We start from the raw sequence: 57,671 nt of genomic DNA on the forward strand, positions 1-57,671 counted from the left end.
CGCGCGACTTCGATCGCCTTTGCCGAGGCTTCGACGCGCCAGCGCTGGGCGACCACGTCGGGACGGTGGCCGACCAGTTCAGCAGGCAAGGTGGCGGGCAAGGCGATGGGTACGTCGGGACGAAGGTTGGGACGCGCCAGGTGCTCGCCAGCGCCCGGCCCTTGACCGGTCAGGATAGCTAACTGACTGCGCGCCAGCGCGATCTGCTGGTCATGCTGGTCGATTCGCGCGCGGGTGGCCGCGATGGGCGTGTGCGCCTCGCTGATTTCAAGGCGGCTCGCAAGACCGGCCTTGCCGCGCCGCTCCAGGATATCGACAATGTGCTGCTCCTGCTGAAGCGTCTGGACTTCGATGTCGCGCAGGTCGTATTGCAGCGCGAGCGTTACATACGCGCGCACCACCGATTCCTCAAGCAGGAGTTGTGCTTCGCGGGCGTCGGCGGCAGCGGCCTGAACGGTGTCGAGCGCGCCTTCGAGCGTCGCGCGATTTTTGCCCCAGAGGTCGAGTTCGTAGAGCAGGCTGAGGTCAGCGGCGTTGTTCCAGACAGTAGCGCCGCCAGGCGGGTTGGGGTTGGCATAGGCGGAGAAACGCCGGCGCGCGAACGCGGTGTCGGCGGAGATGACCGGCGCGCGCGCGGCGCCGGCAATGCGCGCAGCCGCCCAGGCCCGGTCGATCCGCGCCTGGGCGAGACCCATTTGCGGATTTCCCGCCACGGCAAGCGTGACCAGCTCGTCGAGCTGTTGATCGGACCAGTGGCTCCACCAGCGGTCCTGCGGCCAGTTCGCATCGGTCAGCGCTGTCTGTATTGCGTCGCCGGGGGCAACCGACTTCGGGTCCAGCATGGTTGAACGCGCAACGATTCCATTGTGGTTCGCGCATCCCGACAGCAGGAGCGAGCAGACGAGCGTTATCAACAGGCTGGGACGCTTCGCCATTGGAACGTTGCGTGCAATGGCGGGAAACCGGCGTACACGATCGGGCGAAATCACCGGATGTTCCCGTCCATGGCGCCCAGCGGGACCAGATTGTCCTGGAGCGATAGCCGGATGTCGTTCAGCGTCGAGCGCAGCTTGACGAGGGCGATGTCGGCAACCGATGCCACGGGCGCAGGCAACGCTGCCAGCGCGGCTTCGACGGATTTCGAGGCGGCCAGGAAGCTGTCACGGGAAGGCGACGTGAACGCGTGCGCGACGGTCTTGCGAATGTCGGTTTCGAAGGTGCGCCAGGACGGGGGGAGCGAAGCGTGAGGGAGTAGTTCGCGCAGGGCGATGACGCCTCGGCCGATTTCGATGGATGCAAACGACCACGCGTGCAGGACGGCCTCGCTGTAACGCCCTGTGCCGCTGCGCATGCCGATCTGCTGGACGCAGTCGCGAACGCCGCTGTCGAATCGCAATCGTATGCCGGCGAGCGGGCCGTCGCAGGCCACGTGGGCGACCAGCCTGCGCAACTGGTTCAGATAGAGGCCGGTCACCCACTCTCCGGCATAAGGTGCGACGAAGGAGTAGGCGAGCGACGCCGCAACGATGCCGATAATGGTCGAGAAACCCGCGTCCAGCGTGCTGGCGGGGGAGTAGACGCTCGGGTTGGTCAGATTGCTCAGGAAGCAGAAATAGATATTGAATCCGAGGCCGATGGTGGCGGTCCGCGGCCATGTGGTCAGGTAGCTGCCTGCCAGAATAGAGGGCGTAATAGCGGCCGCGAGCAGCAGAAAGCCGTCGAGGCGCGGCAGCACGAAGAAGTTGAAGAACAGGCTCGCCAGCCACGCTGCCGTGCAGCCTGCCACCATCTGCCGCGTGACGGCGGCCGGGGCGGGGACGGTGGAGAAGAGTGCGCTGGCGATGGCGGCCGAAATGACCGCGCCCGAGGCGCTCGTCCAGCCAGTGGCAATCCAGAGCAGCGACACCGCACCGATCGTACAGGTCGCGCGCAATCCCGCAGCCATCGACACCATCCGGTTGGCCGTGGTCACGATCCGCACTGGACGTCGTACGTAGGCCGAATCACGCGAAAAGTCTGGCGAGCGCAGCGCAATGAAATCGCGCAGATAGGCGCGCAGGGCCGCTGCTGCGTTCTCCAGATGGGGCGTTGCGCTTTGCGCAAGCTGCTGTGTCGCAAGCGCTTCGTGCACGAGCGCGGCGTGTTGATTCGTCTGCAGGGCCGGCAGTTGTGCTATGAGGGTGGTCAGCGCATGGTCGAATTGATGAAGGCGCTCCAGATCCGGACGCGCGGGATCGATACGATCCGGCAAAATCGCGGCGAGATGGGCGAAGAGGGTATCCACGGTGTTCGCCACATCGCTGCCCGTATTGGTGCGCAGCCGTTGGCGGAACTGATAAAGCAGATGGAACTGGGTGTTGGCGTCGAGAAATTCACTCGCCAGACGGGTCATTAGGCCGTCGCGGCGGCGCAGATCCGGGTCTTCGAACACGGCTGCGCTGCGCAGGTTTTCCAGTTGTGCGCGCTGCCCGATGAGCGCCAACTGGATCCGTCCGGATTCTAGTGGTTCGAGACGGTCGGTCAGCGCGCGCCGCACGAATCCAAGGAAGTCAGAAAAGTGACCGGCACCGGCACGAAGCAGTACGTCGCGCACATGCAGCGGAAAAATCATGGCGCTGACGACGCTCGCACAGAGAATGCCGACCGAGACTTCGCTCAGCCCCGTCACGACGTTGTCCAGGATGCCATACGGATGGTCAATGGCGGGCAGCGCCGCGATGCAGGTGGCGTAACCCGCGAGTACGAAGCCATACGACTGGTAGTTTCGGTAATAGGCCGCACCCCACACGCAGAGTCCGATCCAGACGGCGAGCGCGCCCAGGAACAACACGCGCTCCTGGGGAAATAGCGCAAACAGCATTAGCGCCGCAAGATTGCCCACCACCATGCCCAGACCGCGGTAAAAGCCGCGTGCCATGACCATGCCCGAGTGCTGATGCATCATCAGGATCACCACGCTCACCATGGCCGTGCGCGGTGCCGCGAGGTCCAGCCCCATGGAAAGGCCCGTGGCGAGAAGTACCGCCAATGCAGTCTTCAGGGCGTGGATCAGCCTTATTCCGTCTTCCTGAACATATTGTCGAGCCGCCACACGAAGGGCGGCGTGCCAGGGCAGGCTGATGGCTGAAGATGTGCTCATGGCTCTCTCTCCCGGCTTGCACGACGAACCTGCCGCCGCTCAACCCGTAACGGTCACGGGTGGCGGATTTCCCGAGGCGGCCCGCTCGGTCCGATGCCGTTGCGGGATGCGCAGGCAGTGCGTCGCTGGTGCGCGGCAAATGCGTCGCTGGTCGGCGGGCGTCCTGAGCAGAGCACTGTACGGAAACCCTACCGAAACCGGTAGCGTCGGAATGGGAAACGCTTCGTTCGCACTCGTCGAACGCAATGGCACGTCTGAATGAATCGTCTTCGGTTATCCGTATTTTCCCTGGAAGTCACGAGCCGATGATAACGCTACCATCCGGCCATCAGATTAGTGCCTGCCGTATCGCAGCGTTGTTTCGTACGCTGAAATGGTAGCGTTATCATGGAGATTACCTTGTCCTCTATCCGCAAAAAGCCTGAAGAGTTGCGCAGCCACCGCTGGTACGGCGTCAACGACCTCCGTTCGTTCGGCCATCGCTCGCGCACGGCCCAAATGGGTTATCACCCGTCCGATTACATGGGCAAGCCGGTGATCGCCGTCGTCAACACCTGGAGCGAGATCAATTCGTGCCACACGCACTTCAAGCAGCGCGTGGAAGAGGTCAAGCGAGGCATCTGGCAGGCGGGCGGCTTCCCGGTCGAAATGCCGGTCATGACCCTGGCCGAGCCGTTTCAGAAGCCGACCACGATGCTCTACCGCAACTTCCTCGCCATGGAAACGGAAGAGCTGCTGAAGTCGTATCCGTTCGACGGCTGCGTGCTGATGGGTGGCTGCGACAAGACCACGCCGGGTCTGCTGATGGGCGCGATCAGCATGAACCTGCCGGCCATCTATCTGCCGGCCGGTCCGATGCTGCGCGGCAACTGGAACGGCCGCACGCTCGGCAGCGGTTCCGACACCTGGAAGTATTGGGCTGAACTGCGCGCGGGCAAGATCACCGAAGAGGAATGGAAGGGCATCGAAAGCGGCATTGCCCGCTCGCCCGGCCACTGCATGACGATGGGCACGGCTTCCACGATGACGAGCGCCACGGAGGCGCTCGGTCTCACGCTGCCGGGCTTTTCGTCGATTCCGGCAGTGGATTCGCGCCATGCGCAATATGCCTCGCTCACGGGCCAGCGTATCGTCGAGATGGTCTGGACCGACCAGAAACTATCGGACATTCTGACGGCAAAGGCGTTCGACAATGCCGTCACCACCGTGCTGGCCATGTCCGGCTCGACCAATGCGATCGTGCATCTGGTCGCGGTCGCGCGGCGCGCGGGTATCGAGCTGACCACGGCGCGCTTTGACGAACTCGCGCGCATCACGCCGGTGCTCGGCAATATCCGGCCGGCCGGGCAATACCTCATGGAGGACTTCTATTACGCGGGCGGTCTGCGCGCGTTGCTGGCGGAACTGGGCGAGCTGATCGACGGCTCGCAGATGACCGTCAACGGCAAGACGCTCGGCGAAAATATCGCGGGCGCGCAAATCCACGATGCGGACGTGATTCGCCCGCGCAGCAACCCGCTGGTCGAGCGGGACGGCCTGGCGGTGCTCAGCGGCAATCTCGCGCCGGACGGCGCCGTGATCAAGCCCGCCGCCATGGAGTCGCATCTGCTCAAGCATCGCGGGCCCGCGGTGGTGTTCAAGGACTACGGCGACATGGCGGCGCGCATCGATAACGAAGATCTCGATGTGACGGCCGACTCGGTCATCGTGCTTCAGCACGCGGGTCCCGTGGGCGCGCCCGGCATGCCCGAGTGGGGCCAACTGCCGATTCCGCAGAAGCTGCTGCGGCAAGGCGTGCGCGACATGCTGCGCATTTCGGACGCGCGCATGAGCGGCACGAGCTACGGTGCGTGCGTGCTGCACGTCGCGCCGGAGTCGTTCGTCGGCGGCCCGCTCGCGCTCGTCAAGGACGGCGACATCATCGAGCTTGACGTCGAGGCCCGCCGCCTGCACCTCCACGTAAGCGACGCGGAACTCGCGGCGCGCAAGGACGCGTGGACGCCGCCGAAGCGCCCGTTCGAACGCGGTTTCGGCGTCATGCATCAACTGCATGTGACGCAGGCGAACAAGGGCTGCGATTTCGACTTCCTTGAGACGCCGCGCGCCGGGCAGCACGAGACGCCCGGTGTCGAGCCCGACATTCACTGATCGATTCAAACCGATTCAAACCGTTACCGGATTCATCATGACCGCATCGAACCAGCCAGTCAGCGACGCCGCCCTCGAACAGCTCCGTCACGTGAGCACCGCGACGCTCACCACCCAGCTTTTCAAGCGCGGACTGCGCAATGTATTTCTGCAAGGCGTGGCGCCGCTCGTGCCGCCCGCGCCGGGCACGCCCAATCTCGTCGGCCCGGCGTTCACGCTGCGCAATATTCCCGCTCGCGAGGATCTCGACCACGTGGGCGTGTTCCAGGACCCGGATCACCCGCAGCGCAAGGCCGTGGAAACCGCGCCCGCGGGCAGCGTGCTCGTGCAGGATTGCCGTGGCGACCGCACCGTTGCGTCGGTCGGCTCGATTCTCGCGCTGCGCCTGGCGAAGCGTGGCGTCGCGGGCATGGTGTCCGACGGCCCGGTGCGCGACAGCGCGACGATCGCCGCATTCGGCCTGCCGATCTGGTGCACGGGCGCGAGCGCGCCGCTCAATCTGGCGAAGCATCACGCCGTCGACCTGAACGTGCCGATCGCGTGCGGCGGCGTGCCGGTTTATCCCGGTGACATCGTCGTGGCCGATGCGGACGGCGTGGTGATCGTGCCGCGCGAGATGGCCGTGCAGGTTGCGCAGGATGCCGCCGAGCAGGAGTTGCTCGAAGCGTTCATCACGGAGCGTATCGAAGCCGGCAGTGCGCTGCGCGGCACTTACCCGCCGGACGAAGCGACGCTCGCGGCGTACCGCGCGTGGCGCGAGCAGCGCGCGGGCTGACGGCGCGCCGCGCGTCACGGCCTCGCGCCGATTCCAGAAACATGGCCCGCGCATGGCGGGCTCAGGAGACTTTGTGAACGACGTCACTGCAGAGATCGACGAGCCGCGTCTGATCAACCGCATGGGATGGCGGCTGATGCCGCTGCTCGGCGTGCTTTATCTGGTCGCGTACATCGACCGCTCCAACATCAGCTTCGCAAAGCTCCAGATGCTCGGAACGCTCGGGCTTTCCGAGGTGGCGTACGGGCTTGGCGCGTCGCTGTTCTTCATCGGCTACCTGCTGTTCGAAGTGCCGAGCAACATTCTGCTTCACAAGTACGGCGCGCCGCGCTGGATGGCGCGCATCATGTTTACATGGGGCGTCGTGACGATCCTGCTCGCGTTCACGCGAAACGCCACGATGTTCTACATCCTGCGCTTTCTGCTGGGAGCCTCCGAAGCGGGTCTTTATCCGGGCGTGATCTATTACCTGACGCTGTGGTTTCCGCAGCGCCATCGCGTGCGTATGCTCGGCTATTTCACGGTGGGGAGCAGCCTCGGCAACATGATCGGCGCGCCCATCTGCGGCTGGCTGCTCGACAAGGGCGGGCTGTTCGGCCTGCACGGCTGGCAGCTCGTGTTCGTTGTGACGGGAATTCCCTCAGTCATCCTGACTATCGTTGTGCTGCTCTGCCTGCCGGGCGCGCCGGCAAGCGCTAAATTCCTCTCCGACGGCGAAAAGCGCTGGCTCGCTCGCACGCTCGCGGCCGAAAGCTCGACGGCGCGCACGCAGGCGGCGCACGGCTTGGTCCTCGACGTGCTCAAGGACCCGCGCGTGCTTGGGATGGCTTTTTATTACATGATGCTGTCGATTTCGGTCTACGGCGTGAGCTACTGGCTGCCGACGCTCGTGAGGGCTTTCGGTGTCAGCAACACCACGAACGGGCTGCTCAATATCATTCCGTGGCTGATGGCGACGCTCGTGCTCGCCACGCTGCCTTCACGGCTGCGCGCGAGCAATCACGCGACCGTCGCGATGCTCATGGCGGCGCTGCTCGGCGTGGCGAGCTTCGTCGGCTCCGTGTTCCTGCCGGGGCCCGTCCTGCGCTTCGCGGCATTGTGTGTCGGTGCGCCGTGCATGTATCTGCTGATTCCGTGCTTCTGGACGCTGCCTTCGAAATTCCTCCATGGCGCACGCGCTGCGGCCGGCATAGCCGTGATCAACTCGCTCGGCAACATCGGCGGCTTTATCGCGCAGAACCTCGTGCCGTTCGTCAAGCAGGCCACCGGTAGCAACCACGCTCCCATGCTCGTGCCCGCCGCGTGCATGGTCATCTTCGCAATCACGACCGCGCTGATCCTGCGCCGCGCCAGCCATCTGCCCCAGTCGGCCGCCACGGCGGCTGTCACGAACGACGCACACTGATCGTCGAGCCTGACCGCTGACGTTCCGTCCGACGGCGCACCTGTGCGCCGTTCCTTTAGATAGAAATGACAACGCTACCATCGCGCGTATCGCGCGAGGAGCCGTCCTACCCGCGCGGCGTGGAGACCGCCGCATCCTCACAAACTGGAGAACAAGCAATGAAATATATCCGCATGATTCCCGTCGGTCTGCTCGGCATTGCCGCTGGCGCGGCGCAGGCGCAAAGCTCGGTCACGCTGTACGGCGTGATCGATCAGGGTCTGAGCTATACGAGCAATTCGGGCGGCGGCAACCAGTGGAGCATGGCGGGCGGCGTGTTGCAGTCCAGCCGTTGGGGCGTGCGCGGCAGCGAGGATCTGGGCGGCGGGCTGAAAACGATCTTCCTGCTCGAAAGCGGCTTCGACGGCAGCACCGGCAAGTTCACGCAAGGCGGCCTGCTGTTTGGGCGGCGTGCCTTCGTGGGACTCTCCGACGCGCGCCTGGGCACGCTCACGCTGGGCCGCCAGTACGACGAGGTCGTGGACTATCCCGGCATGTTCTCGGACCGGGCGTTTGGCGGCGGCTATCTCGCCGCGCATCCCGGCGATATCGATAACTTCAACAACGCCTACCGCACGAACAACTCGATCAAGTATCAGAGCGCAAACTACTCGGGGCTGCGCTTCGGCGGTATGTACAGCCTCGGCGGCGTGGCCGGCGAGCTCACGCGCAACCAGTCATGGTCGATCGGCGCGGGCTACGACCATGGCCCGCTCTCGGTGGCCGCCGCCTACATGAACGTTCGCAATCCCAATGTGAGCTTCTTCGGCAACAGCACGACGGGCACGCCGAGCGCCAACGCGGCCAACGTATCGTCTCCCGTCTATAGCGGATTCGCTTCGGCGCGGACCTATCAGGTGATCGCAGCGGGCGGCACGTACCGGCTCGGCGCGGCCACCGTCGGCGCGACTTATTCGAACATTCAGTTCTCGCATCTTGGCGACACGGCCGAATCGGGTGTGAATCCGTCTGGCTACACGGGGTCGGCACATTTCAACAACGCGGAAATCAACCTGCAATACCAGTTCACGCCGGCGTTCTCCGTGACCGCAGCCTACGACTACATGAAGGGCAGCAGCGTGGCGTCGGCAACGGGCGTCAATGGCGGCGCGACCTATCACCAGGGCGCGCTGAGCGCCGATTACGCGTTTTCGAAGAACACGGATGTCTACATCATCGGCGTGTATCAGCACGCGTCGGGAACCGATTCGAGCAACCATCCGGCGGTTGCCGCGATCAACGGTCTGACCGCCTCGACGACCGATGCGCAGAGCACCGTCCACGTTGGCATCCGCCATCGCTTTTAACCGGGTGCGGGGCGCGCTTCTCGTGCCCCTCGCGCCCCGTACCTGATCCCTTTGAAGGAGTCTTCCCATGCAGATTACCGGCGACCTGCTGATTGGCCAATCCACCGTGCGCGGCACGGGACGCGTGTTGTACGCGATCGATCCGGCGACGGGCGACGCCATCGCGGAACCGGGTTTCGCGAGTGGCGACGCCGCTTCGGTCGAGCGTGCGTGCCTGCTCGCCAGCGCCGCGTTCGACCCGTTCCGTCAGGCGCCGCTTGAGACCCGCGCGGCCTTTATCGAGTCGATCGCCGATGGCATCGGCGCGCTGGGCAGCGTGCTGATCGAGCGCGCGCATGCCGAAACCGGCCTGCCGAAGGCGCGTCTCGAAGGCGAGCGCGCGCGCACGATGGGCCAGCTCAGGCTCTTTGCGGCGCTCGTGCGCGAGGGCCGCTGGCTTGCTGCGACCCTCGACGCGGCGCTGCCCGATCGTCAGCCGCTGCCGCGTTCCGACCTGCGCATGCGCAAGATTCCGCTGGGTCCGGTCGCGGTGTTCGGCGCGAGCAACTTTCCGCTCGCGTTTTCTGTCGCGGGCGGCGACACGGCGTCGGCGTTCGCGGCCGGTTGCCCTGTTGTCGTGAAAGCGCATGGCGCGCATCTGGGCACCTCCGAACTTGTCGGGCGCGTCGTGCAGGCTGCCGTCGCGCAACACGGCCTGCCGGATGGCACGTTCTCGCTGATTTTCGGCGAGGGCAACGCAGTGGGCGAGGCGCTGGTCGCGCATCCGGCCATCAAGGCCGTGGGCTTCACCGGCTCGCGCCATGGGGGCCTCGCCTTGATGCGGGTGGCCGCCGCGCGTCCCGAGCCGATTCCGGTCCATGCCGAAATGAGCAGCATCAATCCGGTCTTTTTGCTGCCGGGGGCGCTCGCGCAGCGTGCCGACAGCATCGCGCGCGGTTTCGTCGATTCGCTCGCGCTGGGCGCGGGGCAGTTCTGCACCAATCCCGGCGTGGTGATCGCGCTCGACGGCGCCGAACTCGATGGATTCATGGAGCGCGCGGGCGAGGCGTTGAGCGCCAGGGCGGCGCAGACGATGCTCACGCCCGCCATCCAGTCCGCGTGCGCTGCGGGCATTGCGCGGCTGACGGAGCAGAACGCGGTGAGCGTCGCGGCGCGCGGCCTGGAGGAAGGCGGCCCGACGCAGGCTCGCGCGATGCTATTCGCGACCGATGCCGGGACGTTCCTCGACAACGCGGTATTGAGCGACGAAATTTTCGGTCCGGTCTCGATCGTGGTCCGCTGCAAGGACGCCGCCGAGATGCTGCAAATCGCCACGAAGCTGGAAGGGCAGTTGACCGCCACGTTGCACCTGGACGCCGGCGCCGACCTCGATCTGGCGCGCGAGCTGTTGCCGATCCTCGAACGCAAGGCGGGCCGGGTGCTCGCGAACGGCTTCCCCACGGGCGTGGAAGTTTCGCATGCCATGGTGCATGGCGGTCCGTTCCCCGCCACCAGCGACAGCCGCACGACGTCGGTGGGCACAAGCGCGATCGAGCGTTTTCTGCGGCCGGTGTGCTATCAGGACCTGCCTGCCGAACTGCTGCCCGAGGCGCTGCGGGACGGCAATCCGCTCGGCCTGTGGCGCCTTGAGGACGGCGAACTCAGGAAGACCCGCTAGGCGGGCGGGAGGAGCGGGCGGATTCGTTACAATAGCTTTTTTGCACGCTCCTTTTTCTGAACGCTCATGCCGGCAACAAAATCCGCTGCAGCAGCCGTCGAACACACGGACGCGTCCGTGCGCCCGAGGCGCACACGCGGCGGGCCCAAGGGCCTGCGCATCACCGATGTCGCCGCGCAGGCCGGTGTTTCGCCGATCACCGTCTCGCGGGTGTTCAACAACCCGGAGTCGGTGGCTCCGCAGACCCTTGAGCGGGTGCGCGAGGTCGTGCAAAAGCTCGGCTACGTGCCGAACCGGCTGGCGGGTGGTTTATCGTCCGCGCACTCGCGCCTGATTGCCGCCATCGTGCCGACCATTGCGCACTCGCTCTTTTCCGAAACCATCCAGGTTTTCAGCGAAACCATGTCGCGCGCGGGCTACGAGGTGCTGCTCGCATTGAGCGGATACAGCGCATCGAACGAGGAGACCCTGCTCGACGCGGTGCTGAGCCGCCGGCCTGAGGGCGTGCTGCTCACGGGCGTCGCCCACACCGACTGGCTGCGCGAGCGGCTGAGGAATGTCGGCATTCCCGTGGTCGAAACCTGGGAGACGACCGAGACGCCGATCGACATGCTGGTCGGCTTTTCTCACTACGAAATCGGCGCGGCCGTCGCCGGGCACTTTCTCCAGCGCGGCGCCCGCCATCCCGCGCTCATCTCGGCCAACGACGAGCGTGCGCTTGCGCGGCGCGCCGGGTTTCGCGAGCGGCTCGCGCGGGCCGGCATCCACAATGTCGCCGAAAAGATCGTCGCGCCGCCCAGTTCGGTCGAGGTGGGCAAAGGCGCACTGCCGGATCTGCTGTCCCGGGCGCCGGATATCGACGCGGTCTTCTGCGGTTCCGATCTGCTCGCGATCGGCGCGTTGGGGGCGGCGCGCCGAATGGGGCTGGCGGTGCCGTCACGACTGGCGATCTGCGGCTTCGGGGACCTGGAATTCTCCGCCGAAACCATCCCGCAGTTGACCACGGTGCGAGTGGACGGCACGCGCATTGGACTGAACGCCGCCCGCTTTTTGCTTGACCGCCTGAATGGCGGGAGAAGCCCGGACGAGCGGCGCGTTCTCGATGTGGGTTTCACGATCGTCGCGCGCGAATCGGCCTGATTGGCCAGATCGGCCAGAATGCCCGGGGCGGATCATGCCGTTCGACGCGCGGCGTTCGTGCCGGTTCAGACAGGTTGCCTGCTCAACTGCTCGGCGAACCAGTCGCACACGAAGGCGGTTCGCTCGGCTGAATGGTTGTAGATCGTGTGCTCGCCATCGGGCCAGATTTTGAGCGTCGCGTTTTCGGCCTGCGCTGCGTCCAGAAACGGTTGCTGATCTTCCAGCCGGATAAGCGGATCGTCGCCGCCGTGCAGCACGAGCAGCGGACAGCCGATGGATTCGCGCCGCGGCTCGAAACGCAGGCGTGCGAAGTTTGCCGTGATCGCATCGGGGTCGTCGTTGCCCAGCATGGCGGCGGCCTGTTCGACGAAGGTGCGGAACGGCAGTAGCGTGGGACTGGCGAGGGCGCCGTTCACGCAGCACGCGGCGATGCGCGGGTCCGCCGCCGCCGTGGACGCCGCCCACAATCCGCCGATGCTGTTGCCCCAGATGCCGGCGCGCCCGAGCGTCGCGTCGGCGGTGACGTGATCGACAAAGCGCCGGTAGGCGGCCGTAACGTCAACGTCGAGGAAGATGCCCTGTTCGAGGCGCGTTTCGCCTTGACCCGGGCCTTCGGCCAGCAGCGTTGCGAGGCCGCGCGCGGCGAGCGCGCGCGCGACGGGCCAGTAGGCGAGGCCCCATCCGCTTTGCCCGCCGAACACGATGACCGTGCCGCGCACCGGCTTCGCGCAAGGCCGGACGAGCCAGCCAATCAACTGCGCGCCGGCGAAGGGCAGTTCCACGCGCTCGATCGCTTTGTCCGACCAGTCCGCGAGACGCCGCGTCGCGCCGCTCAACTGCGCGTAGAGCGAGCGCTTGCGCGGTACGTCGTCGTTGAACGCCATCTGCGCGAATAACAGGGCGGCGATTCCGTTCGCCTGTGCGTCCGCTGCGGTGACCAGATGCCCGCCATCGGCGGCCAGCGCCGCACGCGCGAATTGTGCGGCGGCAAGCGCTTCGGCTACCGCGTCCCATTGCTCGCCGTTCGACGTCCGGGCATGAAGGGCCGTCGCATCCGCGTAGTCCATGCCGCAGTCGAGGAGCCGGGTAAGGGACATCGCCCGCTGCAACGCGAGTGTCATGGGGGAAATTTCGGTTGTCATGCTGGATTTCCTGTTCACGAAACGCGCGCGCCCACCGTGGGATTCGTCACGGCACGCGCCGTGGAATCGGCGCACCAATGGAGCTGCGTGCGGAGATCGTCGACGAGTCCACCGAGTTCCCGCAGATCCGCAACCGACCCGAACACGACGAAATCCGGCCGGCTGAGGTACGCCGCCATGCAGTGCTCGTTCAGGAATGCGCGCTGATCGCCGTCGAGATCGACAATGGCATCCGGTGCGGCCGCATCGTCGGACAGGACTGCGAAGTGGCAACCCAATTGCTTCAGGAACGCGAGCTGGCCGGCGTTGAGATAACGGGCCGGATGCTCGCGCGCGACGATCTGGAAGCCATAGCCCACCACGTCGTCGAGCCGTCCTTCCGCCGCTCCCTGGCGCACCCGCCCTTGCGGCGCCGGCGTGCCCGTGGCGGGCAGCAGCGAACCGCCGGCCTCGCGATGCACGATGCCTTGCTCGATCCTCGGGAACGGCGGCATCGGCGGCACCTTGCCCGCGCGGAACGCCTCGTCGCGTTCGGCGACCTTGTGCGGGTCGTCCTCATTGACGACCTTGCCGAGAAAGAGCGACATCTGCATGATCGCGGTGACGTGAGGCCGGCGTTCGATTTCATAGCTGTCCAGCAAGGACGGCGACGCGCGGCCGCTCAGCACGAGGTCGAGCTTCCAGGCGAGATTGATGCCGTCCCTCATGCCCGAGCAGGCGCCCTGGCCCATGTACGGCATCATGGTATGGGCGGCGTCGCCCGCGAGCAGCACGCGACCGTCGCGCCAGCGCTCGGCCATGCGCGTTTCGAAGGTATAGACGACGTGGCGCAGCATGCTCAGATCGTCCGGTCCGAGCCCGTAGCGCTCCTTCAGCCAGCGCCAGCCCGCGTTCTCCTGTTCCCAATCCGACGTCGCCTCGCCGGGGAGCACGCGCAGTTCGAAGCGCGTGCGTTTCGTGCCGATCGGCATGTGCATGTACGCGCGCTCGGGGTCGCAAAAAATCGTCGTTTTCGCGCAGGCCTCGCCCAGGTCGCGGCGGTTTTCCGAATCGAGGTTCAACCAGCGTTCGTTGTGCCCGAAGTCGGTGCGCTCGATGCCGAGCGTGCGGCGCACGAAGCTGTTGGCGCCGTCCGCGCCGATCGCGTAGCGGACCTGGAACGTGCGCGGCGCCTCGGTCCATTGCTCGTCCTGGGCGCCGCGCCACGGATGCGCGGACAGCACCACGGCGTCGCCGTCCTGCTTCAGCGTTTCGACCTCCCAGCCTCGCAGCACGGTCACGTTCCGGTAACCGCTCGCACGCGCGTCGATCGCGTCTTCGATATCGGGCTGGTAGATCGAGATGTGCGCGGGGTAGCCGCAGGCGCGTCCGCTCCAGTTCAGTTCGAGCAGCAGGTCGCCCGCGGCGTCGCGATAGTGGTACGTATCGACCGGCTTGGCGTTGCGCAATGCCTGCTCCACATCGCTGCTGGCCTGGACGATGCGCGCCGTTTCGCCGTCGATGTGCGTGAGGCGGGGGAGGCCGTAGGGCGTCGGCCAGCGTTCGATGACGACGACGCGGTAGCCGGCGCGGCCAAGCATGGATGCGGCGATGAGGCCGCTGGGGCCATAGCCGATGACCGCTACGTCGTAGTGCTCGCCACCGTGGTTCAAGCCTGGCTTCATTGAGTGTCTCCTTGATTGTGTCGATTATTCATGGCCTGCTTGTCGTGCAGGTTTGTCGTGTATCGTCGTGCGCGCGTGAGTCCCGGGTGAGTCCCGGGTGAGTCCCGGGTGAGTCCCGCGCGAGTCCCGCGTGAATCCCGCGTGAATCCTGGTTGGGCGCCACCGTTCAATGTGTGCGGGGCGGCACGCCTTCGAACGCATCCTGCAACAGCGCACGCAGGGCGTTGCGCTCGATGGCCCGCGGATTCCAGTACGGATTGGCCATGGCGATGTCGGCGGCGCGGTCGAGGTCGGCCAGCGTCATGCCGAGCGACTTGAGCGCGAGCGTGGCGCCGTTGTCGCGCGCGAGTTCGTAGAGCCCGCGCGCGGCGTCGTCGGCGCCCAGCGCGCGGGCGATCCGGCGCATGGCATCGGGGGCGGCCGCGGCGTTATACGCAAGCGCGTGCGGCAGCACGATGGTGTGCGTCTGCGCATGAGGCAGGTTGAAGCTGCCGCCTAGCGTGTGGCATAGCTTGTGATGCAGCGCCATGCCGACGTTGCCCAGAACCGTGCCGCATAGCCACGCGCCATAGAGCGCATCGCCGCGCGCGGCGAGGTCGGCCGGGTCGCGCCGGATGCCCGGCAAGCCTTGCGCGAGCGCGCGTATTCCTTCTTCCGCCATCAGGCTCATCACCGGGTTCGCGTCGCTCGCGTAGAGCCCCTCGGCCGCGTGCGCTATCGCATTGATGCCGCTCGTGACCGACAACTCGACGGGCAGCGTCACGGTCAATGCGGGGTCGTAGATCACCGTCTTCGGCAACACGCGTGGGTCGGTGCCGGTACGCTTTAGACCGTCTTCGGTCAGCCCGTAGATCGGCGTCATTTCGCTGCCCGCGTAGGTCGTGGGAATCGCGATGATCGGCATGCCGCTTTCCAGCGCGATCGCCTTGCCAAGCCCGATCGTGGAGCCGCCGCCTACCGCAATGGCGCAATCAGCGTCATGCGCCTTCGCGTAGTTGCGGGCATCGCGCGCCACCTCGACCGGAACATGCATGGTCGCCTGATCGTAGAGACCGGCCGCACGCGCCCCGAGTTGCCCGGCCACGCTTTGCGCGATCGAGCGCTGCTCGGGCGTGCAAAGAATGAGCGCACGCTTCGCCCCGAGCGCCAGCACTTCGCGCTCCAGATGGCGCAGGCTGCCCGCGCCGAAAATCACGCGTGCGGGACGCGCCTGATAAACAAACTCCATGTTGCCTCCGTCATTCGGCGAGGTAATCGACCTGGTGGCGCGCGATGCGCAGACCGGCCAGTTCTTCGCGTACCCGTGCATGTTCCGCGTGCGTCGCGTAGAGGCCGAGCGCCTCGCGCGACTCGAATTCCGCGATCAGTACGAGATCGCAGGCGTAGTCGGCCTGGCTGAAATCCGCGCCGACTTCAATGCGCGTCATGCCGGGTATGCGCCCGCGTAATCCTTCGAAAGCGGCCTTCACGCGCGCGCGTGCCTCGTTGTGCTCGTGTCCGGTCTCGCCTGCCACTTTCCACATTACGATGTGCCGGATCATGCGGCGCTTCCTTGAGGATTCAGCACGAAATCGTAGTCGAGCGTGTAGTACGGCACGTCGACGCGCGAGCCGTCCGGGGCCGTGCCCGGCCGATGCCGGACCCATTGCGCGACCAGCGTGGAGCGCACGCCGAACACCGCGTCGGAGTCGAGATAGCGGTCGCCGTCGCGGAACACGTGGGTGATGAGGGTTTCGTAGCCTCGCGCCTGAATCATGAAATGCAGGTGCGCGGGCCGCCACGGATGCCGGCCCAAGGCGCTCAGCAGCGCGCCCACGGGGCCGTCGTGCGGAATGGGATACGGTTCGGCGAGGATCGAGCGGAACGCGAAGCGGCCATCGGCGTCGGTGCGCAGCTTGCCGCGCGCCCGGTGCTCGACGGCTCCGTTGTCGCCCGGCGGCAGTTGCACGTCGTAGTGGCCATCCTCGTCGGCCTGCCAGACTTCGAGCAGGGCATTCGTAATGGCTTTCCCATCGAGTGCGCGCACCTGTCCGCGCACGAAGCAGGGTTCGCCGCGCGCGCCGTTCGAGATGTCGTCGAACGAACGGTATTCCGGGCTTCCCGTTACGTAGAACGGACCGAATACCGTGGCCTCGGTGCAGCCCGCCGGCTTCGCATGATTCTGCGCGGTCACGAGCGTGGAGAGTCCGAGCACATCCGAGAGCAGGATGAACTCCTGGCGTTTGTCGTCGGTGATATGGCCGGTCGCGGTCAGAAACGCGATCGCGGCCTGCCATTCGGCTTCGGTCAGCTTCGTTTCGCGGGCAAATGAATGCAGGTGTTGAACGAGGCTCGTGATTACCGTGTGCAGCCGTTCGTCGCGACAGCCATTCAGCGATGCGATCACCGCCTGGGTGATCGTGTCTTCGTTGAGGTTGCGCATGTCGGTTGTCTCCGGATGTTGTTTCATGATTTGTTCCGGTAAGATTAATTCCGTCCTGGTGCGGAAAAAAGACCAGTTTATGGAGTTTTGTTCTCCATCTGGCGGAGAAATCGAGTGTATGGATAAGCTGACACAAATTGAGTTCTTCATTCAGGTCGCCGAGCTGGGCAGCCTCTCGAAGGCGGCGGAGCAGCTCGGGATGTCGAGTGCGGCGGCAAGCCGGTGCCTGAACGCGCTGGAGGACCGCCTGTGCGCGCGGCTCGTCGAGCGAACGACGCGGCGTCTCTGGCTGACCGATGCGGGGCGCGAATATCACCGGCGCTGCGTCGCCGTCCTGGCCGAACTCTCCGAGGCCGACGCCGCGGTCAACGAAGCCTCCGTCAATCCGGGCGGCACGCTGCGCGTGACGGCATCGGTGTCTTTTGCGTCGATTTATATTGCTCCGGCGCTGCCCGAATTTCACCAGCGCTATCCGAACCTGAACGTACAGATCGTCGCGGCGAACCGCTATCCGGACTTCATCGAGGCCGGTATCGACGTTGCCATCCGCACCCGCGAGCACGAGGCGGATTCCAGCATCACGGTTCGCAAGCTCGCGCAGACGCGGCGGGTGCTGGCCGCATCGCCGGGCTACCTTGCCAGGCGCGGCGCGCCCGCGACGCCCGATGCGCTCGTCGAGCACGACCTGCTCGTCTATAACCTCGCCAACGACCCCTACGTGCTGCATTTCCGGCGCGGCGCGAAGCGCCAGTCGGTTGCCATCAAGAGCGTGCTCGATGCGAACGAAGGGCAGGTCATACGCGCGGCGGCGCTTGCCGGACTCGGCATCCTGATCCAGCCGCTTTACATCATTCATGGCGATATCGTCGGGGGCAAGCTCGTGCCGGTTCTGGCCGACTGGCGCTTGCCCGAGCTCACGGTCAACCTCGCGTATCAGAGCCGCCGTCATCAACCGGCCAAGATCCGCGTATTCACGGAGTTTCTGATCGAGCGCTTCGAGCGGCTAGGCTTCGCGCGCAAGTGGAACGACGTCGTGCAGTAGAGGGCAACGCTGGCCTCGCCATTTATCCAGCGTGGCCATGCATTAAATTCAGGCATACGAAATAAAAATTGCCGATAGAGACGCCGCGCCGAATCTCCGGCGTGCGCCGATTCGCCCGCTCATTCTCCTCCAGCTAGTGTCAAGCCGAATTTCTCCACCGAACGGAGAAGTGTTCTCCCCATGGGGACTTTTTCGCCGTTCGGGCTCGCTTTACAGTGCGTTTGCCCAGAACGCATGCCCAGGCGTCACGGCGAAATCAGCGGCGGCGGACTTTCAGGTGCGCCCCGTGACACGCAAAAAAACCAACGATTACAAGGTCTGGAGACACCATGACGTCCACCTTCACCCGCCTGTTCGGTGCGGGATTGATCGCGTCCGCGATCGCAGCTTCCGTCCATGCAACGGAGAGCGGACAAATCAGCTATCCGTTTGGCGTCAATACCGTGCTGAACGGTTTGCTGCCCCCGCCCGGCGCCACGCAGTATTTCAATTATTCGCTTTACTATTCGGCCAATAAATTCGCGGGCGCGAATGGCAATAACGCCGTGCCGGGTTTCCATCTGAGCGTCGTGGCGGAAACGCCGCGTGTCGTGCATACATGGGGCGCGACATTGGGACCGTTCACCGTTTCGAGCAGTGCCATCGTCCCAATCCTTGACCTGCATCTGTCGACGCCTGGCGGGACCGGCAACCGGGCCGCGCTTGGCGATGTGATTCTCGAACCCCTGATGCTGGGCTATACCAACTCGTCGAACACGCTGTTCGCGTTCTTTTCGCCTTCGTTCGCCGTGCCGAGCGGGGCGTATTCAGCCAACCGCATTGCCAACACCGGAACCAACACTTACGCCTTCTTGCCTTATCTCAGCGTGACCTGGTTTCCTCGTCCCGCCTGGGAGATTTCAACCACGACGCTGGTGGAAACGAACTCGCCGGACCATGCCACCCATTACCACTCGGGAGCGGTCGCGGTGCTCGATTACCTGGTCGGCTATTCGGTCAACCAGCGCCTGCAACTAGGCGTGCAGGGCACGTTTCTCAAGCAATTCACCGACGATACGCAGGACGGCGTCAAAGTCGGATCCGATGGCTTTCGCGGACAGGCGGTCGCGATCGGACCGCAATTGCGCTACATGTGGGGGCCGGCTTCGGGAATCGTCGTGAAGTATCAGCGTGAGTTCGCGGTGCGCAACCGGTCGCAAGGCAACAAGCTGTGGGTTCAGTTCAGCTTTCCGCTCTAGTTTTCGGGAGCCTGGCGGCTTGAGCTTCCTGGCGGCAGCGGGCGGTGCGCCTCGCGCGTCTTTGGCGGACGCCGCCCGTGCCCTCAAAAAATCGATCGTCCGGTTCGCGTGGTCAACCATTCCAGCGCCAGCGAACCCACCTGCGAATTGCCGTTCGCGTCGAGCCCCGGCGACCACACGCACACCGCGAACTCGCCTGGCAGCACCGCGACGATCCCGCCGCCCACGCCGCTCTTGGCCGGCAAGCCGACGCGATAAACGAAGTCGCCCGCCGCATCGTAAGTGCCGCACGTCAGCATGAGCGCCGAAAGCCGTTTGGCCGAACTGGCATCGAGCACCTGCTCGCCGCTCACGGGCGACACGCCGCCGTTCGCGAGGAACAGCGCCGCGCGCGCCAGCTCCACGCAGCTCATCGAGATCGCGCACTGGCGGCAATAAGCATCGATCACCGCATCGGCGGCCATCTCCAGGTTGCCGAAGCTCGCGATGAAATGCGCCATGGCGCGGTTGCGCTCGGCGTGCGCGAGTTCCGACTGCGCAACCTTGAGGTCGTAACCGATGCCGCCTTCGCCCGAGAGCCGCCGTACGAAATCCACCAGCGCCGTTTCCGCCTGCACGAAGCGGCGGCACAGCACATCGGTGACCACGAGCGCGCCCGCGTTGATGAACGGATTGCGCGGTTTGCCGCTTTCGAATTCGAGCTGCACGAGCGAATTGAATGCCGTGCCCGACGGCTCGCGGCCCACGCGTTCCCACAGGGCGTCGCCGAGCAGCTGGAATGCCAGCGTGCAGGCAAACAGCTTGGAGATGCTCTGGATCGAGAAGCGCACGTCGGCGTCGCCGGTCCGATGGACCTGGCCGTCGACGGTGACGATCGCCATGCCGAAATGATCGGCCCTCACGGTGGCGAGTTCGGGGATGTAGTCGGCGACACGGCCACGGCCGATGTGCGGTTGCAGGTCGCGGTGGATCGCGTCGAGGATGGGCGTGTAGTTCATGGACATCGCGAGATAGGGCGGCGCGGCCAGGCGCGTGCCGCAGTCCGGCGATTGTAGCGACTCGGGCGCGGTGGCGCGACTGCAACGATCGACGCTTGTGCAAGAATGTCGCCGCGCCCGATAAAATGCGTTGGCCGCGACGTCGTCGCAAATTGATGCGATATCAATGAAAACCGCTATGGACTCCAGAGGAATGGCATGAGCAAGGACGCGATCGTTCTCGGTGCGGGCATCGTCGGCGTGAGCGTCGCGCTGCATCTGCAGGCGCGCGGCGTGAACGTCACGCTGGTGGACCGGCGCGCGCCCGGCGAGGAAACCAGTTACGGCAACGCGGGGCTGATCGAGGCGTCGTCGGTGGTGCCGTATGGCTTTCCGCGCGACTGGCGCACGTTGCTGCGACTCGCGCGCAATGACTCGACGATGCTGCGCTACGACGCGCGTTCGCTGCCGGCCTACGCACGCTGGCTCGCCGCGTTCTGGCGCGAGTCGGCGCCGCAGCGGCTGGCGGGCGCGGCGCGCGATATGCTGCCGCTCATCTCGCGCTGCGTCGCCGAACACGAAGCGCTCATCGCGCGCACCGATCTGCGTGCGCTCGTGCGCCCGATCGGCTGGCTGCAAGCGTATCGCTCGCCGCAGGCGTTCGAGCGCGAGCGCGAAGCGGCGCAACGGCTGGCCGACGAACATCATCTCCGTACGGAAGTTTTCGACGCCGCGGGACTGCGCGCCGCCGAACCATCGCTAAACGAAGGCTACGCGGGCGCGATCCACTGGATCGACCCGGCGAGCGTGGCCGATCCCGGCGCGCTCGTGAAGGGCTATGCGCAGTTGTTCCTGCGCGAAGGCGGCCGTTTCGCAACGGGCGATGCGCGCACGTTACGCGCACAGGGCGGCGGCTGGCAGGTGCAGACCGACGATGGTCCGCTCGCCGCCGAACTGGCCGTCGTGGCCATGGGGCCGTGGTCGGATCAGGTGACGGCGCCGCTCGGCTACCGCGTGCCGCTCATGGCCAAGCGCGGCTATCACATGCACTACGCGAGCGCGGCGGGCGCGCCGCTGCTGCGTCCGGTCGTGGATATCGAGGGCGGTTACGTGGTCGCGCCGATGCGCCAGGGCCTGCGCCTGACGACCGGCGTGGAGCTGGCCACACGAAATCGGCCGCCCAACTACGCGCAGCTCGACGCCGCCGAGCGCGCCGCGCGGCCCGTGTTCGGACTCGGCGAGCGCATCGACGACATGCCGTGGATGGGCATGCGCCCCTGCACGCCGGATATGCGTCCGGTGCTCGGGCCGGCACCGCGTCACGCGGGGCTATGGTTCGCGTTCGGCCACAACCATCATGGCCTCACGCTCGGCCCGGTGTCGGGGCGCCTCGTCGCCGAGCAGATCATGGGCGAGAGGCCTTTTACCGATCCCGCACCGTACTCGCCCACGCGCTTCGCCTGAACGCGCGGGCCTGCAATATCGGCGCATCGACACATCGTCAATGCGCGCCGGCCGCGCCGCCACCGCCGCCGCGCGTCGATTTCGTGATCCAGATGAGCGGAATGATCGCGAGAAAAATGATCGCCGAGATATAGAAGATATCGTTCAGGCCCATCATGGCGGCCTGCGTCGTCAACTGGAAATCGAACAGCGCGCGCGCCGACGGCTCGCTCAGATGCAGCACCGTTTGCGTATTCTCGATCGACTGACGGAACACGGGATTGTCGATCGAGGCCTGTTCGGTGAGGCGTTCGTGATGGAGCACCGTGCGGTTGTTCCAGGCGTTCGTCGCGATCGAGGTGCCCACCGCGCCGCAGAACACGCGCACGAAGTTCGACAGGCCCGCCGCCGCCGGTATCCGCCCAGGCGGCTGCCCCGCGAGAATGATCGCGGTCAGCGGCACGAAGAACAGCGCCATCGGAATGCCTTGCAGCAGCGTGGGCAGCACGAGATGGAACGTGTCGATTTCGATCACGTATTTCGAGCGCATGAAGAACACGACGGCGAACAGCACGAACGCACAGGTCGCGATGACGCGCGCATCCGAGCGCGGCAGGATGCGGCCCACGACCGGCGCGAGAATCACGGCAAAGACGCCGAGTGGCGCGGTGACCAGCCCCGCGTCCACGGAGCGATAGTTCAGATACTCCTGCATCCACTGCGGCAATAACACGAGATTGCCGAAGAACACGCCATACGCCACCGAAATCGCAATCGTGCCGCCCAGGAAGTTGCGCTGACCGAATAGCCGCAGATCGACGATCGGATTCGGTTCGGTCAATTCCCAGACGAGGAAGAACGCGAAGCTGACCAGCGCCACGACGCCCAGCCCGACGATCACCGGCGAATTGAACCAGTCGAGGTCTTTGCCCTTGTCGAGCAGGATCTGCAGCGACGCGACCCACGCAATCAGCAGGCCCAGGCCGACGATGTCGATGGGCGGCTTGCGCGTCGGCGATTCGCGGTTGCGGTAGATGTTCCACGTCACGAAGCCCGCGAACAGCCCGACCGGGATATTGATGTAGAAGATCCACGACCAGTTGTAGCTGTCCGTGATCCAGCCGCCGAGCGCCGGGCCGGCGATCGGGCCGACGGTCGTCGTCATGGCCCAGAACGCGAGCGCGGTCGACGATTTGTCCTTGGGCCAGGAGCCGAGCAGGATGGCCTGCGAAAGCGGAATCAGCGGTCCGGCCACCGCGCCCTGCAAGACACGCGCGATCAGCAGGAAGGGCAGGCTCGGCGCGATGCCGCACAGCCACGAGGCGAGTACGAACGAGAGAATCGAGGCCACGAACAGGCGCACCTGGCCGAAGCGCTGGGTGAGCCAGCCCGTGAGCGGAATCGACACGGCGTTGGCTGCGGCGAACACGGTGATGACCCAGGTGCCTTCGTCCACCGACACGCCGAGGTCGCCCGAGATCGTCGGAATGGCGACGTTGGCGATCGACGTGTCCAGCACGTTCATGAAGGTCGCGAGCGCCACCGCGATGGTCGCGAGAATCAGTCGGCCGCCTTCGAGCGGCGGGGGCGGTGCGGGGGGCTTGGGCGGCGTGGCCGGGACGGCGGGCTGGTTCAAACGTCTTCTCCGCGTGTTTCGGTGCTGCAAAACAGGGAAGGCCCGCGCGCGGCGGGCCGGTTTTGCGGCAAGGATAACCGCAATCGCCCAAGCCCATGGACGGGCGTGCAAGCATCCCCACGCGGCGAAGGGGCTTGGTGGCGGCGTGGGCGCGTGCGGGCGTGGCGCTTACCGTTTCCTTTCGACTTGCGGTCGCGCCGACGCGCGCTGCAAGCCCGGCGTATCCTTGCGGCTGGCGCGGAAGATCGCAGGCGCGATGCCTGTGGCTCGGCCTCCGCGCGCTTTCCGCATGATTTGAAACACGCCCACAGGGGATCTCAAGAATGAGCTGGGAACAATTCGATGGTGGCTGGCGTCTGGCGCCGGCCGAAGGCGCCGCGCGTTCGCTGGTCGTGCTGCTGCACGGCGTGGGCAGCAACGCACGCGATCTGATGCCGCTCGCCGACGCATGGCGTGACGCGCTGCCCGGCGTCGCGTTCGCGTCGCTCGACGGCAGCGAGCCGTTCGACGGTGGCTTTGGCGGCCGTCAGTGGTTCAGCCTGCGCGACGTGAGCGAAGTGAATCGCGGCGCGCGCGTGGCCGCCGCCGCGCCGATCCTGCAAAAACGTCTCGCCGATGAACTCGCGCATTGGGGCCTGGGCTTCGACGCGCTCGCGCTGGTGGGTTTCTCGCAGGGCTCGATCATGTCGCTCTATCTGGTGGCGACGGAGCCTGTCGGCCTCGCGGGCGTGGTCGCTTACGCCGGACGCCTGTCGGCGCCGGTCGTCGCGCAAAACCGCACGCCGCTCACGCTCGTGCATGGCGAAGACGACACCGTGATTCCCGTGCAGGAACTCGAACGCGCCGCCAACGCGTTCAGCGACGCGGGCTATGCGGTGGCCGCCTACGTGCTGCCGGGCGTCGGTCACACGATCACGGCGCAGGGCGCGATGCTGGGCCGCGACGCGCTGGTGAGCGCGCTGGGTTAAATCGCGCCACAGTCACGCGTCGAGCGGCGTGCGCCGCGCGTTGTCAATCTGCTCAGGCCGCACGACGTGGCGGCCTGACGCATTTTTTCCACACTTCGCGTTTAAGCTGCCCGGTTATTTCTGTTGCGGTTAAAGTCTCGGCCGCTCCATGCCGTAAACAGAGCCAATGGGCCGTCGAGGCCCCATGCGCCCGGTACACGCCGCGTTAAACGTCAATGGTCAGCGGAATTGTCCCAGTGGGGACTGGATAGTTCAGCTGAAGGTTTCTTATCGTCCCTGTTTATTCAGACGATTGTTTTGACGACGTAGCGCCGGGTTCGAATTCCGGGAGCGTGCCGTCGGCACGCGCGCTCCTCATACACAACGACGACATGGCCCGAGCCACGCGGCAACCTTCGCTTCTGCACAAATTGTCCCGCCACACCGACCGCAACACGGTGGCGGTCGACCTCGGCACGGCCAATACGCTGATCTACACGGCGGACAAGGGCATCGTGCTCGACCAGCCTTCCGTCGTCTGTTTCGAACGCAATGGCTACAAGGGCAAGGGCGCTGAGGCGAGCGTCGCCGCCGTGGGTACCCAGGCCAAGGCGCTGGTCGGGCGCGCGCCGCAAAATCTGGAAACGGTGAAGCCGTTGTCGCATGGCGTGATCGCCGACTTTCTCGCGGCCGAGCACATGATGCGCCGCTTCGTCGCCATGGCGCGTCCGCGCCGCCTTCTGAGCCGTCGTTCGGCGTTCACGGTCTGCGTGCCGGGCAACGCCACGCGCGTGGAGCGCCGCGCGATCCGCGAGGCGGCTTTCGCCTCGGGCGCGGCCAGTGTGAACCTGATTGACGAATCGCTGGCGTCCGCGCTGGGCGCGGGCCTGCCGGTGGGCGCGGCGACTGGATCGATGGTTGTCGATATCGGCGGCGGCACCACCGAAGTGGGGGTGATCGCGCTGGGCAGCGTGGCGTGTGGCGGGTCGCTGCGCGTGGGCGGCGACCAGTTCGACCGCGCCATCATCGAGCACGTGCGCAACCTCTACGGCGTGATCCTCGGCGAGCAAACCGCCGAGCATCTGAAAATGACCATCGGCAGCGCGCTGCGCGGCGAGCCGATCGAGCACATGCGCGCGACGGGCCGCAGCCTCGACGACGGCCTGCCGCGCACCATCGAAGTCAGCAGCGAGGATATCGCCGACGCGCTGGCGTTCCCGCTGCGTCAGGTGATCGGCGTGGTGCGCCGGGTGTTCGAGAGCGCGCCGCCCGAACTCGTGACGGATATCGCCGATCGCGGCATCGTGCTGACCGGCGGCGGCGCGTTGCTGGGCCGCCTCGACCAGTGCTTCGCGGCCGAATTGGGCGTGCCCGTGCGCGTGGCCGACGCGCCGCTGACCTGCGCCGTGCGCGGCGCGGGCGCAGCCGCTGCGGGGGCCGTGGCGGCGGACCAGCCGGCCTTCAGCGCCTACGACTGATCGCTGCGCGGCTCGGGCTGCGAGAGCCGCCGAAAGTCGGGCAAGGCGGGGCGGGCGCGCTCGTGCGACAATACGCGTCTTTTGCTTTTCCATTACCCCGAATTACGTCGGACGCCGCAGCGTGGTTGCCGTGTTGTTTCGCTAGCGCCGTTCCTTCGTCAGCTTTCGTCAGTCATCATCCAGCCGTGAATCAAGCCGTATTTCCCGCTCCCGGGTCGTTCGTCGAACTGCCCGGCGGGCAGCCCATGCCCTATGTCGAATCCGGTAAGGGCGAATTGCTCCTTTTTATCCACGGGTCGCTTTGCGACTATCGCTACTGGCAGCCGCAGCTTGCGGGCCTGGGCGAGCACTACCGTTGCGTGTCCGTGAGCCTCACGCACTATTGGCCCGCGCCCGACAGCGCGCGCGGCGAGCCGTTTAGCTGGAGCCGCCACGCCGACGAGGTCGCGCAGTTCATCGATGCCCTCGGCGCGGGACCGGCGCATGTGATCGGCCATTCGCGCGGCGGCGCGGTCGCATATCAGTTCGCGCGCCGCTATCCGCAGCATCTGCAGTCGCTAACGCTCGCCGACCCCGGCGGCCCGGTGCAGCAGCCCGGCCAGAGCCTCGCGAAGCTGCCCGAGACGGTCAACGCGCTGCGTGCCCGCGCCGTGCAACTGATCGATTCGGGCGACGTGGACGGCGGCCTGGAACTGTTCGTCGATTCGGTGAGCCGCCCTGGTTTCTGGGCCAAAAGCACGCATTCGTTCCGCCGCATGGCGATCGACAACGCACACACGCTGGGGCCCCAGTTCCTCGACCCGCTCGCCGCTTACACGCGCGAGGAGGCCGCCGAGGTGACGTGCCCCGTGCTGCTGATCGACGGTGAGTTGAGTCCGGCGATGTTTCAGCGCGCCGCTGCGGCGCTGGAGGAATGGATGCCCGACGCGCGTCGCGCGACGGTGGAGGGCGCCTCGCACGGCATGAATCTCGCGCGGCCTGCCGCCTTCAACGATCTGATCGATCAGTTCGCGAGCGGTCACGGACGCTGATTTTCGTCGATGGACGTCGGTAGCACATGATGGCCGCGCAATGCGGCCATCTTCGCTCGCGCCTTGATGCATGGCACTGCGAACTAATTTTCGCCCTGAAAAACCCCGCGCAAATGGCGCGAAATTCATCATGAAGCATCGGTCACTGCAAACGGCCCGGGTGGCCTGAACGCCTCTGCAGCCACTGCGGCCGCGGCAATAGCGACGCGAGTGGCGGGGCAACCGGGCGAGCGTGGGGGGCTTAATCGCGGCCGTGCGCGTGCGCGTCGAGCTTGTTCTCGGCGGCTTCGCCAACGAGGCCCGCGTAGTACAGATGCACGCCGATGGCGAGCGAGTCGTTGCGGATTTCGTGGAAGGCCTTCCATGCCTTCACCGGATCCTTGAATACGAGGTAGTGCGCTTCCTGCGAGACGAGGCGTGCGACCTGGTGCAGGCCGTGGCCGTGCAGGGCCGCGACGAGTGCGTCGAGGCTCGCGTGCGTGCGCGCGTCGGTGCGCGGGTAGAGCATGTGGAGCACCGCTACGCGTTCCGAAGCGAGGGCCGCTGAAAGCGCGACGACGATGTCCTGGTGATTGAGAGCCGTAACGACGGCGCCCTCTGCAAGTTCGTCTTCAGCGAACAGGGTATCGATCGAGATGTTCATCTGTTCTTTCCTTACGTTTTGCGTACAGCGCGTGTGGCCTAAGTAAAAAAGGCCCGCCAAAAAGGAAGGCGGGCCGAAAGATGCATGCAAGACAGGGGAAGTCAATGCATGTCAACCAGTATCGCAGATACCGAGCGTTCATGTTGCGCTGCACCGGCAAAATATTGTTGCATAAATCGGGATTAAGCAAGCTGCAAGCATTCAATGTTGTTGATCTGAAGAGGCATTGTTGCTGGCCCCGCTATCAATCGCGGCTGCGACGCGGCGTAAAATGCGGCAAGTGGTCGCAGTGAAGCCGCGCCGGAAGGGCGTTGTGCGGCGCTGCGTCGTGCGAAGTAACGGCACTTGAGTGCAATTGAATGCAAATGCAAGGACAGGACATGATCGATTCGAAGACACACGCCACACTCACGATCCCCGGCCACGCTGAAGGCGTCGAGCTGCCGGTCTACAAGGGCACGCAAGGCCCGGACGTGATCGATATCCGCAAGCTGTACGGCCAGACCGGCATGTTCACGTACGACCCGGGCTTCATGTCCACGGCGGCATGCAACTCGGCGATCACCTACATCGACGGCGACAAGGGCGAGCTGCTGTATCGCGGCTACCCGATCGACAACCTCGCGCAGAACGCCGACTTCCTCGAAAGCTGCTACCTGCTCCTGAAGGGCGAACTGCCGACGCAAAAGCAGAAGGACGAGTTCGTCGCGACCGTCACGAACCACACGATGGTTCACGAGCAGATGCACTTCTTCTTCCGCGGCTTCCGTCGCGACGCGCACCCGATGGCGATCCTGGTCGCGGCGGTCGGCGCGCTGTCGGCCTTCTATCACGACTCGCTCGACATCAACGATCCGCAGCATCGTGAAGTCTCCGCGATCCGCATGATCGCCAAGCTGCCCACGCTCGTCGCGATGGCGTACAAGTACACGGTCGGCCAGCCCTTCGTGTATCCGCGCAACGACCTCTCGTACAGCGCGAACTTCATGCAGATGATGTTCTCGACGCCGAGCGAGGAGTACAAGGTCAACGACGTGCTGGTGCGCGCGCTCGACCGCATCCTGATCCTGCACGCCGATCACGAACAGAACGCCTCGACCTCGACGGTGCGTCTGGCGGGTTCCTCGGGTGCGAACCCGTTTGCGTGTATCGCGGCCGGTATCGCCTGTCTGTGGGGCCCGGCGCACGGCGGCGCGAACGAAGCCGCGCTGAACATGCTCGAAGAGATTGGCTCGGTCGACAACATCCCGAAGTTCATCGAGCAGGTGAAGGACAAGAATTCGGGCGTGAAGCTGATGGGCTTTGGCCACCGCGTCTACAAGAATTACGATCCGCGCGCCAAGCTGATGCGCGAAACGTGCCACGAAGTGCTCGAAGAACTGGGCCTGCACGACGATCCGCTGTTCAAGCTGGCGATGGCGCTCGAAAAGATCGCGCTCGAAGACGAATACTTCGTGTCGCGCAAGCTCTACCCGAACGTCGACTTCTACTCGGGCATCGTGCAGCGCGCGCTGGGCATCCCCACCGCCATGTTCACCTGCATCTTTGCGATGGCGCGCACGGTGGGCTGGATTGCGCAATGGAACGAAATGATCGCCGATCCGGAGCAGAAGATCGGCCGTCCGCGTCAGCTCTTCGTCGGCAATGCGGCGCGCGAAGCGAAGCCGATCGCACAACGTTAATCCCACTGACCACGGGTTTTCGCTAATGCGTAAGCACGCAAATAAGCACGCGAATAAGCACGATCGCCACGCCATGCATTGACGCATAACGTTGTGACGAGCGCGCGGAGGCCACAAGCCGCCGCGCAGCGATCGACGGGCGCCCGCACGTTTTACCGTGCCGGCGCCCGTATTTATTTATCGCGAGCATGATGGATGCCTGCCCGGTATTCGTGCGATCCGCTGCATAGCCACTACAATCGTTCGGACGAAGCACCCTGATGCACTGATCAGGCAATGGTTAGAGAGAGGAGGCAGGCAATGCAGGATCCTGAAACACTCGGCGGCGTCACGCGCTCCAGCGGCGTGGATCATCCCGATCATGTTCCCGACGGCGTCTTCATCGCGCCCGAAACCCCCGAAGTCGCCAGCGCCGACCAGCACGTGCTGAAGTCGGGCGACACCTTCATCGTCAACGACCCGCTCGGCGATATCACCGGCATCGACGACGGCCTGTTCGTGAACGACACGCGCGTGCTGTCGTCGCTGCGCCTGACCTTCGGCGGGCGCGTGCCTTCGCTGCTGTCGGGCAGCGTGAGCAGCGACAACACGGCCTTTACCGCGCACCTCACCAATCGTCCCTTGCCGCCGCTCGGCGGCACGAGCACGCCCGAGGGCGTGATTCACGTCGAACGCGAGCGCGTGCTCTCGGGCACGATGATGACCGAGGCCATCGAGCTCACCAACTACGGCACCGAAGACGCCGTGGTGCCGCTGTCGGTGTCGTTCGCGAGCGACTTTCGCGACATGTTCGAAGTGCGCGGCCTCAAGCGCGAAGTGCGCGGCGAACTCAAGCCGCCGCACGTGGACGGCAACCAGGTGCGGCTGGAATATATCGGCCTCGACAAGGTCGCGCGGCGCGTAAGTATCGAGTTCTCGCCGAAGCCGGACAAGCTGCTCGCGGATCGCGCGGACTTCTCCGTCGAACTGCCCGCGCAGGCCTGTGTGTCGCTCTATCTCACCGTGTCGGTCGAAGTCGAGCCGCTCGAAGGCGTCGCGCCCGACGCGCCGAGCGCGGGCATCATCCGGCCGCAACATTGTCTCGCCCAGTCGAACGGGCAGAGCGTGGGCCGCGCGGCGGTGCGCGCCGCGCTTGTCGATGCGCACATCGTCATGCGCGAGCGGCGCCGCCAGACCGGGCGCGTGCGTTCGAGCAATCCGCTCTTCAATGCGTGGATCAACCGCTCGATTGCAGACCTGGGCCTGTTGACCACCGATCTGCCGACCGGCCCGTATCCGTATGCGGGCATTCCGTGGTTTTCCACGCCGTTCGGCCGCGACGCGATCATCACGTCGCTGCAGACGCTCTGGCTGCAGCCCGCTCTGGCGCGCGGCGTGCTGCGCTTTCTCGCGGCGCATCAGGCGCGCGAGGACTCGGCGTTTCGCGACGCCGCGGTCGGCAAGATCATGCACGAGATGCGCAAGAGCGAAATGGCGGCCACCGGCGAAGTGCCGTTCGCGCTCTACTACGGCGGGGTGGATTCCACGCCGCTGTTCGTGGTGCTGGCGGGCGCCTACGCGGAGCGCACCGGTGACATGGCGCTGATCGACGAACTCTGGCCGGCGCTCGAACGCGCCGCCGACTGGGTCGCAGGTGTGTGCGAGCGCAACAAACTCGGGCTGCTCGATTATCGGCGCGAATCCGAGGGCGGTCTTGCGAATCAGGGCTGGAAAGACAGTCACGACTCGGTGTTTCATGCCGACGGCCACTTTCCCGATGGTCCGATCGCGCTGGTCGAAGTGCAGGCCTACGCGAGCGCGGCCTTCGACACGATGGCGAAGTTCGCCACGCATCGCGGCCTTGCGGAAGAGGCCGCGCGTTACGCGGGCCGCGCCGCGAAGATCCGCCGCTGCGTCGAGGACAAATACTGGATGCCGGAGTCGGAGTTCTACGGCATCGCACTCGACGGTCACGGCGAGTTGTGCCGCGTGCTCGCGTCGAATGCGGGGCATCTGCTCGCGTTCGGGCTGCCGGAGTTCGAGCGCGGGCGCGCCGTGGCTCAGACGCTCGAATCGGCGCTATTTCACACGGGCTGGGGCGTGCGCACGCTCGCGGCGGGGCAGGCGCGCTTCAATCCGATGGCGTATCACAACGGCTCGGTCTGGCCGCACGACAACGCACTGTGCGCGCGGGGACTCGCGCGCTATGGACGCAAGGAAGCGGCGGTGCGGCTGTTGCAGGCTTTGTTCGAGGCGGCGGTGACGTTCGATATGCGCTTGCCGGAACTCTTCTGCGGCTTCCCGCGCCGCCGTGGCGAGCCGCCGACGGCGTATCCGGTCGCGTGTCTGCCACAGGCGTGGGCGGCGGGCTCGCCGTTCATGATGCTGGAGGCGTGCCTGGGCGTGAGCATTGACGCCGCGCGTCACGAAGTGCGTGTCGAGCAGCCGATGCTGCCCGAAGGCATCGACTGGCTCGAAGTGGGGCATCTGCGCGTGGGCAACGCTTCGGTCACGCTCATGTTCCGCCGCGTGGACGGCAAGGTGGTGGCGTCGGCGGACCGCAGCGATGTTAAGGTGGTCGCGGTGCTGTAACACCTGCAATGCGCGGCGGTTACGTCCTGGGTTTATCGCCCGAACAGATCGCCGCGCACCTCCAGACAGCCGGTTTCGACGCCCATCGTGTTACGGATGGGCGGTTTGTCGAATGCACGCAGCGCGGCCAGTTGCTCCGGCGTACCGATGCCCAGCTCCCTGAGCGCCGCCACGACGATTGCGTAGAGCGCGGTCGCGTTGCCGTCTTCCACTTTCACGGCGATGCCGATGGCTTCGTTCGCGCCATGCTTTGTGCCCTTGAGCGCGCCATGCCGGACGCCGATCGCATAGCTGCCGTCCGCGCCCACCTTGCCGACCAGATCGCCATTGAACGCGCGCATCAGCGTCGTGCAGAAGCGCTGTTCGCCCGCGACCATTTCCGGATGTGCGGTCATGGCTCGATAGATGCGCGCGAGCGCCTGGCTGCGCGCGTCTTGCGCGCCGGAATCCGTGGCTCGCGCGAGCTTCGCATAAAGGCGCGCGAGCCGGTCGAGCGGGAAAGCCGGTGTCGGCAGATTGCAGCCGTCGATGCCCCATTGCACGCCATCGTCGGGTAGGTCGCAGACTTCGGCGACGGTATGCTTCACGCGCAGTTGCAGCGGATGACCGGGCGCATGGTAATCGTCGAGCGGCGCGCCCATCGCGCGCGCGGCCGCCAGCATACCGACGTGCTTGCCCGAGCAGTTGCTGCATGCGGGCGTCGGCTCGAAGCCGCGCTTGATCCAGTCGCGCCAGACCGTATCCGATAGCGGCGCGTGGCCGCCGCAGCGCATCGCCGCTTCATCCACGCCGACCTTCGCGAGCATGTTGCGCGTGCGCTCGATATGGCGTGCCTCGCTGCTGTTCGAGCCGCACATAAGCGCGAGATCGCCTTCGTCGAAGCCAAAGCGTTCCAGCGCGCCGGTTTCGATGACGGCGAGTGCCTGCGCGGGCTTGGCCGCCGAGCGCACGAGCGTGAGCCGGCGCGCATCGTTGAACGCATGGAGCAGTTGTCCGTTGTCGTTCACGACGGCAATATGCGCGCGATGCGTGCTTTCGACGATGCCGCCGCGATACACAACGGCGGTGGCAGTCGCGGTCTGCGATGAATCGAAGGTCATGGCGTGTCTCCTTGAGCCTCGCGGCTCGATTGCCGGTTGCCTTGCAGGCAATTCTGATACCGCAGATTCTAGCTTCAATGTGCGACGCCATTCGTCATTCGAATTTCAGGCGGATTTCCATCATGCGTTCGCGATGTTCACAACCATTGAAACCGATGCGAAGCGAATGCAATAACGATGGGTTTAATCAAAACATTTCATTTTCTTTACGAATCCGTCTTAATTGCCGATTTATTGTGTTTCATGCGCATTTTTGGGGCGGCATTGCACTGCATAAGCGCTATCCAGGCGACGCCATGCAGCTTCATTTGAATCGCTATTTGCAGCGTGCATTGCGGGTGTTCTTTTGACGCAACGCCGATTCAATTTCAACGCAATTTTTATTTTCGAAGCCTTATGATGCGCGTGATCGTATTTTCTTCCACGCGGCATGACGTCACGAGCGTATTTGCCGATGAGCCTGCCTTGTCAGTGAATGCAAGCGCAGGTGGGTATTGCATTGTCCGCAATAATCGTTCGTCATTATTGGGGTGTTGCGCAATTGACGTGCTAAAAGCACGATTCGCACCGATCTGCGAATGGTGCGCGCGCAACGGCATGTGTCACGTGGAAAGCGTATTCGATTCAATGAATTAACGCCCAAACTCGGAGCCATAAAACATGAAAAAATCGCTAATCGCCCTCGCACTCACCGGCGCGTTTGCCGTATCCGCTCACGCGCAGAGCAGCGTGACGCTGTACGGCCTCATCGATACCGGTCTCGTCTACACGAACAATCAGATGGGCCACAGCAACTGGCAACTGAATAGCAGCTCCACGCAGAATACGGTGTTCGGCCTCAAGGGCACGGAAGACCTCGGCGGCGGCCTGAAGGCGATCTTCAAGCTCGAACAGGGCTTCGTCCTCAACAACGGCGCGCAGGCGTTCTCGGGCGACATGTTCGGCTCGCAGGCGTGGGTCGGTCTGCAAGCGGATCAATACGGCACGCTCACGTTCGGCCGCCAGTTCGACGTGATGAACGACCTCGTCGGTCCGCTCACGGCTGAATTCAACACGTGGGGCGGCAGCCTCGCCGCGCATCCGTTCGAGAACGACAACCTTGCGGCGAACTCGGTCGTCATCAACAACTCGGTCAAGTACGCGAGCCCGACGTGGTACGGCGTCACGTTCGAAACGATGTACTCGTTCAGCAACCAGGCTGGCAACTTCGCGAACAACCGCTCGTACGGCTTCGCGGTTTCGTACGCACAAGGCCCGGTCAACCTCGCAGCGGGCTACCTGCAACTGAACGACGCAGGCAGCGGCAGCGGCGCGGTCACGTCGGGCGACGCCAGCGCGAACTTCATCGCGCAACGTCAGCGCATCTGGTCGGTGGGCGGCAACTACACCTACGGTCCGGTCACGGCAGGCCTCGTGTGGAGCCACTCGCAGATCGACAACGCTTCGGGCGTCTTCTCGTTCGGCACGGGCACGTACCTGGGCAGCGGCGATGCGTCGGTAGGCTCGCTCGCCGGCTCGCTGCGTCTGGACAACTACGAAGCGAACGTGAAGTACTCGATCACGCCGGCATGGTCGGTCTCGGGCGCCTACACGTACACGCACGGCGCGTACAACGGCTCGAACCCGGGCTGGAACACGGGCATGCTGCAAACGGACTACGCGATCAGCAAGCGCACGGACTTCTACCTCGAAGGCGTGTATCAGAACGTCCACGGCGCGCCGCAAGGCTCGGTGCTCTCGCACGCGATGATCAACACGCTGTCGCCGTCGTCGACGGATACGCAGGTGGCGGTCACGGTCGGTATGCGTCACGCATTCTGATCGACGTTCGGGCCGAAGCCCGGATAATCCGGTCGCCTGAAGCGCGCGGCACATGTGTGGCGCGCGCCATCGTTGTCAATCGTTGTTCAAGACGGGCTCGCTTTCATTCGGCGAGCCCGTTTTTTGTTGCGGGTGCAACGACATTTCATGCTTCGCGCGCATCGGCCAGCAGCTTGACGAGGACCGCCGCCGCGAGCGCGAAACCGCCGCTGAGCAGCAATGCCCACGCAAAACCCTGAGCGAACGCCAGTGGCGCGGCGTGCGAGAGCACCAGCACGACCGACGCGTCCAGCGCGCGCAGCGCATCGGCGAGATCGCCCGCGAGCAGGCTGGCCATGAAATGCGCGTCGACGGCGCGCGCGGCGGCGGGCGACGCGGCGACGATCTGCGCCAGCGCGGTGTGGGTACGTACGGCGAGCACCGCGCCCAGCACGCCGACCGACGTGACGATGGCCGCGAAGCGCGTGGTCGTGCTGATCCCCGAGGCCATGCCGGTGCGCTGCGGCGGCACGCACGCCATGATGGCCTTCTGCGTATCGCCGTTCATGATGCCCGCGCCGGTGCCGGTCACGAGCATCGCCAGCGCGACGTAGACGTAGTGGCCGCTGGCGGCGCACGCCGCCGTCGCCAGATTGCCCACGCCGATCAGCGCGAGGCCCATGCTCAGCACGCCGCCTGTTGCTAAACGCCGTGAAAGCGCCGCGCCCAGCGACGGCCCGACGATCATCGCCAGCGCGAACGGCAGCATGCCCAGCCCTGCGGCGAGTGCGGAAAAACCGAAGGCGATCTGCAGATAAAGCGGCAGGAACGTCATCATCACCTGCGCGCAGGCCGCATAGCCGAACATCGCGAGCAGCGCGCCGACGAAACGCGCCCGGCCGAACAGCGCAAGGTCGATCATGGGACGCGCCTGCCAGCGCTCGGCGCACACGAAAGCGGCCATCAGCGCGGCGCTCGCCGCGACCCGGCCAAGCGTGGCCGCCGAATCCCAGCCATGTGCCGGGATGCCGATCAGCGCCCACACGCCGCAGGCAAGCGCCGCTGCGAAGAGCAGGCTGCCCGGCGCGTCGAGGCGCTTGGCGTGCGGATCGCGCGATTCGTCGATAGCGATCCAGGCGCCGATGCCGAGCACGAGGCAGATCGGCGGATTCATCAGAAAAATCCAGCGCCAGCCGGCCCACTGCGTGATCGCGCCCCCGATCCACGGTGCGAGGGTTGTCGCGATGCCCATGCACATGCCCCAGACCGCCCAGGCGCGCTCGCGCGCCGGGCCAAGCGCGAAGCGGTGCGCGATCACCGAAAGCGCGGCCGTGAGCAGCAGCGCCGCGCCCACGCCCTTGACGGCGCGCGCCGCGATCAGCGCTGCGGCCGACGGCGCCGCGCCGCAGGCGAACGAAGCCAGTGCGAACAGCACGAGGCCGCCGAGCAGCGTGCGGCGGCGCCCGAAGCGGTCGGCGAGGGCGCCGGCGGGCAGCAGGCAGGCCGCGAACGCGGTCATATAGGCGCTCACGACCCATTCGATCTGCGCGAAGCTCGCGTGGAACGCGTGCGCGATCGAAGGCAGCGAAACGGCGACGACATTGGTGTCGAGCACGATCACGGCGCAGGTCGCGGAGGCGAGCGTGAGGGTGATATGCGGATGACGCTGCGAGAAGCTTGCAGCGGGCGACGCGGCATCGACGGGGGCGCTGGAAACGGCGGGTTCGGACATGGGAGCGGGTGGGGAGTCAGGCGAGACGAGGAATCCAGTGCGCATCGTCGCATCATCGACGGTTGCTAGTCATTGCCATAAAATGGCGATTTGCTTCGCAAAAGTGTCAATCATGAGCCGTATCGAACTGCGCCACCTGCGGGCGTTCCTGAGCGTGGCGCGTCATCTGCATTTCGCGCGCGCTGCCGAGGAACTGGATATGGCGCCGCCCGCGCTCACGCGGCATATCCAGGAAGCCGAGCGGCATCTGGGCGCGCGCCTTTTTCACCGCTCGCGCAGCGCGGTGTCGCTGACGGCGGCAGGCGCCGCCTATCTGCCCGAAGCCGCGGCGGCGCTCGAACATCTGCAACGCGGGGAAGAACTCGCCGCGCTGGCCGCGCGCGGGGAGGCGGGGCGCATCGTGGCGGGCTATGTGTCCTCGGCGGTGTACTCGGGCGCGCTGCAGCGCTCGATCGGCGAATTCCGCGCCGCGTGGCCGCGCGTGGAAGTGAGCGTGACCGAGGTGGCAATGGACGATGTGGGGCGGCGTCTGGAGTCCGGGCTGCTCGATATCGCCTATGTGCGCCCGCCGCTCGCGCTGCCCGATTCCTTGCGGCTTTCCACGCTGCAACGCGACGCCTTCGTGGCCGCAGTGCCGGCCGGGTCGGCCTTTGCCGCGTGCGAGACGCTGCGCGCCGCCGATCTCGCCGAAGCGAGCTTCGCCGTGCCGGAGCAGGAATTCGGCACGCTCGAACTCGCGCGACGCGGACGCTTCGTGCCGCGCATCGCGGCGCGGCCCGGCGGGTTGCTGGCGGTGCTCGCGTGCGTGTCGGTGAACGGCTGGGTGGGGGTGATCCCCGATGCGCTGGCGGGATGCGTGACGCTGCCAGGCATCGTTTATCGCCCCATTGCGGGGAAGCCGATTACGTCGGAACTGGCGCTGGTTTATCGCAAGCACGAAAGAGCGCCGGCCGTGCGTGCGTTCCTGCGACTGGTGGCGCGGGGGAAGTAGGAAGCGCCCAGTGCCGGGTCGCCGCTACAGGCGATCTGGACGCTCCGGATGCTTCGGGGTTCCTTTCAGGACGTCTTGACCATCGCCACCACAGACTGGTCGTAGGGCATTGTCGTAGGCGCGCGAAAGCGCCAGTGCTGGCCCGGCGCGATGGCGGCGCCGCTTGCCGACGTCGTGCCCAGGATCTCGCCGCGGGCATTGAGCAGATTGATCGTGATGGTGGCCTGATCGATGCGCGCGCCGGATGTGTTGGTCGCAATGCCGCTGATATAGCCGGTGACGCCGCCCGGATCGACGACGCCGTGCAGATCGCTCAGTTGCAGCGTGCCTTGCGCATGGACGACGATCGAAGTAATCGAAGCAATCGATGCAATGGCCAGGGCAGCAGATATGAAGATTTTCCTCATGACAGTTTTCTCCCGTTTGGTTGATCGGTGGCTCCATTGAAGCGCACGACCGTCCGCGGACATATGAGGAAATTCCGAGAATGGGGGCGATGGGGACCGTCCTGGCCATCCGGCAGAGGTTTTCGCAACGTCCTGCCCTGTGTTCAAGGCGCGGCGTCAGGAGGCGTCTTGTCCCGTACCGATTTTTCGGTATAATGGATTTCAGTTCGGAATAGCGAACGTTATATCAAAAGTTATGCATCCAGAGTCGGATTGTCCGACGCCAACCTGCCTGCCCGGGCAAGGTGGACGCCCTTGAGGCGATGCGGCCGATTCACGGCAACGAAGCGGGAGCAGCCTGGCTGGCACCGGTTCGAATCAACATTCATCGGGAGCCCCTATGTGCCAAGCTTTCTCTACCGATACCCACGCAACCTGCGAAGACTGGTCCCACGTCCTTCCCGGCGTCGCGTTGACGCACACGGTTCATCTTGTATCGCGTTTGAATCCGGACATTGTCTCGGCGGCGGCATCCGTGCTCGAAAGTGAAACCGTCGTAGCCGACCGGTGGGCGGTTACGAAGTGCGGCGGCGTTCTCGAACAGAGAATCGCGCTAGGCGAGATGTCGGAGGGGCAAGCGGTTCGACTGCGCGAACAACTTGCCGCGCTCGATGGCGTATTGCGCACGCGGCTGGAGCATCATTTCGTTCGCGGTGTGCCTGCGGGATACGCATCGCCGCGTACCCGATAATCGATTTAGCGCGGCGCCGCGGGTAAGCAAGACGGTCGATGTGACGATCCCGCAACCCGAATTAATGCTGACCGGCGTTGAGCAGCATCCATAGCTGCGCCGCTGGCGGCCCACTCTGAATTCGCACGAAAACGGCATTGCACCGGCTGCATGTGTAGTGCCGCTTCGTTTGAACGTCCTTGGCCGCACCCGCTTCGTTGAGCGCGAGTTGCCGATGCGGTTCCTCGCTAGACGGCTTTCCGTGGAGATCGGCGCACGGTGCACAGGGTTGAATCCAGAGGTCCATGGATCGGCGATTGTGATGTTGTGAGGGTATCGATTCGAGCGACGACATTTCATATTACGACGCTTCGTCGTGCGCCTGCCATTGTGGTTCTGTTTGCCCGCTGCCATTGGCCGCCATCGCGCAACACCCCGCAACACCAGTGGTAACATTTGTTGTCGCCCACTGTCCGGCCCAATCCGTCCATCGCCCATCGACATGCCTGAAAGCTTCGACCAGCTTGCCGCGCTTATCCGCGCGCGTTTCGCCGAACTCAGTCCGCAATTCCAGACCGGCGCGGCGTTTCTGCTCGACCATCCCGACGAAGTCGCCGTGTCGTCGATGCGCAAGGTCGCCGAGCGCGCCCAGGTCCAGCCCGCGTCGCTCGTACGCCTGTCGCAACAGCTTGGCTTTCCGGGCTGGAATGAATTGCGCGATTTGTTCGTCGCGCGCGTGCGCACGCGCCCCGAGCCGCTGTCGAGCCGCGCGCGCTCGCTGGTCGCGGGCAGCGCGAAGGACGCGCTCGCGCGCGATCTGCTCACCGCGCAGCAGCACAATCTCGAAGCCAGTTCGGCGCAAAACACCCGCGCCATCATGGAAGCCGCGCGTGTGCTGAAAAAGGCCAAGCATGTCCACGTGGCGGGATTCCGCTCGTGCTATGCGGTGGCGTTTGGCCTCGTGTACGGCTATCGCCTGTTCAGGCCAGCGGTGTCGCTGCTGGGCGGCGAGGCCGGGACGCTGGAAATGCAGTTGCTCGGCATCGAGGGGGATAGTGCGACGATCGTGGTCAGCTTCGCGCCTTATTCAGCGGAGGCCGTGCGCGTGGCCGAAGCGGCGCTCGAAAAGGGCAGCAAGCTGATCGCGATTACCGATAGCGCGGTTTCGCCCATCGCGCTTAACGCCGAAAAAGTGCTGATCTTCACGCACGAAAGCCCGTCGTTTTTCCCGTCACTAGTCGCGGCGACGGCGCTCGCCGAGTCGCTGGTCGCGCATTTGCTGGCGCTGGAAGGGGCGGCTGCGGTGGCCCATCTGGAAGAGGCCGAGCGCTCGCTCAACGCGCGCGGCGCGTACGTGCCTTGATCGTCGCCTCGCGCCGGGCCGGCGAAGCACGGCGCGTGACGAACCCATAAAAAACGGGACGCGGCGTGCATACCGGGTCCCGTTTGTATTGCGTCGCGCTGATCGATCAAGCGGTCAGTTTTTCAACCGGTAGCCGGTCTTGAAGATCCACGCAGTAATGCCGAGAAACAGCGCGAGAAAAGCCGCCGTCATGCCGAGGCTCACACCCACGGCGACGTCCGCGAGTCCATAGAAACTCCAGCGGAAACCGCTGATCAGATAGACGATCGGGTTGAACAGCGTGATGATCTTCCACGCCGGCGGCAGCATATCGACCGAATAGAAACTGCCGCCGAGAAACGTCAGCGGCGTGATGACGAGGAGCGGCACGATTTGCAGCTTCTCGAAGTTATCCGCCCAGATGCCGATGATGAACCCGAGCAGGCTGAACGTGATCGCCGTCAGCAGCAGGAACAGCACCATCCAGAAGGGATGCAGGATCTGGAGCGGCACGAACAGCCCCGCGGTGGCGAGGATGATGAGGCCGAGCAGTACCGACTTGGTCGCCGCCGCACCCACATAGCTGATGACGATTTCGAAATACGACACCGGCGCCGATAGCAACTCGTAGATGGTACCAGTGAAACGCGGAAAGTAAATGCCGAACGACGCATTCGAAATACTCTGCGACAACAGCGACAGCATGATCAGGCCCGGCACGATGAACGCGCCGTAGCTCACGCCATTCACTTCCTTGATGCGCGAACCGATCGCGGACCCGAAGACAATGAAGTAAAGCGAAGTCGAGATGACCGGCGCGACGATGCTCTGCATCAGCGTGCGTCTCGTGCGCGCCATTTCGAAGCGGTAGATGGCGCGGATTGCGTGGATATTCATTGGGCGCTCACCTGTCCTTTGCCGTTGCCGTTGCCAGTGTCCGCGAGCGCGGCGTCCTTGCCGACGAGACTCACGAAGATGTCCTCCAGCGAACTCTGGCTCGTCTTCAGGTCCGTGAAGCCAATGCCCGCATCGCCCAGGCTCTTGAGCAGCGCGATGATGTCGTTGCGTTCGTTTTCGGCGTCGTAGGTGTAGGTCAGCTCGCTGCCGTTTGCGTCCAGTTCCAGACGCCACGCGGCAAGCGTCGAAGGAATCGCGCTCAACGGCGCGTCGAGCTGCAGGGTCAACTGCTTGCGGCCGAGCTTGCGCATGAGCGCGTCCTTGCGCTCGACCAGCATGATCTCGCCCGCGTTGATGACGCCGATGCGGTCGGCCATCTCTTCCGCTTCGTCGATATAGTGGGTCGTCAGGATGATCGTCACGCCGCTGGCCTTGAGGCCGCGCACGAGTTCCCACATGTCGCGGCGCAGTTCCACGTCCACGCCCGCGGTCGGTTCGTCCAGAAACAGCACCTGCGGCTCGTGCGCCAGTGCCTTCGCGATCAGCACGCGCCGCTTCATGCCGCCCGAGAGCGTGAGGATCTTGTTATTGCGCTTCTCCCACAGCGACAGGTCGCGCAGCACGCGCTCGACATAGGCCGGGTTGGGCGGCTTGCCGAACAGGCCACGGCTGAACGACACCGTGCCCCAAACGGTTTCGAACGCGTCGGTCGTCAGCTCCTGCGGCACCAGGCCGATGAGCGAGCGCGCGGCGCGGTAGTCGGTGACGATATCGTGACCCGCCACGCGCACATGGCCATCGCTGGCGTTGACGATGCCGCAGATGATGCTGATGAGCGTCGTCTTGCCGGCGCCGTTAGGGCCGAGCAGCGCGAAAATTTCGCCGCGTTCGATGTCCAGATTGATGCGCGAGAGCGCGCGGAATCCCGATGCATAGACTTTCGAGAGATTCTCGACGGAGAGGATCGTTTGCATGTGCGTGACATTACCAGAATCGGGGGCAGGGCATCGGGCGCTGGCGTCGGGCACCTGGTTCACGCGCCTGGGGTACCTGCCCTTTATATTTCGCTCCGCGTGGCATTCATTCGTTGTAAGGTGTCGTTAATTTGACAACATTTGTTGCGAAGCGTATAAATCCAGCATCGACTATTTCAGGCTGGCGCTCATGCTGGCACACAGGCAAGTCAAACGATGCAGGCACTCAAGACTATCCGGATGGGCGGCACGCCCGAGGCGATCGGGCGGCAACTAGGCGAGCTCGCCAGGCCCGTTTTCGCGCCGTATATGGCGCAAAGCAGCGCCTGGGCGGCGGTGAGCCGCTGGCGCGGCCATGCGTTCGTGCAGCAACTGCGCGCGGCGGCCGAGCAGTATTTCCCGGCTTACGTGGCCGAACTCGACGCGATGGCGGCGGCGCTCGACTGGCCCGCGCACGACCTGTTCCTCTGGAATTGCCGCGGCGAGCTGATCCACAACGCGCCCGACGGCTGCACGACGCTCGCCGCGCGCACGGACGCGGCTGGCGGCCTGATCGCGCATAACGAGGACGGCGACCCGTATCTGCGCGGCCGCTGCGCCGTGGTCGAGGCGACGCCCGAGGGCAAGCCGGGCTTCGTGAGCTTCTACTATCCAGGTTCGCTGCCGGGCCATACCTTCGCCGCATCCCGCGCGGGCGTGGCCCAAGCGATCAACAACGTGCGGATTCGCGAGCCGCGCGCGGGCGTGCCGCGCATGATCCTGGCGCGCGCCGTGCTCGACGCCGCGACGCTCGACGACGCGCTCGCGCTGTTGCGCGACACGCCGCGCGCGAGCGGCTTTCACCACACGCTCGGCGGCATCGACGCGGCGGGCGCGGTGCGCGTCCATAGCGTGGAAGCCACGGCTCAGCGCGCCTCGATCGTCGAAGTCGGCGCGCCTGCGGGCCACGCCAATCACCTGATCCACGCCGGTTGCGAAAACGAAGCGCAGATCGTCACGGATTCGTCGCGCGACCGCCAGGCGCGTCTCGCCGATCTGCTGCCGGCGCTGGGCGCGCAGCCGGACGGCGCGGCCTTCGTGCGGACGCTGCAGGACCGTGGCGGTGACGGTCTGCCGATCCTCCGCGACGATCCGCACGATCCCGACGACGAAAACACGCTCGCCACGGCCTGCATGCAGATCGCGCCGGACGGCGTGCGCTTCGACGTCTGGCAGGACGGCGCGCGCACGCTGACGATGCCGGTTCCGCGCGTGGCCTGACCAACGAATTCCGTTTTATTTTCCCGATTTATTTCGCCGATATATCCGCTTTCAGCGAGAACAACCATGCCCAGCAAAGTGTTCCATCGGATGCCCAAACAAACGCTGCCCGTCGCTGTGGCGGGCGAGGGCATCGAGATCATCGATTCCACCGGCAAGCGCTATATCGACGCGAGCGGCGGCGCGGCCGTCTCGTGCCTCGGCCATAGCGACCAGCGCGTGATCGACGCGATCAAACGTCAGGCCCAGGCGCTTCCTTACGCGCACACGTCGTTCTTCACGACCGAAGCGTCGGAACAGCTCGCCGACTACCTGATCGAGCGCGCGCCCGCTGGCCTCGATCACGTCTATTTCGTCTCGGGCGGTTCCGAGGCGATCGAGGCGGCGCTCAAGCTCGCGCGCCAGTATTTCGTCGAGAAGGGCGAGCGTTCGCGCCGTCATTTCATCGCGCGCCGCCAGAGCTATCACGGCAACACGCTTGGGGCGCTGGCAATCGGCGGCAACGCCTGGCGCCGCGAGCCGTTCCTGCCGATCCTGATCGAATCGCATCACGTGAGCCCGTGCTATGCCTACCGCGAGCGTCTCGACGGCGAAACCGACGAGGCCTACGCGCAACGTCTCGCCGATGAGCTCGAACAGAAGATTCTCGAACTCGGCGCGGAAAACGTCGCGGCCTTCGTCGCGGAAACCGTGGTGGGCGCGACGGCCGGCGCGGTGCCGCCGGTGCGCGAGTACTTCCGCAAGATCCGCGCGGTGTGCGACCGTTACGGCGTGCTGCTGATCCTCGACGAAATCATGTCGGGCATGGGCCGCACCGGTTATCTGTTCGCGTGCGAGGAGGACGGCGTGGCGCCGGACCTGCTGACCATCGCCAAGGGTCTCGGCGCGGGTTATCAGCCGATCGGCGCGACGCTGGTGAGCCAGCGCATCTTCGAGACCATCGTAGGCGGCAGCGGCTACTTTCAGCACGGCCACACCTATATCGGCCACGCGACGGCCTGCGCAGCGGCGCTCGCCGTGCAGCACGTGATCGCCGGGGACAAGCTGCTCGACAACGTGCAGGCGCGCGGCGAGCAACTGCGCGCGCGTCTGCGCGAGCGCTATGCGGACCATCCGCATGTGGGCGACGTGCGCGGGCGCGGGCTGTTTGTCGGCGTGGAACTGGTCAAGGACCGCGCGACGAAGGCGAGCTTCGATCCCTCGCTCAAGCTGCACGCGGCGATCAAGCGGGAAGCCTTCGCACGCGGCCTGATGGTGTATCCGATGGGCGGCACCGTGGACGGCCAGAATGGCGACCACATCCTGCTCGCGCCGCCGTTCATCTGCACGGCGCAGGAAATCGATACGATCGAGGACCGCCTTGCCGCGGCGATTGGCGCGGCGCTGCAGGCTGTGTGAGCCACCAAGGTTTGACTATTCCCGGAGCAAAAATCGATGACGCAATCCCAGCATCCGCGTCTGCCGGCCTTCGACGCCGCCAGTGCGACGCCCGAGCAGAAGGCCGTGCTCGACGAAATCCTGTCCGGCCCGCGCGGCAATCTGAACGGCCCGTTCCTCGGCTGGATCCACAGCCCGCAGCTTGCTCAGCACGCCCAGCGCCTGGGCGCGTTCTGCCGGTACAGCACGGGCCTGTCGCTGCGCCTCTCGGAACTGGCGATCCTGGTGACGGCGACGCGCTGGCGGGCGCAGGCGGAGTGGTACATCCACTATCCGATCGCGATCAAGGCAGGTGTGCCCGAGGCGCTCGCCGAACAGATCCGCACCGGCATGGAGCCGGTCTTCGAGGACGCCGACGACGCGCTGATCTACGCTTTTGCGAACGAGCTTTACGACACGAAACGCGTTTCGGACGCTACCTACACGCTGGCCGTCGAGCGGTTCGGGCACGAGACGACGATCAACCTGGTCGGCCTGTTGGGCTACTACGCGCTTGTCGCGATGACGCTCAACGTCTTCGGGATGCGCGCGGAAGGTCAGGCGACACTGCCGTTCCCCGAGTAAGAGCACACGCCCTATGGCGTCATCAGGTGGAACGGACGCCCCATCCGGTCACGGCCGGATGGGGCGTTTTTGTAATTGGCATGACGGCCATATTTCAGCGTACTGATTTACCCGCCGGTTGCTTAATTGCGCACATCGACAGAATTTCAATATTTGATCGTGCGATGAGTAAAAAATAAAACGCATGAACTTTTCTGGCGGAAAACGCTTCCACTCCGACCGGTCATGATTGGTTGGCTTGAACTATATGGTTAATGCGGCACCTGGTCGCACGTTGCGAGCTGGATTGTTGCGGCGCTACAGCGTTGATTTTTCAAATAATCAGACTGTTTTCCCTATGCGGCGCTAGCGGCCGCGCGCTAAAGCGTAGATAGCTGTCGACGAGTAGGACGATTAGGCAAATTGAGGTTTTCACCTTAAATACGGATTTCCCGCAGTCGGGGTAAAATCGCTTGCGTGATTTAATTCGCATTGTTAGTCTTGCCAGACTTATTGAAAGCCGCCGCAATTACATAACTGAAATGGCGGCTTTTCGCGCTTTAAGGCGGGTTCCAGATCCGCTTCGGGGACTATTCGAGGCACGAGCTTTTTACTCGGGGAATTCCATGCTTGATACGACCGAAGAAGTCGCAGAAAGCCCGCATGGCGCCGAAGCGGGCATTGGCGACGTGGTCACCCTCAAATCGGGTGGGCCACGCATGACTGTCATGTACGCGGGGCCGGTGGGATTCGCGAGCGGCCACTGGCTGATCTGCCAATGGTTCGACGAACACGGCGAACTGCGTCAGGACATGTTCGCGCAGGACATGGTGAAAATGGAGCCGCGCCTGATTTCGGCCGGCTCGGTCAAGATGCGCATGCCCTTGCGGCGTGTGTGAGCGGGCGCCAGCGCGGCGCCTGCTTCGTGGCGACCCAATGGCGACCCATGGCGACCCGATCAGACGGGCCAAACCGTCCTAGCGTTGACCCTCGGCGGCGATCCGCACGGCGAGGCCGGCGAGCACCGTACCCATCAGATACCGCTGGATCGTGAGCCACTTCGGACGGCCCGCGAGAAACGACGCGATCGTGCCCGCCGTGATCGCCGCCGTGGCGTTCACCGTGATTGACAGCAGAATCTGCACCGTGCCCAGTTCGATCGACTGCGTCAGCACGCTGCCCTTGCTCGGGTCGATGAACTGCGGCAGCAGCGAGAGATAGAGGATCGCCACCTTCGGATTCAGCAGGTTGGTGACGAAGCCCATCAGGAACAGCTTGCGGGGGCGATCGGGCGTCAGCTCGCGCACCTGGAAGGGCGAGCGGCCACCCGGCTTGAGCGTTTGCCACGCGAGCCAGGCGAGGTAGAGCGCGCCGCCTAGGCGCAGCGCATCGTAGGCAAACGGGACGGCCATTAGCAGCGCGGTAATACCGAACGCCGCGCACAGCATGTAGAACAGGAACCCCAGCGCGACGCCGCCCAGCGAAATCAGACCGGCCTTGCGCCCCTGGCAGATCGAGCGCGAGATCAGATAAATCATGTTGGGTCCGGGCGTGAGCGCCATGCCAAGAGCGACGGCGGCAAAGGCGAACAGCGGGGCGACATGGGGCATGGCGGACTCCGTAATGCTGCGGGTCAGACAACGGGAAGCGGTGCGGCACGCACGCTTGGGGTAGCGGGTGTGGCGGTGTTTTGGGTAATTATTTCATGGCTGGCGCGACGGTGCCCACTCAACTGCGGCTTGTTGGCCATTTGGCCAGGGGTATCAACGCGACGAGCCTTCGCGGTCGGTATTGTTCGACTGGCGAGCCTGGGCGCGGGCGTTGAGGCGGTGCGAGAACAACTGCATGCCGATGATTTTTTTCTTCTTCTGCACGTTGTCGCCGATGTCTCTGGGCGGATTCGGCTGCAGCGACCAGAACAGCGCCAGGAACCAGCCCAGCACCGTCCAGCCGACCACCGCATTGAACAGGGCGATGATCAGCAGGTCGTGACGCTTACGCCGGTCGGCAATCATCGCGGGCAGGAAATACAGCACGACCGCTGCCAGCAGGACCACGATCTCGAATAGGGAATGGCTCGCCATGATGAAACCTCCGCGACAGGGCGTCGCCCTCGAAAGTTTATTGTCGCGCGGATCGTTCCTGCGCGTAAGAATGGCCTTGCAAACGGCTGGCAATAGTCTGACAGCGTCTGACGCGCGCGCGGCCAAAACGTAGCCAAAACGTGCCCAATAACCCAGCCAGTAACCCAGCCAGTAACCCCACCAATACCTGGCCGAATGGCCAACGGGAGCGCGAGGCCTTTGGGTGAACGGGCGTTCGGGTCTATGATCGGGGTTTTTCCGGCAAAGACTCCCCACACCATGAGCTCAGACACGACAGAGGTCACCCGCCAACTCGATCACGGCGAATTGCGCACGTTCGTGGAACGCAAATGGAACGACGAGATCGTTCCTGCGCTCACGGACTACATCGCGGTGCCCGCGAAGAGTCCCGCCTTCGACGCCGACTGGGCGAAGCACGGCTATCTGGAGCGCGTCGTCCTTGAGGCCGCGAAGTGGGCCGAGACGCAGCCCGTGCGCGGCCTCAAGCTCGAAGTCGTGCGCCTGCCCGGCCGCACGCCCGTGATCTTCTTCGAGGCGCCGGCCACGCGCTCGGGCAGCAGCGAAACCGTTCTGCTCTACGGTCACCTCGACAAGCAGCCTGAATTCGACGGCTGGCGCAATGACCTCGGCCCGTGGATGCCTAAATTCGAAGACGGCCGCCTCTATGGCCGCGGCGGCGCGGACGACGGCTATGCCATCTACGCCAGCGTCACGGCGTTGGCCGCACTCGACGCGCAGGGCGTCGAGCGGCCGCGCTGCGTGGGCCTGATCGAAACCTGCGAGGAGTCGGGCAGCTACGATCTGCTGCCTTATGTCGATGCGCTGCGTGACCGGCTGGGCTCGGTGGGTCTGGTCGTCTGCCTCGATTCGGGGGCCGGCAATTACGACCAGCTCTGGCTCACCACGTCGCTGCGCGGGCTCGTGACCGGCGATCTGGAAGTCGAAGTGCTCGAAGAGGGCATTCACTCGGGTTCGTATGGCGGCATCGCGCCGTCGAGCTTCCGCGTGATGCGCCAGTTGTTCGAGCGGCTCGAAGATGCCCGCACCGGCACGCTGCTGCCCGAAGGCTTCCATATTCCGATTCCGTCGAAACGTCTGGCCGAAGCGCAAGCCACGGCGAAGATCCTCGGCGAGAACGTCTGGAAGAGCATGCCGTGGGCATGTGGCCTGGATGGCCGCCGCGTCTTGCCGACCACGACCGATCCGCAGCAGGCGCTGCTCGATTCCACGTGGCGGCCCTCGCTGTCCGTGACCGGCGCGGCCGGGCTGCCGTCGCTGGCGAATGCGGGCAACGTGCTGCGTCCGCGCACGGCGTTCAAGCTGTCGCTGCGCCTGCCGCCGCTGCTGGATGCGGCAAAGGCCGTGGCGGACCTCAAGGCCTTGCTCGAAGTCGATCCGCCCTACAACGCGCGCGTGACGTTCAAGCCCGACGTCGGTGCGGCCAACGGCTGGAGCGCCCCCGACCTGGCGCCCTGGCTTTCGCAGGCGCTCGACACGGCCTCGCGCAACCACTTCGGCGCGGACTGCGCGTATCTCGGTCAGGGCGGCACCATCCCGCTCATGAACGTGCTGCAGGCCGGCTTCCCGAAATCGCAGTTCATGGTGTGCGGCGTGCTCGGCCCGAAGTCGAACGCGCACGGGCCGAACGAGTTCCTGCACGTGCCCTACGCGAAGAAGCTCACGGCCACGGTCGCCGAGGTCATTGCCTCGGCGCCTTGACTGGGTGCGCGATCTTTCCGCGACGCGGGCCGCGCTTTGCGCGTGCTCGCGTCAGCGGTGGGCGTGCGAGTCCTCAGCGATCGGATCATGACGGGCGTCATGTCCCGCATCGGCCGCGTCTGCGTGACAGGAGCAGTTTTCCTCGTCGACCGGTTGCTCCAGATTCTTCATGATTCCGCACTCCGCGCTGCTATGGCGCGCGTTGCAACTGTCGCGCAGCGTGCGTAGCTGTTGCTCCAGCACGCGCATCGTTTCGATCTGCTGATGGATGCGCGCGATCTGGCAGTCGATCAGCGCGTTCACTTCGTCGCAGGGCTGATCCGGGTCGGCCTGATAGCGCCGCAGCATACGGATATCGGACAGGCCGATGCCGAGCGAGCGGCAGTGGCGGATGAAATTGAGTTGCGCGGCGTGCCCGGCCGTGTAGCTGCGATATCCGTTGGTTTCGCGCGCGGGTTCGTCCAGCAATCCCTCGCGCTCGTAGAAGCGCACCGTCTCGACGTCGCAATGCGCGTGACGCGCCAGTTCTCCGATTCTCATCGTCGCGATTCCCAAAAAAGACTTGACCCTGTAGCGACTACAGGCTGTCCAATGATTCTGTCACTTTTGGGAGAAATCGGCCATGGTCCAGGTTTTCTTGTCGCGGGGCGCACTGACGCAGCGCTATCGGGCGCGCGCCGGCGAGCGGGACACGGCAGCGGCAGGCGCGACGGCAACGGCGCGGGATGCGCGTGAAGCAATCGAAACGGGGAATGACCACGCGGATCATGGCGCCGAGGATAGCCATGCTCGCGGCCACGCGCATGACCACTCGCACGATCATGGCGACCACGGGCAGGCGTGCAGCCACGGCCACGGCGACGATCACGCGCCGAAGCACGCACACGATCACGCGCATGACCACGGCCATGCCCATGATCACAGCGATCATGACCACACCGGCCATGCGGGCGCATCCTGCTGCCACGGCGCCGAGCCCCGGACCGGACGCGGCCGTCCGGCGGCGCCCGCGCCCGAGGGCACGCAGCGCGCGCGTTACCGCATCGACAACATGGATTGCCCGACCGAAGAACGGCTGATCCGCAACCGCCTCGAACCCATGCCGGGCGTCGCGCGCCTCGACTTCGACCTGCTGGCGCGCGAGCTGACCGTCTATCACACGCTGCCCGACGCGCAGCCGCTCGAAACCGCACTGCGCGCGCTCGACATGGCGCCGCGCGCGCTTGCCGAAGGCGACGATGCGAGCGCACCTGCAACCGCGCCGGGCCTCGCGATGCGCCAGAAGCTGCTGCTTGCCGCCAGCGGCCTCGCCGCCGCGGGCGCCGAAGTGCTCGCCTGGACGACGGGCCACGAAGCGGGCGTGCCGGTGCTGGTCTGCGCGGCGGTCTCGCTGCTGTGCGCGGGCCTGCCGACGCTCAAGAAAGGCTGGATCGCGCTCAAGAATTTCACGATCAATATCTACTTCCTGATGTCGCTGGCGGTCGCCGGGGCGATCGCGATCGGCAAGTGGCCGGAAGCGGCCATGGTCGTGTTCCTGTTCGCGCTGGCGGAGGAAATCGAGGCGCTGTCGCTGGAGCGTGCGCGTCACGCGATCCGCTCGCTCACCGCGCTCGCGCCCGAAACCGCCGAGGTCTGGTTTGTCGATGCGAGCGCTGGTGCGCCGCAAGGCGAATGGCGCACCCGTGCGGTCGCCGAAGTCGCGGTCGGCGCGCGTATCCGCGTGCGCACGGGCGAGCGCGTGCCGGTCGATGCGCGCGTCGCCACCGGCCGCGCGGCGCTCGATCAGGCGCCCATCACCGGCGAAAGCCTGCCCGTCGACAAGACCGAGGGCGATGCGCTTTATGCAGGCAGCATCGTCGTCGATGGCGTGGTGGAAGCGACGGTCACCGCGACCGCGCGCGACAGCACGCTCGCGCGCATCGCCGCGGCGGTGCAGGACGCGCAGGCACAGCGCGCGCCGACACAACGTTTCGTCGATCAGTTCGCCCGTTACTACACGCCCGCCGTGGTCGCGTTCGCGGTGCTGATTGCGCTGGGCGGTCCGCTCGTGTTCGGCGGCGCGTGGAGCGCATGGCTCTACAAGGCGCTCGTGCTGCTCGTTATCGCTTGCCCGTGCGCACTGGTGGTCGCGACGCCGGTGACGGTCGTGAGCGGCCTCGCGGCGGCGGCGCGCAACGGCATTCTCGTGAAGGGCGGCGTGTGGCTCGAACGCGGCCGCCTGCTCAAGGCCGTGGCGCTCGACAAGACGGGCACGCTCACGCTCGGCGCGCCGCAACTAACTGACGTTCTCACGCTGGGCGCGTTGCCGAAGTCTGAAGCCCTGCGCCTGGCCGCGAGCCTCGACGAGGCGAGCACACATCCTGTCGCCCGCGCGATCGTGGCGGGCTGGCGGGCGCTCGACGGGCAGGCATCGCTGGAAAAAATAGACGACTTCGCGGTCATCAACGGCCTGGGCGTGACAGGGCGGATGGGCGGTCAGCACGGCGAGGCCTGGCACCTGGGCAACCATCGGCTGGTGGAGTCGCTGGGCTTGTGTTCGCCGGAACTGGAAACGCAGCTCGCGCGTCTCGAAGCGGCGGGTAAGACCGCAATCGTGCTGTGCTCCTCGCGCGAGCCGGTGGCGCTCTTCGCGGTCGCCGACGCGGTGCGGTCCGAGAGCGCGCCTGCCGTGCGTGCGCTCAAGCGCCTGGGCGTGACGCCCGTGATGCTGAGCGGCGACAACCCGACCACGGCGCGTGCGATCGCCGGGCCGCTCGGCATCGACGACGCGCGCGGCAATCTGCTGCCGCAGGACAAGCAGGACGCGATCGCCGAACTCTCGGCGACGCGCGGCATGACGGCGATGGTCGGCGACGGCGTGAACGACGCGCCTGCGCTGGCGCGCGCCGACATCGGCTTCGCGATGGGAGCGGCGGGCACGGCGACGGCGCTCGAAACCGCCGATGTCGCGATCATGGACGACGATCCGCGCAAGATCGCGGCGTTCATCGGGCTGAGCCGCAAGGTCTCGGCGGTGCTGATGCAGAACATCGCGCTCGCGCTGGGGATCAAGGTGGTGTTCCTGGCGCTCGCGCTGGTGGGCGAGGCGACGCTCTGGATGGCCGTGTTCGCGGACGTGGGGGCGAGTCTGCTGGTGGTGGCCAACGGATTGCGGGTGCGCCGGCATTTCGCGGATCGTTCGGCCACGCTGGCGGGCTGAGTTATCGGCGAGCCTTTTCGGCTCGCTGTTTTCACTCTTATGCAACTAACAGCCAAACCAGCACGCATCCGACCGCAAAAGACTCAGGTGGCACGAAAACACGCAAGCGCAAGTCTCAACCGTTGCGCGCGCCGCAAGTCAGCCAGCGCGCGTCAAGGCGGACCGCAGCCGAGCCTGAGTTGCGGCATCGAAATCGCCGCGAAACTCCACACGCCCCGCAATCAACGTGGCGACGGGCAAACCGCCCTGAAATACAACGCGGTTCCCCGCGACGGCCGGCACTTTCTCGCCCGGCAGCACGGAGCCGAGCAGGTTGAGCGGATCGGACGCGGCGATGCAGACCGGCGCGGCGTCGTCTGCCGGATCTTGCCCGCCGCGCCGCCGAACCTCGCGCAGCAGCGGGATCGCTTCGGGCAGCGCGAACTGCTCGCCGGAAAGCCCCGTCACGAAGCGGCCGCCACGCACGTGGCCACGCGCCTCCATGCGATGCAGCACGCGCAGGAGATCGCGCCACGGCGGCAGCCAGGGCGCTTCGCGCGCCAGCAATTGCCAGCAGATCACGCCGTAGCGGCGCAACAGAACGTTCGCCACGTGTTCGAGCAATTCGGCATCGGCGGGCAAGCGGCGAGTCTGCGCGACGTGCTTAGGCGTTTGTGCGGCGTCATCAGCTTCCGGCGGCAACGTCACGCGCCGCAGCACCGCCCAGCGTCCCGCATCGGCCATCGACCCGACCAGCGGCCCGAAGCCGCGCGGCCTTCGCTTGCCGTGATACGCCGAACGTTTCGCCGCAGGGCGCACCAACGCTCGCAGTCCCGCAAAACTATCCGCGTTCACGAGACCCGCCGCCACCAGCTCGCCGAGTGCGCTTTCCAGCTCGACGCCAAGCAGATGCGCGTCGGCGGCCAGTTCATCGAAGAACATCGCGCCGTGACGCAGCAGCGCGTCATAGACGCGCCGCGCGCGCGCCGCGGGTTGGGCCTCGGGCGCGTCGAGCAAGGCGGTCCAGCGCATCAGCTCGCGGCGCGGCAGCAGCACGACGGGCGTGCTGCGTACGGTGGCCGTGGCGGCCGAGGCCGCGCGCGCAGGCAGCCGCGCCCACGCGAGCCGTCCCGAACGGCACAGATCGTCGAGCAGTATCGGCGAGTAATCGTCGATGCGCGCGGGCAGGATCTCGTCCTCCCACGCAAGCGCCGACGCCTCCCAGCCTTCGAGCTGATCGAGCATTGCCGCAAGCGCATCCCGACCGGAGCCACGGGAGCCCGGTGCGACGTGCTGCCATTCGAGCAGGAAACGCATGAAATCGTGGCGCTCGACCGGCTCGATTTCACGGCGCAGCTTGCGCACGGTGTAACGGTGGATGCGCGCGAGCAGGTGACGTTCGCACCACTCCTCGTCGGGCGCGCCCGGCGTGAAGCGCCCGCGCATAACCGTGCCCTCGGCTTCGAGCCGCGTGAGGGCGAGGGCGGCCACGCTTGCCTCCAGCGCAAGCGGCCGCGCCACCTGCGCGACGCCCAGCGGTCCAAAGCCCGAAAGCCGCGCCCGTATCAGTTCGACCAGCGCGGAGTCCTCGCTCCACGGTTCGCCACGAGGGTCGGCGCGCAGGGCGTCCGGAACGTGAAGCGGCGGCTCGCAGCGCGCCTGCGGATAAATCGCCCGCACGCAGGCCAGCCGTTCGATGCCGACCCACAGTGCTTCGTGATCGGCTACGGCCAGGCGCGTCGCGCGACCGCTCGCGGCGAGTTCCTCAAGCCATCCGTCCCAGCCGCTCGCTTGCACTTCGCCTTGGGCAAGCGCACCGAGCGTGTTGAGCGCGTCGTGCATTTCGTCGGCGTTGCGAACCTGCGGCCAGGCTTCTTCGCGCACGCTCGCGATGGCGTCGAGATCGAGCGCGCCCAGATCGTCGGCGGATTCGGGGTCGCTCCAGCGCCGCGACAGCACGGCCTGGGTGCGCCGCTCCTCGATGGGCGCGTCGTCCAGAAACGCGTAGGGACGCGCGGTGAGGATTTCGGCGGCGAGCGGCGAGGGCGCCGGCAACTCGCGCGTCACGAGGCGCACGGCGCCGGATTCCATGCGGCGCAGCAGCGCGAGCCATGTTTCGGTGTCCATCGCATCGTGCAGGCAGTCATCGAGCGTTTGATCGACGAGCGGATGCTCCGGAATTTCGCGCTCGCCCGCGAGATTTTCGACACAGGCCACCTGATCGGGAAACACGGCGGCGAGCAGGTCTTCGCTGCGCATGCGCTGGATCTGCGGCGGCGTCTTGCGCCCGCCGCTCTGGCGCGGCAGCGCGAGCGCTGCGGTCGCGTTCCAGCGCCAGCGCACGCCAAACAGCGGCGCATCCAGCAGCGCTTGTACCAGCAGATGCTCGGCGGAATTCGAATGCAGATAGCGCCACACTTCGTCGAGCGCAAAGCTGTGCGCCCCTGTCAGCGAAAGAATGATGGCGTCTTCGGTGGCGGCCGCCTGAAGCTCGAAGTTGAACTGGCGGCAAAAGCGCTTGCGCAGTGCAAGGCCCCACGCGCGGTTCGTGCGGCTGCCATAGGGCGAGTGAATGACGAGTTGCGTGCCGCCGGATTCGTCGAAGAAACGCTCCATCACGAGCGTGTCATGCGTGGGCAACACGGTCAGCGCCTGGCGCGCGCGCGCCAGATAGTCGACGATCTGACGCGCGGCGGCATCCTCCAGGCCGAGCGCATCGCAAAGCCAGGCTGTGGCGCGCTCGATTGCGATTGCATCGGTGGCAGAGGATTGGGCATCCGGATGATTCGAGCCTTCGCCCAGTTTCGCTTCGATCTGCGCCCGCAGGCGCGAAATCGCCGACGACAGCTCGTCGCTGCGGCCCGGCGCCTCGCCGAGCCAGAACGGAATGTTGGGCGGCTGGCCCTGCGCGTCCTCGACACGCACGCGGCCCGCCTCGATACGCAGAATGCGATACGACGCGTTGCCGAGCTGGAACACGTCGCCGGCCAGACTCTCGACGGCGAAATCCTCGTTCACGGTGCCAATCTGCACGCTCTGCGGTTCGAGCAGCACGGCGTAATCGGCGTTGTCGGGAATCGTGCCGCCCGATGTCAGCGCGACCAGCCTCGCGCCGCGCCGCGCGCGCAGCGTCTGGCTCACGACATCGCGATGCAGATACGCGGCGCGCGGGCCATGACGGCTCGTGTAGCCCTCGGCGAGCATGCGCAGCACCGTGTCGAAGCGCGCCCGATCGAGCTGCGCATAAGGCGCGCTGCGCCGCACGAGCGCGTAGAGCGCGTCCTCGCTCCATTCCTGACAGGCGACTTCCGCGACGATCTGTTGCGCGAGCACGTCGAGCGGCGCGTGCGGCAGCGTGATGCGGTCCAGTTCGCCGCGCCGCACGCAGTCGAGCAGGGCCGTGCACTCGATCAGATCGTCGCGCGAAGTCGGGAAGAGCCGTCCTTTCGGCGTGCCGCCGACCTGGTGCCCGGAGCGCCCGACGCGCTGCAAAAACGCCGCGATCGAGCGCGGCGAGCCGATCTGCACGACGAGATCGACATCGCCGATATCGATGCCGAGTTCGAGCGAGGCCGTCGCCACCAGCACGCGCAGATCGCCGCGCTTGAGCCGCTGTTCGGCCTCGAAACGGTGCTCGCGCGCGAGGCTGCCGTGATGCGCGGCCACGGCGTCGTTGCCCAGGCGGTCGGTGAGATGGCGCGCGACGCGCTCGGCCATGCGCCGCGTGTTGACGAATACCAGCGTGGTGCGATGCATCGCGACGAGTTCGGCCATGCGGTCGTAGACGCGCTCCCAGACATCGTTCGCCATGATCGCTTCGAGCGGCACGGGCGGCACTTCGAGCGCGAGATCGCGCTCGCGTGCGTGACCGGCATCGACGATTTCGCAGGCCGGCGGCGCGTTGGCGTCGTCGCCCATGCCCACCAGAAAGCGCGCGACGGTTTCGATGGGCTTTTGCGTCGCCGAAAGACCGATGCGCAGCGGCGGCGCGGCGCATAGCGCATCGAGCCGTTCGAGGCTCAATGCCAGGTGCGCGCCGCGCTTGTTGCCCGCTACGGCGTGAATTTCATCGACGATGACGGTGCGCGCGCTCGCCAGCATGCGCCGGCCCGACTCCGAGCCGAGCAGCACGTAAAGCGATTCCGGCGTGGTCACGAGAATATGCGGCGCCCGGCGGCGCAGCGCGGCGCGCTCGGGCTGCGGCGTGTCGCCGGTGCGCACGGCCGCGCGGATGTCGACCGGCGGCAGGCCGAGCCGCGCGAGTTCATCGCCGATGCCGGCGAGCGGCCGTTCGAGGTTCAGGTGGATATCGTTCGAGAGCGCCTTGAGCGGCGAGACATAGACCACCAGCGTCGCATCGGGCAGCGCGCCGCCGTTGGCAAGCCCCTCGCGCACCAGCGCGTCGATGGCGGTGAGAAAGGCCGTGAGCGTCTTGCCCGAGCCTGTGGGCGCGGCGACCAGGGTGGCGCGACGGCTTTCGATCAGCGGCCAGGCGGCGCGCTGCGCGGGCGTCGGCGCGTCGAAGCTGCGCCGGAACCAGGCGGCCACTGCCGGGTGGAAGAGGGCGAGCGGGTCGTCCGGCTGGGACGCGATGGGCGCGATGGGCGTGGAAGGGAGCGAGGCCATAGGCACAAGGTTTGGGGGCGCGCGATGCGGGTTTCAAGGCGGGTCGAGACCGCAATCCGCGCGCGCATTCAGGCAGTCTCGCAAATTTCCGGCCCCGCCGCCTGGACTTGCCACGCCCGCGCCGCGTTTCACCATGCGGTGGCCCGGCGCTTGCCTTCGGCAGACCTTGCCCGAACGCAGTATGCTCGCCCCGCTGGATGTCCCTTCGATGTTCCCTCGACCCTCGACGGAGTTTTCCCATGCGATACAACCCGCTCGGCCGCACTGGCCTGTTTGTTTCCGAGCTGTGTCTCGGCACCATGACTTTCGGCGGCGGCGCCGGCATCTGGAACCAGATCGGCGATCTGCAGCAGGCCGATGCCGAACGTCTCGTCGGCCGCGCGCTCGACGCCGGCATCAACTTTATCGACACCGCGGACGTCTATTCCCAGGGTGTCTCCGAGCAGATCACCGGTCAGGCGCTCAAGAACCTCAAGATCGCGCGCGATCAGGTGGTGGTGGCGACCAAGGTGCTCGGCGAAATGGGGCCGTCGCCGAATCAGCGGGGCGCCACGCGCTATCACATCATGGAAGGCGTAAAGGCGAGTCTCAAGCGTCTGCAGCTCGACCATATCGATCTCTATCAGATTCACGGTTTCGACCCGGCCACGCCGATCGAGGAAACCGTGCGCGCGTTCGATACGCTCGTGCAGCAAGGTCACGTGCGCTATGTGGGCGTGTCGAACTGGGCCGCGTGGCAGATCGTGAAGGCGTTGGGCATCGCGCATCATCATGGCCTCGCGCGTTTCGAGTCGCTGCAGGCGTATTACACGATCGCGGGCCGCGACCTGGAGCGCGAGATCGTGCCGATGCTGGCCAGCGAGGGACTGGGCCTGATGGTGTGGAGCCCGCTTGCGGGCGGATTGCTGAGCGGCAAATATGGTCGCGATCAGCAGGGCGAGGCGGGCAGCCGCCGCACGACGTTCGATTTCCCGCCTGTCGAGCGCGAGCGCGCCTGGAATTGCATCGACGCGATGCGGCCGATCGCGACGCAAAAAGGCGTGTCCGTGGCGCAGATCGCGCTGGCGTGGCTGCTGCATCAGCGCGCGGTGACCACGGTGATCGTCGGCGCAAAGCGCGTCGATCAACTCGACGACAACATCGCCGCCACCAAGGTCAAGCTGTCGGCCGAGGAACTGGCGATCCTCGACGATGTGAGCGGTCTGCCTGCGGAATATCCGGGCTGGATGCTGGCGCGTCAAGGCGACGCGCGGCGGGAGCAGTTGCAGCAGGCGCAGCGCTAATCTGGCAAAAAGAAACGCGCGGCCTGGATGCCGCGCGTTTTC

The 57,671-nt window shown here is 65.6% G+C and carries 45 protein-coding genes and 1 riboswitch (1 of these 46 running past the window's edge); of the genes, 26 read left to right on the forward strand and 19 right to left on the reverse strand.

The genetic code is table 11. The annotated features are described in order from the left end of the window. Nucleotides 1–935, reverse strand: the 5' portion of a protein-coding gene (locus tag B0G62_RS07300; RefSeq protein ID WP_103703481.1) for an efflux transporter outer membrane subunit. It extends 529 nt beyond the left edge of the window; only the first 935 of its 1,464 coding nucleotides appear in the window; its start codon is at nucleotides 933–935; the stop codon falls past the left edge of the window. Between the two features lie 50 nt (nucleotides 936–985). Next, nucleotides 986–3,139 carry an FUSC family protein gene (locus B0G62_RS07305; protein ID WP_244193135.1) on the reverse strand — a complete coding sequence of 718 codons (2,154 nt, stop codon included), beginning with the start codon at nucleotides 3,137–3,139 and terminating at the stop codon, nucleotides 986–988. A 387-nt stretch (nucleotides 3,140–3,526) separates the two neighbouring features. Here B0G62_RS07305 and araD point away from each other — a divergent pair, with 387 nt between their 5' ends. From araD to B0G62_RS07335, 6 genes are all read left to right on the forward strand, one after another. Further along, entirely contained in the window at nucleotides 3,527–5,287 is a 1,761-nt protein-coding gene (gene araD / locus B0G62_RS07310) for an L-arabinonate dehydratase (RefSeq protein ID WP_103703482.1), read from the forward strand. Between the two features lie 37 nt (nucleotides 5,288–5,324). Beyond that, nucleotides 5,325–6,062 carry a ribonuclease activity regulator RraA gene (locus B0G62_RS07315; protein WP_103703483.1) on the forward strand — a complete coding sequence of 246 codons (738 nt, stop codon included), beginning with the start codon at nucleotides 5,325–5,327 and terminating at the stop codon, nucleotides 6,060–6,062. Nucleotides 6,063–6,135: 73 nt separating this feature from the next. Continuing rightward, the gene (locus tag B0G62_RS07320; RefSeq protein ID WP_103703484.1) at nucleotides 6,136–7,467 is read left to right on the forward strand and encodes an MFS transporter; all 1,332 of its coding nucleotides are present in this window, start codon (nucleotides 6,136–6,138) and stop codon (nucleotides 7,465–7,467) included. 158 nt (nucleotides 7,468–7,625) lie between these two features. Beyond that, a complete protein-coding gene (locus B0G62_RS07325) occupies nucleotides 7,626–8,813 on the forward strand; it encodes a porin (protein WP_103703485.1) in 1,188 nt (395 codons plus the stop codon). A gap of 67 nt (nucleotides 8,814–8,880) precedes the next feature. Further along, nucleotides 8,881–10,470: an aldehyde dehydrogenase (NADP(+)) gene (locus B0G62_RS07330; protein WP_103703486.1), complete on the forward strand. Its 1,590-nt coding sequence runs from the start codon at nucleotides 8,881–8,883 to the stop codon at nucleotides 10,468–10,470. A 66-nt stretch (nucleotides 10,471–10,536) separates the two neighbouring features. Further along, nucleotides 10,537–11,610: a LacI family DNA-binding transcriptional regulator gene (locus tag B0G62_RS07335; RefSeq protein WP_103703487.1), complete on the forward strand. Its 1,074-nt coding sequence runs from the start codon at nucleotides 10,537–10,539 to the stop codon at nucleotides 11,608–11,610. Nucleotides 11,611–11,675: 65 nt separating this feature from the next. Here B0G62_RS07335 and B0G62_RS07340 read toward each other — a convergent pair whose 3' ends face one another. From B0G62_RS07340 to B0G62_RS07360, 5 genes are all read right to left on the reverse strand, one after another. After that, nucleotides 11,676–12,752: an alpha/beta hydrolase family protein gene (locus B0G62_RS07340; protein ID WP_103703488.1), complete on the reverse strand. Its 1,077-nt coding sequence runs from the start codon at nucleotides 12,750–12,752 to the stop codon at nucleotides 11,676–11,678. Nucleotides 12,753–12,766: 14 nt separating this feature from the next. Then, nucleotides 12,767–14,416 (reverse strand): bifunctional 3-(3-hydroxy-phenyl)propionate/3-hydroxycinnamic acid hydroxylase MhpA, encoded by a 1,650-nt coding sequence (mhpA, locus tag B0G62_RS07345; RefSeq protein WP_103703489.1) that lies wholly within the window; start codon nucleotides 14,414–14,416, stop codon nucleotides 12,767–12,769. 166 nt (nucleotides 14,417–14,582) lie between these two features. Next, on the reverse strand, nucleotides 14,583–15,644 hold the full coding sequence (locus tag B0G62_RS07350) for a maleylacetate reductase (protein WP_103703490.1): 1,062 nt from the start codon (nucleotides 15,642–15,644) through the stop codon (nucleotides 14,583–14,585). A gap of 10 nt (nucleotides 15,645–15,654) precedes the next feature. Next, complete coding sequence (locus B0G62_RS07355) at nucleotides 15,655–15,957, reverse strand: Dabb family protein (RefSeq protein ID WP_103703491.1); 303 nt, start codon at nucleotides 15,955–15,957, stop codon at nucleotides 15,655–15,657. After that, a complete protein-coding gene (locus B0G62_RS07360; RefSeq protein WP_103703672.1) occupies nucleotides 15,954–16,838 on the reverse strand; it encodes an intradiol ring-cleavage dioxygenase in 885 nt (294 codons plus the stop codon). Before B0G62_RS07360 ends, B0G62_RS07355 begins: the two co-directional genes overlap by 4 nt. Nucleotides 16,839–16,956: 118 nt before the next feature. Between B0G62_RS07360 and B0G62_RS07365 the strand changes: the two genes are divergently transcribed. Together B0G62_RS07365 and B0G62_RS07370 are read left to right on the forward strand one after the other, a co-directional pair. Continuing rightward, nucleotides 16,957–17,880 (forward strand): LysR family transcriptional regulator, encoded by a 924-nt coding sequence (locus B0G62_RS07365; RefSeq protein ID WP_103703492.1) that lies wholly within the window; start codon nucleotides 16,957–16,959, stop codon nucleotides 17,878–17,880. A 329-nt stretch (nucleotides 17,881–18,209) separates the two neighbouring features. Next, complete coding sequence (locus tag B0G62_RS07370; RefSeq protein ID WP_103703493.1) at nucleotides 18,210–19,118, forward strand: SphA family protein; 909 nt, start codon at nucleotides 18,210–18,212, stop codon at nucleotides 19,116–19,118. An 83-nt stretch (nucleotides 19,119–19,201) separates the two neighbouring features. Here the strand turns inward: B0G62_RS07370 and B0G62_RS07375 are convergent, their stop codons facing one another. Then, a complete protein-coding gene (locus B0G62_RS07375) occupies nucleotides 19,202–20,116 on the reverse strand; it encodes a glutaminase (protein ID WP_103703673.1) in 915 nt (304 codons plus the stop codon). Between the two features lie 198 nt (nucleotides 20,117–20,314). Here B0G62_RS07375 and B0G62_RS07380 point away from each other — a divergent pair, with 198 nt between their 5' ends. Further along, nucleotides 20,315–21,559, forward strand: a complete 1,245-nt coding sequence (locus tag B0G62_RS07380; protein WP_103703494.1) for an NAD(P)/FAD-dependent oxidoreductase — start codon at nucleotides 20,315–20,317, stop codon at nucleotides 21,557–21,559. A gap of 37 nt (nucleotides 21,560–21,596) precedes the next feature. Here the strand turns inward: B0G62_RS07380 and B0G62_RS07385 are convergent, their stop codons facing one another. Continuing rightward, nucleotides 21,597–23,174: a DHA2 family efflux MFS transporter permease subunit gene (locus B0G62_RS07385; RefSeq protein ID WP_103703495.1), complete on the reverse strand. Its 1,578-nt coding sequence runs from the start codon at nucleotides 23,172–23,174 to the stop codon at nucleotides 21,597–21,599. Between the two features lie 323 nt (nucleotides 23,175–23,497). Between B0G62_RS07385 and B0G62_RS07390 the strand changes: the two genes are divergently transcribed. The 3 genes from B0G62_RS07390 to B0G62_RS07400 all read left to right on the forward strand — a co-directional run bounded on the left by B0G62_RS07390 (nucleotide 23,498) and on the right by B0G62_RS07400 (nucleotide 26,630). Beyond that, the gene (locus tag B0G62_RS07390) at nucleotides 23,498–24,142 is read left to right on the forward strand and encodes an alpha/beta hydrolase (RefSeq protein ID WP_103703496.1); all 645 of its coding nucleotides are present in this window, start codon (nucleotides 23,498–23,500) and stop codon (nucleotides 24,140–24,142) included. A gap of 371 nt (nucleotides 24,143–24,513) precedes the next feature. Continuing rightward, nucleotides 24,514–25,599 (forward strand): rod shape-determining protein, encoded by a 1,086-nt coding sequence (gene mreB, locus B0G62_RS07395; protein WP_103703497.1) that lies wholly within the window; start codon nucleotides 24,514–24,516, stop codon nucleotides 25,597–25,599. Between the two features lie 245 nt (nucleotides 25,600–25,844). Then, a complete protein-coding gene (locus B0G62_RS07400) occupies nucleotides 25,845–26,630 on the forward strand; it encodes an alpha/beta fold hydrolase (RefSeq protein WP_103703498.1) in 786 nt (261 codons plus the stop codon). Nucleotides 26,631–26,871: 241 nt separating this feature from the next. Here B0G62_RS07400 and B0G62_RS07405 read toward each other — a convergent pair whose 3' ends face one another. Further along, complete coding sequence (locus tag B0G62_RS07405) at nucleotides 26,872–27,273, reverse strand: hypothetical protein (protein ID WP_103703499.1); 402 nt, start codon at nucleotides 27,271–27,273, stop codon at nucleotides 26,872–26,874. 380 nt (nucleotides 27,274–27,653) lie between these two features. Between B0G62_RS07405 and gltA the strand changes: the two genes are divergently transcribed. Together gltA and B0G62_RS07415 are read left to right on the forward strand one after the other, a co-directional pair. After that, nucleotides 27,654–28,955 carry a citrate synthase gene (gltA, locus tag B0G62_RS07410; RefSeq protein WP_103703674.1) on the forward strand — a complete coding sequence of 434 codons (1,302 nt, stop codon included), beginning with the start codon at nucleotides 27,654–27,656 and terminating at the stop codon, nucleotides 28,953–28,955. A gap of 300 nt (nucleotides 28,956–29,255) precedes the next feature. Continuing rightward, a complete protein-coding gene (locus B0G62_RS07415) occupies nucleotides 29,256–31,526 on the forward strand; it encodes an amylo-alpha-1,6-glucosidase (protein WP_103703500.1) in 2,271 nt (756 codons plus the stop codon). 32 nt (nucleotides 31,527–31,558) lie between these two features. On the opposite strand, the gene B0G62_RS07420 is transcribed toward B0G62_RS07415, so the two are convergent. Beyond that, nucleotides 31,559–32,626 carry an asparaginase gene (locus B0G62_RS07420; RefSeq protein ID WP_103703501.1) on the reverse strand — a complete coding sequence of 356 codons (1,068 nt, stop codon included), beginning with the start codon at nucleotides 32,624–32,626 and terminating at the stop codon, nucleotides 31,559–31,561. Between the two features lie 11 nt (nucleotides 32,627–32,637). Here B0G62_RS07420 and B0G62_RS31090 point away from each other — a divergent pair, with 11 nt between their 5' ends. Then, nucleotides 32,638–32,976: a hypothetical protein gene (locus tag B0G62_RS31090; protein ID WP_144271844.1), complete on the forward strand. Its 339-nt coding sequence runs from the start codon at nucleotides 32,638–32,640 to the stop codon at nucleotides 32,974–32,976. Between the two features lie 310 nt (nucleotides 32,977–33,286). Continuing rightward, the gene (locus B0G62_RS07425) at nucleotides 33,287–34,447 is read left to right on the forward strand and encodes a porin (protein WP_103703502.1); all 1,161 of its coding nucleotides are present in this window, start codon (nucleotides 33,287–33,289) and stop codon (nucleotides 34,445–34,447) included. Nucleotides 34,448–34,592: 145 nt separating this feature from the next. On the opposite strand, the gene B0G62_RS07430 is transcribed toward B0G62_RS07425, so the two are convergent. Further along, entirely contained in the window at nucleotides 34,593–36,203 is a 1,611-nt protein-coding gene (locus B0G62_RS07430) for an MFS transporter (protein ID WP_103703503.1), read from the reverse strand. A gap of 67 nt (nucleotides 36,204–36,270) precedes the next feature. Here B0G62_RS07430 and B0G62_RS07435 point away from each other — a divergent pair, with 67 nt between their 5' ends. Continuing rightward, entirely contained in the window at nucleotides 36,271–37,149 is an 879-nt protein-coding gene (locus B0G62_RS07435; protein ID WP_103703675.1) for a LysR family transcriptional regulator, read from the forward strand. A gap of 65 nt (nucleotides 37,150–37,214) precedes the next feature. Here the strand turns inward: B0G62_RS07435 and B0G62_RS07440 are convergent, their stop codons facing one another. Next, the gene (locus B0G62_RS07440) at nucleotides 37,215–37,556 is read right to left on the reverse strand and encodes an FxLYD domain-containing protein (RefSeq protein ID WP_103703504.1); all 342 of its coding nucleotides are present in this window, start codon (nucleotides 37,554–37,556) and stop codon (nucleotides 37,215–37,217) included. A gap of 232 nt (nucleotides 37,557–37,788) precedes the next feature. Then, a riboswitch (SAM-I-IV-variant riboswitch) is annotated at nucleotides 37,789–37,892 on the forward strand. 43 nt (nucleotides 37,893–37,935) lie between these two features. Between B0G62_RS07440 and B0G62_RS31575 the strand changes: the two genes are divergently transcribed. Continuing rightward, a complete protein-coding gene (locus tag B0G62_RS31575) occupies nucleotides 37,936–38,286 on the forward strand; it encodes a hypothetical protein (RefSeq protein WP_167401200.1) in 351 nt (116 codons plus the stop codon). 481 nt (nucleotides 38,287–38,767) lie between these two features. Continuing rightward, nucleotides 38,768–39,628: a MurR/RpiR family transcriptional regulator gene (locus B0G62_RS07455; protein WP_103703506.1), complete on the forward strand. Its 861-nt coding sequence runs from the start codon at nucleotides 38,768–38,770 to the stop codon at nucleotides 39,626–39,628. Nucleotides 39,629–39,742: 114 nt separating this feature from the next. On the opposite strand, the gene B0G62_RS07460 is transcribed toward B0G62_RS07455, so the two are convergent. Both B0G62_RS07460 and B0G62_RS07465 read right to left on the reverse strand, forming a co-directional pair. Further along, nucleotides 39,743–40,504, reverse strand: coding sequence for an ABC transporter permease (locus tag B0G62_RS07460; RefSeq protein ID WP_103703507.1), 762 nt, complete (start codon nucleotides 40,502–40,504; stop codon nucleotides 39,743–39,745). Further along, the gene (locus B0G62_RS07465; RefSeq protein WP_103703508.1) at nucleotides 40,501–41,478 is read right to left on the reverse strand and encodes an ABC transporter ATP-binding protein; all 978 of its coding nucleotides are present in this window, start codon (nucleotides 41,476–41,478) and stop codon (nucleotides 40,501–40,503) included. Before B0G62_RS07465 ends, B0G62_RS07460 begins: the two co-directional genes overlap by 4 nt. Before the next feature lie 216 nt (nucleotides 41,479–41,694). Between B0G62_RS07465 and B0G62_RS07470 the strand changes: the two genes are divergently transcribed. The 4 genes from B0G62_RS07470 (at nucleotide 41,695) to B0G62_RS07485 (ending at nucleotide 45,617) form a co-directional block, all read left to right on the forward strand. Next, nucleotides 41,695–42,738: a C45 family autoproteolytic acyltransferase/hydrolase gene (locus B0G62_RS07470; RefSeq protein ID WP_103703509.1), complete on the forward strand. Its 1,044-nt coding sequence runs from the start codon at nucleotides 41,695–41,697 to the stop codon at nucleotides 42,736–42,738. Between the two features lie 66 nt (nucleotides 42,739–42,804). Continuing rightward, nucleotides 42,805–44,136, forward strand: coding sequence for an aspartate aminotransferase family protein (locus B0G62_RS07475; protein WP_103703510.1), 1,332 nt, complete (start codon nucleotides 42,805–42,807; stop codon nucleotides 44,134–44,136). A 36-nt stretch (nucleotides 44,137–44,172) separates the two neighbouring features. Next, nucleotides 44,173–44,739, forward strand: coding sequence for a carboxymuconolactone decarboxylase family protein (locus B0G62_RS07480; RefSeq protein WP_103703511.1), 567 nt, complete (start codon nucleotides 44,173–44,175; stop codon nucleotides 44,737–44,739). 605 nt (nucleotides 44,740–45,344) lie between these two features. After that, complete coding sequence (locus B0G62_RS07485; protein ID WP_103703512.1) at nucleotides 45,345–45,617, forward strand: YodC family protein; 273 nt, start codon at nucleotides 45,345–45,347, stop codon at nucleotides 45,615–45,617. 78 nt (nucleotides 45,618–45,695) lie between these two features. Here B0G62_RS07485 and B0G62_RS07490 read toward each other — a convergent pair whose 3' ends face one another. Together B0G62_RS07490 and B0G62_RS07495 are read right to left on the reverse strand one after the other, a co-directional pair. Next, nucleotides 45,696–46,328 (reverse strand): LysE family translocator, encoded by a 633-nt coding sequence (locus B0G62_RS07490; protein ID WP_103703513.1) that lies wholly within the window; start codon nucleotides 46,326–46,328, stop codon nucleotides 45,696–45,698. Between the two features lie 153 nt (nucleotides 46,329–46,481). Beyond that, the gene (locus B0G62_RS07495) at nucleotides 46,482–46,802 is read right to left on the reverse strand and encodes a superinfection immunity protein (RefSeq protein ID WP_103703514.1); all 321 of its coding nucleotides are present in this window, start codon (nucleotides 46,800–46,802) and stop codon (nucleotides 46,482–46,484) included. A gap of 279 nt (nucleotides 46,803–47,081) precedes the next feature. On the opposite strand from B0G62_RS07495, the gene B0G62_RS07500 reads away from it, so the two are divergent. Next, entirely contained in the window at nucleotides 47,082–48,542 is a 1,461-nt protein-coding gene (locus B0G62_RS07500) for a M20 family metallopeptidase (protein ID WP_103703515.1), read from the forward strand. Nucleotides 48,543–48,593: 51 nt separating this feature from the next. Here the strand turns inward: B0G62_RS07500 and cadR are convergent, their stop codons facing one another. Next, on the reverse strand, nucleotides 48,594–49,082 hold the full coding sequence (cadR, locus tag B0G62_RS07505) for a Cd(II)/Pb(II)-responsive transcriptional regulator (RefSeq protein WP_103703516.1): 489 nt from the start codon (nucleotides 49,080–49,082) through the stop codon (nucleotides 48,594–48,596). Nucleotides 49,083–49,164: 82 nt separating this feature from the next. Here cadR and B0G62_RS07510 point away from each other — a divergent pair, with 82 nt between their 5' ends. Then, nucleotides 49,165–51,741: a heavy metal translocating P-type ATPase gene (locus B0G62_RS07510; protein WP_103703517.1), complete on the forward strand. Its 2,577-nt coding sequence runs from the start codon at nucleotides 49,165–49,167 to the stop codon at nucleotides 51,739–51,741. Nucleotides 51,742–51,879: 138 nt separating this feature from the next. On the opposite strand, the gene B0G62_RS07515 is transcribed toward B0G62_RS07510, so the two are convergent. Continuing rightward, nucleotides 51,880–56,346 carry a DEAD/DEAH box helicase gene (locus B0G62_RS07515; RefSeq protein WP_103703518.1) on the reverse strand — a complete coding sequence of 1,489 codons (4,467 nt, stop codon included), beginning with the start codon at nucleotides 56,344–56,346 and terminating at the stop codon, nucleotides 51,880–51,882. 239 nt (nucleotides 56,347–56,585) lie between these two features. Between B0G62_RS07515 and B0G62_RS07520 the strand changes: the two genes are divergently transcribed. Next, a complete protein-coding gene (locus tag B0G62_RS07520; RefSeq protein ID WP_103703519.1) occupies nucleotides 56,586–57,629 on the forward strand; it encodes an aldo/keto reductase in 1,044 nt (347 codons plus the stop codon). Nucleotides 57,630–57,671: the final 42 nt, after the last annotated feature.

The organism is Paraburkholderia eburnea (genome assembly GCF_002917095.1).
Taxonomy (GTDB): domain Bacteria; phylum Pseudomonadota; class Gammaproteobacteria; order Burkholderiales; family Burkholderiaceae; genus Paraburkholderia; species Paraburkholderia eburnea.

Bases quoted from the DNA above. Each gene is read 5' to 3' on its own strand.
- B0G62_RS07305 (WP_244193135.1), bottom strand. From the start codon at position 3,139: ATGAGCACATCTTCAGCCATCAGCCTGCCCTGGCACGCCGCCCTTCGT.
- araD (WP_103703482.1), top strand. From the start codon at position 3,527: ATGGAGATTACCTTGTCCTCTATCCGCAAAAAGCCTGAAGAGTTGCGC.
- B0G62_RS07315 (WP_103703483.1), top strand. From the start codon at position 5,325: ATGACCGCATCGAACCAGCCAGTCAGCGACGCCGCCCTCGAACAGCTC.
- B0G62_RS07325 (WP_103703485.1), top strand. From the start codon at position 7,626: ATGAAATATATCCGCATGATTCCCGTCGGTCTGCTCGGCATTGCCGCT.
- B0G62_RS07330 (WP_103703486.1), top strand. From the start codon at position 8,881: ATGCAGATTACCGGCGACCTGCTGATTGGCCAATCCACCGTGCGCGGC.
- B0G62_RS07335 (WP_103703487.1), top strand. From the start codon at position 10,537: ATGCCGGCAACAAAATCCGCTGCAGCAGCCGTCGAACACACGGACGCG.
- B0G62_RS07340 (WP_103703488.1), bottom strand. From the start codon at position 12,752: ATGACAACCGAAATTTCCCCCATGACACTCGCGTTGCAGCGGGCGATG.
- mhpA (WP_103703489.1), bottom strand. From the start codon at position 14,416: ATGAAGCCAGGCTTGAACCACGGTGGCGAGCACTACGACGTAGCGGTC.
- B0G62_RS07350 (WP_103703490.1), bottom strand. From the start codon at position 15,644: ATGGAGTTTGTTTATCAGGCGCGTCCCGCACGCGTGATTTTCGGCGCG.
- B0G62_RS07355 (WP_103703491.1), bottom strand. From the start codon at position 15,957: ATGATCCGGCACATCGTAATGTGGAAAGTGGCAGGCGAGACCGGACAC.
- B0G62_RS07360 (WP_103703672.1), bottom strand. From the start codon at position 16,838: ATGCGCAACCTCAACGAAGACACGATCACCCAGGCGGTGATCGCATCG.
- B0G62_RS07365 (WP_103703492.1), top strand. From the start codon at position 16,957: ATGGATAAGCTGACACAAATTGAGTTCTTCATTCAGGTCGCCGAGCTG.
- B0G62_RS07370 (WP_103703493.1), top strand. From the start codon at position 18,210: ATGACGTCCACCTTCACCCGCCTGTTCGGTGCGGGATTGATCGCGTCC.
- B0G62_RS07375 (WP_103703673.1), bottom strand. From the start codon at position 20,116: ATGAACTACACGCCCATCCTCGACGCGATCCACCGCGACCTGCAACCG.
- B0G62_RS07380 (WP_103703494.1), top strand. From the start codon at position 20,315: ATGAGCAAGGACGCGATCGTTCTCGGTGCGGGCATCGTCGGCGTGAGC.
- B0G62_RS07390 (WP_103703496.1), top strand. From the start codon at position 23,498: ATGAGCTGGGAACAATTCGATGGTGGCTGGCGTCTGGCGCCGGCCGAA.
- mreB (WP_103703497.1), top strand. From the start codon at position 24,514: ATGGCCCGAGCCACGCGGCAACCTTCGCTTCTGCACAAATTGTCCCGC.
- B0G62_RS07400 (WP_103703498.1), top strand. From the start codon at position 25,845: ATGCCCTATGTCGAATCCGGTAAGGGCGAATTGCTCCTTTTTATCCAC.
- B0G62_RS07405 (WP_103703499.1), bottom strand. From the start codon at position 27,273: ATGAACATCTCGATCGATACCCTGTTCGCTGAAGACGAACTTGCAGAG.
- gltA (WP_103703674.1), top strand. From the start codon at position 27,654: ATGATCGATTCGAAGACACACGCCACACTCACGATCCCCGGCCACGCT.
- B0G62_RS07415 (WP_103703500.1), top strand. From the start codon at position 29,256: ATGCAGGATCCTGAAACACTCGGCGGCGTCACGCGCTCCAGCGGCGTG.
- B0G62_RS07420 (WP_103703501.1), bottom strand. From the start codon at position 32,626: ATGACCTTCGATTCATCGCAGACCGCGACTGCCACCGCCGTTGTGTAT.
- B0G62_RS07425 (WP_103703502.1), top strand. From the start codon at position 33,287: ATGAAAAAATCGCTAATCGCCCTCGCACTCACCGGCGCGTTTGCCGTA.
- B0G62_RS07430 (WP_103703503.1), bottom strand. From the start codon at position 36,203: ATGCGCACTGGATTCCTCGTCTCGCCTGACTCCCCACCCGCTCCCATG.
- B0G62_RS07435 (WP_103703675.1), top strand. From the start codon at position 36,271: ATGAGCCGTATCGAACTGCGCCACCTGCGGGCGTTCCTGAGCGTGGCG.
- B0G62_RS07440 (WP_103703504.1), bottom strand. From the start codon at position 37,556: ATGAGGAAAATCTTCATATCTGCTGCCCTGGCCATTGCATCGATTGCT.
- B0G62_RS31575 (WP_167401200.1), top strand. From the start codon at position 37,936: ATGTGCCAAGCTTTCTCTACCGATACCCACGCAACCTGCGAAGACTGG.
- B0G62_RS07455 (WP_103703506.1), top strand. From the start codon at position 38,768: ATGCCTGAAAGCTTCGACCAGCTTGCCGCGCTTATCCGCGCGCGTTTC.
- B0G62_RS07460 (WP_103703507.1), bottom strand. From the start codon at position 40,504: ATGAATATCCACGCAATCCGCGCCATCTACCGCTTCGAAATGGCGCGC.
- B0G62_RS07465 (WP_103703508.1), bottom strand. From the start codon at position 41,478: ATGCAAACGATCCTCTCCGTCGAGAATCTCTCGAAAGTCTATGCATCG.
- B0G62_RS07470 (WP_103703509.1), top strand. From the start codon at position 41,695: ATGCAGGCACTCAAGACTATCCGGATGGGCGGCACGCCCGAGGCGATC.
- B0G62_RS07475 (WP_103703510.1), top strand. From the start codon at position 42,805: ATGCCCAGCAAAGTGTTCCATCGGATGCCCAAACAAACGCTGCCCGTC.
- B0G62_RS07480 (WP_103703511.1), top strand. From the start codon at position 44,173: ATGACGCAATCCCAGCATCCGCGTCTGCCGGCCTTCGACGCCGCCAGT.
- B0G62_RS07485 (WP_103703512.1), top strand. From the start codon at position 45,345: ATGCTTGATACGACCGAAGAAGTCGCAGAAAGCCCGCATGGCGCCGAA.
- B0G62_RS07490 (WP_103703513.1), bottom strand. From the start codon at position 46,328: ATGCCCCATGTCGCCCCGCTGTTCGCCTTTGCCGCCGTCGCTCTTGGC.
- B0G62_RS07495 (WP_103703514.1), bottom strand. From the start codon at position 46,802: ATGGCGAGCCATTCCCTATTCGAGATCGTGGTCCTGCTGGCAGCGGTC.
- B0G62_RS07500 (WP_103703515.1), top strand. From the start codon at position 47,082: ATGAGCTCAGACACGACAGAGGTCACCCGCCAACTCGATCACGGCGAA.
- cadR (WP_103703516.1), bottom strand. From the start codon at position 49,082: ATGAGAATCGGAGAACTGGCGCGTCACGCGCATTGCGACGTCGAGACG.
- B0G62_RS07510 (WP_103703517.1), top strand. From the start codon at position 49,165: ATGGTCCAGGTTTTCTTGTCGCGGGGCGCACTGACGCAGCGCTATCGG.
- B0G62_RS07515 (WP_103703518.1), bottom strand. From the start codon at position 56,346: ATGGCCTCGCTCCCTTCCACGCCCATCGCGCCCATCGCGTCCCAGCCG.
- B0G62_RS07520 (WP_103703519.1), top strand. From the start codon at position 56,586: ATGCGATACAACCCGCTCGGCCGCACTGGCCTGTTTGTTTCCGAGCTG.